The organism is Spongorhabdus nitratireducens (genome assembly GCA_947387575.1).
GTDB lineage: Bacteria > Pseudomonadota > Gammaproteobacteria > Pseudomonadales > Endozoicomonadaceae > CANDOC01.
In genome coordinates, this window is the sequence record CANDOC010000013.1 from 57,672 (window position 1) to 115,342 (window position 57,671).

46 protein-coding genes and 1 tRNA gene (2 of these 47 cut by a window edge) are annotated in these 57,671 nt (G+C 48.4%); 23 read left to right on the forward strand and 24 right to left on the reverse strand.

Annotated features, from left to right (window positions below; genetic code table 11):
• The 5 genes from ACYZZ0_RS20595 to ACYZZ0_RS20615 form a co-directional block, all read left to right on the forward strand.
• Positions 1-834 carry the 3' portion of a hypothetical protein gene (locus ACYZZ0_RS20595; RefSeq protein ID WP_461538547.1) on the forward strand. 138 nt of this gene lie to the left of the window's left edge, so only the last 834 of its 972 coding nucleotides appear in the window; its start codon lies beyond the left edge, outside the window; it ends in the stop codon at positions 832-834.
• A gap of 310 nt (positions 835-1,144) precedes the next feature.
• Complete coding sequence (locus ACYZZ0_RS20600; RefSeq protein ID WP_461538548.1) at positions 1,145-2,605, forward strand: aminoacyl-histidine dipeptidase; 1,461 nt, start codon at positions 1,145-1,147, stop codon at positions 2,603-2,605.
• A gap of 90 nt (positions 2,606-2,695) precedes the next feature.
• On the forward strand, positions 2,696-3,967 hold the full coding sequence (locus ACYZZ0_RS20605; protein WP_461538549.1) for an FAD-dependent oxidoreductase: 1,272 nt from the start codon (positions 2,696-2,698) through the stop codon (positions 3,965-3,967).
• A gap of 82 nt (positions 3,968-4,049) precedes the next feature.
• Positions 4,050-5,171 carry a TauD/TfdA family dioxygenase gene (locus ACYZZ0_RS20610; RefSeq protein WP_461538550.1) on the forward strand — a complete coding sequence of 374 codons (1,122 nt, stop codon included), beginning with the start codon at positions 4,050-4,052 and terminating at the stop codon, positions 5,169-5,171.
• 5 nt (positions 5,172-5,176) lie between these two features.
• Positions 5,177-5,734, forward strand: a complete 558-nt coding sequence (locus ACYZZ0_RS20615) for an HD domain-containing protein (protein ID WP_461538551.1) — start codon at positions 5,177-5,179, stop codon at positions 5,732-5,734.
• A 55-nt stretch (positions 5,735-5,789) separates the two neighbouring features.
• Here the strand turns inward: ACYZZ0_RS20615 and ACYZZ0_RS20620 are convergent, their stop codons facing one another.
• Entirely contained in the window at positions 5,790-6,725 is a 936-nt protein-coding gene (locus ACYZZ0_RS20620; protein ID WP_461538552.1) for a hypothetical protein, read from the reverse strand.
• Positions 6,726-6,951: 226 nt separating this feature from the next.
• On the opposite strand from ACYZZ0_RS20620, the gene pheS reads away from it, so the two are divergent.
• The 5 genes from pheS (at position 6,952) to ACYZZ0_RS20645 (ending at position 11,264) form a co-directional block, all read left to right on the forward strand.
• Entirely contained in the window at positions 6,952-7,968 is a 1,017-nt protein-coding gene (gene pheS, locus ACYZZ0_RS20625) for a phenylalanine--tRNA ligase subunit alpha (protein ID WP_461538553.1), read from the forward strand.
• A gap of 59 nt (positions 7,969-8,027) precedes the next feature.
• Positions 8,028-10,409 carry a phenylalanine--tRNA ligase subunit beta gene (gene pheT / locus ACYZZ0_RS20630; RefSeq protein WP_461538554.1) on the forward strand — a complete coding sequence of 794 codons (2,382 nt, stop codon included), beginning with the start codon at positions 8,028-8,030 and terminating at the stop codon, positions 10,407-10,409.
• Positions 10,410-10,413: 4 nt separating this feature from the next.
• Positions 10,414-10,731 carry an integration host factor subunit alpha gene (locus ACYZZ0_RS20635; protein WP_461538555.1) on the forward strand — a complete coding sequence of 106 codons (318 nt, stop codon included), beginning with the start codon at positions 10,414-10,416 and terminating at the stop codon, positions 10,729-10,731.
• Positions 10,697-11,065 (forward strand): MerR family transcriptional regulator, encoded by a 369-nt coding sequence (locus tag ACYZZ0_RS20640; protein WP_461538556.1) that lies wholly within the window; start codon positions 10,697-10,699, stop codon positions 11,063-11,065. Before ACYZZ0_RS20635 ends, ACYZZ0_RS20640 begins: the two co-directional genes overlap by 35 nt.
• 122 nt (positions 11,066-11,187) lie before the next feature.
• Positions 11,188-11,264, forward strand: a tRNA-Pro gene (locus tag ACYZZ0_RS20645).
• Between the two features lie 86 nt (positions 11,265-11,350).
• On the opposite strand, the gene ACYZZ0_RS20650 is transcribed toward ACYZZ0_RS20645, so the two are convergent.
• The 6 genes from ACYZZ0_RS20650 to ACYZZ0_RS20675 form a co-directional block, all read right to left on the reverse strand.
• The gene (locus tag ACYZZ0_RS20650) at positions 11,351-11,662 is read right to left on the reverse strand and encodes a hypothetical protein (protein WP_461538557.1); all 312 of its coding nucleotides are present in this window, start codon (positions 11,660-11,662) and stop codon (positions 11,351-11,353) included.
• Positions 11,663-11,930: 268 nt separating this feature from the next.
• On the reverse strand, positions 11,931-12,374 hold the full coding sequence (locus ACYZZ0_RS20655) for a hypothetical protein (protein WP_461538558.1): 444 nt from the start codon (positions 12,372-12,374) through the stop codon (positions 11,931-11,933).
• 320 nt (positions 12,375-12,694) lie between these two features.
• The gene (locus ACYZZ0_RS20660) at positions 12,695-13,216 is read right to left on the reverse strand and encodes a site-specific integrase (protein WP_461538559.1); all 522 of its coding nucleotides are present in this window, start codon (positions 13,214-13,216) and stop codon (positions 12,695-12,697) included.
• A gap of 456 nt (positions 13,217-13,672) precedes the next feature.
• Entirely contained in the window at positions 13,673-14,419 is a 747-nt protein-coding gene (locus ACYZZ0_RS20665; RefSeq protein WP_461538560.1) for a DUF6339 family protein, read from the reverse strand.
• Between the two features lie 12 nt (positions 14,420-14,431).
• Positions 14,432-15,262, reverse strand: a complete 831-nt coding sequence (locus ACYZZ0_RS20670; protein WP_461538561.1) for a hypothetical protein — start codon at positions 15,260-15,262, stop codon at positions 14,432-14,434.
• Positions 15,262-17,115: a hypothetical protein gene (locus tag ACYZZ0_RS20675; RefSeq protein ID WP_461538562.1), complete on the reverse strand. Its 1,854-nt coding sequence runs from the start codon at positions 17,113-17,115 to the stop codon at positions 15,262-15,264. The genes ACYZZ0_RS20670 and ACYZZ0_RS20675 overlap by 1 nt, the downstream gene beginning before the upstream one ends.
• A gap of 1,000 nt (positions 17,116-18,115) precedes the next feature.
• Between ACYZZ0_RS20675 and ACYZZ0_RS20680 the strand changes: the two genes are divergently transcribed.
• Complete coding sequence (locus ACYZZ0_RS20680) at positions 18,116-18,358, forward strand: helix-turn-helix domain-containing transcriptional regulator (RefSeq protein ID WP_461538563.1); 243 nt, start codon at positions 18,116-18,118, stop codon at positions 18,356-18,358.
• Between the two features lie 448 nt (positions 18,359-18,806).
• Positions 18,807-19,448 (forward strand): hypothetical protein, encoded by a 642-nt coding sequence (locus ACYZZ0_RS20685; RefSeq protein ID WP_461538564.1) that lies wholly within the window; start codon positions 18,807-18,809, stop codon positions 19,446-19,448.
• A 560-nt stretch (positions 19,449-20,008) separates the two neighbouring features.
• Here the strand turns inward: ACYZZ0_RS20685 and ACYZZ0_RS20690 are convergent.
• From ACYZZ0_RS20690 to ACYZZ0_RS20720, 7 genes are all read right to left on the reverse strand, one after another.
• A complete protein-coding gene (locus ACYZZ0_RS20690; protein ID WP_461538565.1) occupies positions 20,009-21,007 on the reverse strand; it encodes a DUF2955 domain-containing protein in 999 nt (332 codons plus the stop codon).
• 18 nt (positions 21,008-21,025) lie between these two features.
• Positions 21,026-22,090, reverse strand: coding sequence for an HlyD family secretion protein (locus ACYZZ0_RS20695; RefSeq protein WP_461538566.1), 1,065 nt, complete (start codon positions 22,088-22,090; stop codon positions 21,026-21,028).
• Positions 22,091-22,306: 216 nt separating this feature from the next.
• Positions 22,307-23,719 (reverse strand): coniferyl aldehyde dehydrogenase, encoded by a 1,413-nt coding sequence (locus ACYZZ0_RS20700; protein ID WP_461538567.1) that lies wholly within the window; start codon positions 23,717-23,719, stop codon positions 22,307-22,309.
• A gap of 31 nt (positions 23,720-23,750) precedes the next feature.
• Positions 23,751-24,296 carry a TetR/AcrR family transcriptional regulator gene (locus ACYZZ0_RS20705; RefSeq protein WP_461538568.1) on the reverse strand — a complete coding sequence of 182 codons (546 nt, stop codon included), beginning with the start codon at positions 24,294-24,296 and terminating at the stop codon, positions 23,751-23,753.
• A 434-nt stretch (positions 24,297-24,730) separates the two neighbouring features.
• Positions 24,731-27,799, reverse strand: a complete 3,069-nt coding sequence (locus tag ACYZZ0_RS20710; protein WP_461538569.1) for an efflux RND transporter permease subunit — start codon at positions 27,797-27,799, stop codon at positions 24,731-24,733.
• 2 nt (positions 27,800-27,801) lie between these two features.
• Entirely contained in the window at positions 27,802-28,908 is a 1,107-nt protein-coding gene (locus tag ACYZZ0_RS20715; protein ID WP_461538570.1) for an efflux RND transporter periplasmic adaptor subunit, read from the reverse strand.
• Between the two features lie 134 nt (positions 28,909-29,042).
• Positions 29,043-29,804: a hypothetical protein gene (locus ACYZZ0_RS20720; RefSeq protein ID WP_461538571.1), complete on the reverse strand. Its 762-nt coding sequence runs from the start codon at positions 29,802-29,804 to the stop codon at positions 29,043-29,045.
• A gap of 154 nt (positions 29,805-29,958) precedes the next feature.
• Between ACYZZ0_RS20720 and ACYZZ0_RS20725 the strand changes: the two genes are divergently transcribed.
• Together ACYZZ0_RS20725 and ACYZZ0_RS20730 are read left to right on the forward strand one after the other, a co-directional pair.
• Positions 29,959-30,579: a TetR/AcrR family transcriptional regulator gene (locus tag ACYZZ0_RS20725; RefSeq protein ID WP_461538572.1), complete on the forward strand. Its 621-nt coding sequence runs from the start codon at positions 29,959-29,961 to the stop codon at positions 30,577-30,579.
• Positions 30,580-30,678: 99 nt separating this feature from the next.
• Entirely contained in the window at positions 30,679-31,665 is a 987-nt protein-coding gene (locus ACYZZ0_RS20730; protein WP_461538573.1) for a hypothetical protein, read from the forward strand.
• Positions 31,666-31,676: 11 nt separating this feature from the next.
• On the opposite strand, the gene ACYZZ0_RS20735 is transcribed toward ACYZZ0_RS20730, so the two are convergent.
• A complete protein-coding gene (locus ACYZZ0_RS20735) occupies positions 31,677-32,588 on the reverse strand; it encodes an AraC family transcriptional regulator (protein ID WP_461538574.1) in 912 nt (303 codons plus the stop codon).
• 225 nt (positions 32,589-32,813) lie between these two features.
• Between ACYZZ0_RS20735 and ACYZZ0_RS20740 the strand changes: the two genes are divergently transcribed.
• The 4 genes from ACYZZ0_RS20740 (at position 32,814) to folE2 (ending at position 39,169) form a co-directional block, all read left to right on the forward strand.
• Positions 32,814-33,977: an efflux RND transporter periplasmic adaptor subunit gene (locus ACYZZ0_RS20740; protein WP_461538575.1), complete on the forward strand. Its 1,164-nt coding sequence runs from the start codon at positions 32,814-32,816 to the stop codon at positions 33,975-33,977.
• Between the two features lie 4 nt (positions 33,978-33,981).
• Complete coding sequence (locus tag ACYZZ0_RS20745) at positions 33,982-37,134, forward strand: efflux RND transporter permease subunit (RefSeq protein ID WP_461538576.1); 3,153 nt, start codon at positions 33,982-33,984, stop codon at positions 37,132-37,134.
• A gap of 450 nt (positions 37,135-37,584) precedes the next feature.
• Complete coding sequence (locus ACYZZ0_RS20750) at positions 37,585-37,998, forward strand: MerC domain-containing protein (RefSeq protein WP_461538577.1); 414 nt, start codon at positions 37,585-37,587, stop codon at positions 37,996-37,998.
• A gap of 265 nt (positions 37,999-38,263) precedes the next feature.
• Positions 38,264-39,169, forward strand: a complete 906-nt coding sequence (gene folE2, locus ACYZZ0_RS20755; protein WP_461538578.1) for a GTP cyclohydrolase FolE2 — start codon at positions 38,264-38,266, stop codon at positions 39,167-39,169.
• 129 nt (positions 39,170-39,298) lie between these two features.
• On the opposite strand, the gene ACYZZ0_RS20760 is transcribed toward folE2, so the two are convergent.
• The 9 genes from ACYZZ0_RS20760 to ACYZZ0_RS20800 form a co-directional block, all read right to left on the reverse strand.
• A complete protein-coding gene (locus tag ACYZZ0_RS20760; protein ID WP_461538579.1) occupies positions 39,299-39,820 on the reverse strand; it encodes a hypothetical protein in 522 nt (173 codons plus the stop codon).
• A gap of 257 nt (positions 39,821-40,077) precedes the next feature.
• A complete protein-coding gene (locus tag ACYZZ0_RS20765; protein ID WP_461538580.1) occupies positions 40,078-43,173 on the reverse strand; it encodes an efflux RND transporter permease subunit in 3,096 nt (1,031 codons plus the stop codon).
• 14 nt (positions 43,174-43,187) lie between these two features.
• Positions 43,188-44,303, reverse strand: coding sequence for an efflux RND transporter periplasmic adaptor subunit (locus tag ACYZZ0_RS20770; protein WP_461538581.1), 1,116 nt, complete (start codon positions 44,301-44,303; stop codon positions 43,188-43,190).
• A 182-nt stretch (positions 44,304-44,485) separates the two neighbouring features.
• Positions 44,486-44,917: a DUF1499 domain-containing protein gene (locus tag ACYZZ0_RS20775; protein WP_461538582.1), complete on the reverse strand. Its 432-nt coding sequence runs from the start codon at positions 44,915-44,917 to the stop codon at positions 44,486-44,488.
• A gap of 222 nt (positions 44,918-45,139) precedes the next feature.
• Entirely contained in the window at positions 45,140-46,783 is a 1,644-nt protein-coding gene (locus ACYZZ0_RS20780) for an endonuclease (RefSeq protein WP_461538583.1), read from the reverse strand.
• A 365-nt stretch (positions 46,784-47,148) separates the two neighbouring features.
• Positions 47,149-48,486: a sulfatase-like hydrolase/transferase gene (locus ACYZZ0_RS20785; protein WP_461538584.1), complete on the reverse strand. Its 1,338-nt coding sequence runs from the start codon at positions 48,484-48,486 to the stop codon at positions 47,149-47,151.
• 360 nt (positions 48,487-48,846) lie between these two features.
• The gene (locus ACYZZ0_RS20790; RefSeq protein WP_461538635.1) at positions 48,847-50,037 is read right to left on the reverse strand and encodes a putative manganese transporter; all 1,191 of its coding nucleotides are present in this window, start codon (positions 50,035-50,037) and stop codon (positions 48,847-48,849) included.
• A 20-nt stretch (positions 50,038-50,057) separates the two neighbouring features.
• Positions 50,058-50,546, reverse strand: coding sequence for a ferritin-like domain-containing protein (locus tag ACYZZ0_RS20795; RefSeq protein ID WP_461538585.1), 489 nt, complete (start codon positions 50,544-50,546; stop codon positions 50,058-50,060).
• Positions 50,547-50,749: 203 nt separating this feature from the next.
• Positions 50,750-51,343: a DJ-1/PfpI family protein gene (locus ACYZZ0_RS20800; protein ID WP_461538586.1), complete on the reverse strand. Its 594-nt coding sequence runs from the start codon at positions 51,341-51,343 to the stop codon at positions 50,750-50,752.
• Between the two features lie 215 nt (positions 51,344-51,558).
• On the opposite strand from ACYZZ0_RS20800, the gene ACYZZ0_RS20805 reads away from it, so the two are divergent.
• The 5 genes from ACYZZ0_RS20805 to ACYZZ0_RS20825 form a co-directional block, all read left to right on the forward strand.
• Positions 51,559-52,365 (forward strand): MurR/RpiR family transcriptional regulator, encoded by an 807-nt coding sequence (locus ACYZZ0_RS20805; RefSeq protein WP_461538587.1) that lies wholly within the window; start codon positions 51,559-51,561, stop codon positions 52,363-52,365.
• A 171-nt stretch (positions 52,366-52,536) separates the two neighbouring features.
• Positions 52,537-53,559 carry an ABC transporter substrate-binding protein gene (locus ACYZZ0_RS20810; RefSeq protein WP_461538588.1) on the forward strand — a complete coding sequence of 341 codons (1,023 nt, stop codon included), beginning with the start codon at positions 52,537-52,539 and terminating at the stop codon, positions 53,557-53,559.
• A gap of 97 nt (positions 53,560-53,656) precedes the next feature.
• Positions 53,657-55,882 carry an ABC transporter permease gene (locus ACYZZ0_RS20815; RefSeq protein WP_461538589.1) on the forward strand — a complete coding sequence of 742 codons (2,226 nt, stop codon included), beginning with the start codon at positions 53,657-53,659 and terminating at the stop codon, positions 55,880-55,882.
• Complete coding sequence (locus ACYZZ0_RS20820; protein ID WP_461538590.1) at positions 55,879-56,946, forward strand: ABC transporter ATP-binding protein; 1,068 nt, start codon at positions 55,879-55,881, stop codon at positions 56,944-56,946. The genes ACYZZ0_RS20815 and ACYZZ0_RS20820 overlap by 4 nt, the downstream gene beginning before the upstream one ends.
• Positions 56,947-56,979: 33 nt before the next feature.
• A protein-coding gene (locus ACYZZ0_RS20825) for an inositol monophosphatase family protein (protein ID WP_461538591.1) crosses the window boundary here: on the forward strand, positions 56,980-57,671 show its 5' portion. Its footprint extends 118 nt past the window's final position; only the first 692 of its 810 coding nucleotides appear in the window; its start codon is at positions 56,980-56,982; the stop codon falls past the right edge of the window.

Consider the following 57,671-nt stretch of genomic DNA (forward strand, 5'->3'; position numbering starts at 1 on the left):
GGAAGTTATTTGGGTTCTATTTCTTATCAGATTGAGAATGTATGCTGCTATGGCTGCTGGCCTTTTTGTTGGCTTCCTTGTCTTGATAGTTATCTTGTTATAGATAGCAATAATGAATTTATAGAAGAAGGGTTTCCTTTTATATCTTCCTGTCAGCTTGATATTCGCAGGGCATCAGGAAGAGAGTTCTTTCATACAACAATCGTTCATGATGAGGATGTAGGAGCAAAGCCTTGCTTAGTTTCAGTAGTTATCGGACTTGTTAGAATGTTGAAGTCCGATCGTTGCGAGAACGTTTATAATAAATTGAGTACCGTCTCCGGTCATGTTATCTGCGAGATGACAGGTAATATCAAAATGCTGGGAACTGTATTGTATGATTTGGAGCAGACACAAGATGCATTAGGGAAATCTGTTACGCTCTTATATGTTCCTGAAGTTGACCAGCATGTAGTCACTGATTCTTCCAATGATGAAAAAAAGCCTTTGTTGAAAAATGGCGTAAAAAAAACAAAAAACTATGTTCTTGCAATAAAAATTAAAAATCCACTGATTTATATTGATCGGAGTATAGAGCTTTCATGGATTGACCCAGGCAAAGGCTTGCCTGATGTAACCTCATTGGCTCAAAAAGGGCGTTGCCAAAGAGCATGCATGATTCTCGGGATTGAACCTCCCGATGAAAATACATTTACGATGAATACCGGGTGTTACGAACATACCAGGACCGACTCAGTTTATGAAAAGTGTCAGGCTGAGATCGAACAAAGGAGAACGTTTGTAGGCTATCTGAGTGGTGAAACGAATTACGCAATATTCGGAGTACCTATGTGACTTCTGTTGCGCATGCCAATTCGGTCATACCTCAGGGCAAATCTTGGTGGAATGTAGTCGTTTAAAATATGACTGAAATCAGTATGTCGGCAGTCAAATTCAGGCATGTTGTCTTTAATTATAAAGCGCACCATTGCTATTGGTTGCTGCATGCAGTCAATATTTTAGGAGGCCGTTGTCTGGCCTTTTAGCCATAGGACCAAGCGCTGTCATAACCTAGACGCTATAAGCATGTATCTCGAATGGTATCCCGATATCGGGAGTTTGCTTATACAGCCCGAAACTTGTAACGGTTACAGGAATACCCGCAGTGAAATCGTTATCTTTTGTCCCTGAAAATGCTTCTTCCCTGCCTGTATGGCAACACTTTCTGGCGATCAGTGAAATTCCGCGTCCTTCCGGGCATGAGCAGCAGCTGAAAGAGCATATTATCGGCTTTGCTGAGAGCAAGGGGCTGGAGTGGAAAGAAGACCAGACCGGTAATATTGTGGTGCGCAAACCGGCAACGGCTGGTCGTGAAGGCTGCCCGGTTGTCACTATGCAGGGCCATCTGGATATGGTGCCGCAGAAGGGTGACGACAGTGACCACGATTTTCTGACCGATCCGATTACCCTGGTTCCCCACGGTGACTGGCTGAAAGCGGATAACACTACGCTGGGTGCTGACAACGGTATCGGTGTTGCTGCGGCACTGGCAGTGCTGGACAGCGACACGATTGAGCACGGTCCGGTTGAAGCACTGTTTACCATTGAGGAAGAAACCACACTGGCCGGAGCTGAAGGTATTGATCCTGCGATGATTCAGGGCGATATCCTGCTGAACCTAGACACCGAAGAGAACGACAAGCTCTATGTCGGCTGTGCTGGTGGCATGAATGTCGAGGTGGATCATCAGTATCGCACTGAACCTGTACCGGCGGGTTATCAGGCGGTCAAGCTGGCGCTATCCGGTTTGAAAGGCGGCCATTCCGGTTGTGATGTTCATCTGCAGCGAGGCAACTCCATCAAACTGATGGCGCGTGTACTGAAGTCACTGCAGAAGTTTGATATCCGTCTCAATCTGTTCAATGGCGGCTCTGTCGATAACGCCATTCCACGCAGCGCCGGAGCGTTGATTGTACTGCCTGAAGCGCAGTATGAAGCGTTTACTGCAGCCTTCGATGCGATTGTGGCTGAGCTGACGCTGGAGTTGAATGCGGTTGAGCCTGATTTCCGCTTCAAGCTGGAAGAAACTGAAATGCCGGTGACTGTTATGGCTTTGGCAGAACAGCAACTATGGCTGAAAGCACTCCATGCCTGTCATAACGGTGTGTTCCGCTATAGTGACCATTTTGACGGGGTGGTAGAAACCTCCAATAACTTGGGTGTACTGCGCATCGAAAACGGCCAGCTGCTGATTAACTGCTTTGCCCGCAGTCTGGTGGATTCTGCGGTTAAGGATCTGGTGGAAAATGTAGCCGGCGTATTTGAAATGACCGGTGCGGAAGTCAAGCGCAGCGGCTTTTTCCCGGGCTGGAAGCCGGAGCCAAAGTCCGCCATTCTGGATCTGATGGCAGAGCAGTATGAAAAACTGAACGGTGACAAGCCGGGTGTTGAAGTTATTCATGCGGCGCTGGAATGTGGTCTGCTGGGTGCTGCCCGTCCCGGTATGGATATGATCTCCTTTGGCCCGACCATTGAGTTCCCGCACTCTCCGGATGAAAAGATTCATATTCCCAGTGTTGAATCTTTCTGGAAGCTGCTGGTGGCTACCCTTCAGGCACTGAAATAAGCCTGACTGCTGTCCCTGTATTATATTTGACTGAACTGCCGCTCTATATGAGCGGCAGTTTTGTATCAGGTATATCAGGGTTGCCGAGATATGAGTGAGAACAACAAGAATGTCGCTGTAATTGGCGCAGGGGCGTCCGGCCTGATTGCTGCCCGTGAACTGCTGGCAGAAGGGCATCAGGTTACGGTATTTGAACAGCGTGAAGGTGTCGGTGGTGTCTGGCGCTATGAACAATGGGATGGGCCGATGGATATTCGAACCTGTTCCAGTTTACCGTTGTCTCCCATGTATCAAAGCCTGCGCACCAATATTCCGGCCTGGATGATGGGTTTTCGGGTTTATCAGCAGGACTTTACCGAACCGGGCAAACCGGTACGCTGTTTTCCGGCGTATCAGGCGGTTCAGGATTATCTGCAACGGTTCAGTGATGACTTCCAGTTAAACGAGAGAATACGTTTTGGCTGCAAGGTTGATCAGATTACACCGCTTGAGAGTGATCGTTGGAAAATCAAGGTCAGTACAGAGCAGAAAACAGAAACGTTTTTTTATGATGCGGTTGTTATCTGCAGTGGCCATTTCAGCAAACCACACTGGCCGGATATTCCCGGTCTGAAAACTTTTGAAGGTACGTTGTTGCACAGTATTCAGTACCGCTCTCCAGAACCTTTTGCAGGGCAACGAGTATTGGTAATTGGTTTAGGTTCGTCCGGTGAAGATATCAGCCTGGCTGTGGGTGATGTGGCTGAGCAAGTTTATGTTGCCGCACGAACCAAAGGCATGAATCGCTCTGAAACGGCTGTAGGCTCCCGTTATGGAAATAATAAAAATGTTATCCGTATTCCTTTGGTAACTGGCTGCAACGGTTCACAGCTGCTACTTGAGAGTGGAGATGTTCTTGAGGATGTCGATTCCATTATTCTTTGTACCGGTTATGAATATGACTACCCGTTTCTGCAGCTGGACCGGTTAGGCATTACATGTCGTGCAAATATTCTTGCGCCACTGTATTTGGATCTTTTCTGTATTGAGTACCCGTCGCTATCCATTCTGACGGTTCAGCGAAAGGTTATTCCTTTCCCGATGGCTGAGTTTCAGGCGCGTTATGTTGCTCAGGTTCTGTCAGGCAAGGCGACACTTCCGGCAAGAGATGAAATGCTGAAACGCAGTGGTGGCAGTAATCCTGAATTAGACCCGGATGCACTGTGCTATAAGGAAAAACAAATCACCTATATGAGTCATCTTGCACGCCTGACCGGATCACCGGAGTTACCGGAAAGCTACTGGCCGGCGTTGGATAAAGTCTATGACTTGCGCTGGAAAGATCCGGGCGGTTATCGGGATACTTCTGTAGACGCGGAATAAAATGCTGCTTTAACCCTGAATTTCTTGACTACATTTACAGACATTTTCCTGTGGCCTTACTGTTTATTGAAGGTGCAGCGCTATGCTTGGGAATACCGTGCTTGAGAAAATGCAGTATCAACCGCACAGACTCTCATTGTGGTGGCAGGATGGCAGTCAGGATGACTTCACCTGCGACTGGCTGCGGGATAACGCCCCGAATGCGGGATATGACAGTGGGCAAAAGGCGTATAGTCTGCTGGATATTCCGACGACCAGCTCACTGCTTGATGTCAGCACCGAACCCGACCAACTTCATTTAATGTTTGGTCCTGACAATTACCGGATTTGTTTTCCTCTCGCTGCGCTGAAAGGACGAAGTCGGCCGGTTATCAGTGACCGGAGTGAGTGCCGGAAACAGTTATGGTCCGCTGCAGATATGACAGCGCTACCGGTCTGGTCTTACCCGTCATTTATGGAAAACCCCGAAACCAAACTGGAGGCGCTGGAGCGTTTTCGATTATCCGGTGTATTTAAGCTGAAAGATGTGCCTTGTGAGAGTGGGGAAGTAATCAAGGTTATCAACGCATTCGGTTTTGTGCGCGAAACCAACTACGGTGCGCTGTTTGATGTTCGCAGCCGGATTGATCCGGCCAATCAGGCCTTTACCCGCCGCGGGCTGGGGGCTCATACCGATAATCCTTATCGTGATCCTGTTCCGACCATACAGTTGTTGCATTGTCTGCAAAATACAGCAACCGGTGGTGACACATTTTTGCTGGATGGATTCCGTGCAGCGGCTTTGCTACGGGATACAAACCCGGAGGCCTTTGATGTTCTGACCCGCCATGAAGTGTCATTTGATTATCAGGATACCGAAACTGCCCTGACAGCCAGTGTGAAGCTGATTGAAACTTCAGCTCAAGGGGATATCTGCCGGGTGCGCTATAACAATCGTTCCATTAACACCCGTCAAATGACGTATGAAATGCAGCAGTGTTTCTACCCGGCATGCCGGGCCTGGGCTGAATGTCTGCAGGATGAATCACTGAAGTGTTGTTTCAAGCTGCAACCGGGTGAATTGATTGTGTTTGATAACACCCGTGTCATGCACGGCCGTTATCCTTATGAGGAAAAAGGCGAACGTCATTTGCAGGGGGCCTACAGTGATCTGGATGGACTTTACAGCACGCTATACACCCTGCGCAGGCAATACGGGGAATAACAACAATGTCTCAGTCGGTTGATATTATTGATCAAATCAGTGACATGTTTGAACAGCAGGGGCAGGCAACCTATCTGGGAGAAAACATATCTATTGCCGAGCATATGTTGCAGTGTGCCTGGCTGGCAAAACAGGCTGGTGAGCCGGATGAAATTATTGCTGCAGCGTTATTACATGATATCGGGCACTTGTTACCGCGCCAGAGAGATAATCTGCAAATGCTGGAAGGTAAGGATGCTTATCATCAAAGTACAGGTGCTGATTTTCTGGCGCCCTGGTTTTCCCGTCAGGTAGTTACCCCAATAAGGTTGCATGTAGCCGCCAAGCGCTATTTGTGTGCTATCAACTCCGAATATTACAGCAAGCTATCTTCGGCCTCTAAACATACTTTAAAGCTGCAGGGAGGAGCCATGAGCTGTGAGGAGATCGGAGCATTTGAACAGCAGGATAATCTGGAGGCAGTTATAAGAGTAAGACAGTATGATGATGACGGGAAAAGGGAAGGCTGTTCTGTACCGTTATTTGAGGCTTATTCTGAAACCTTGGCCAAACTGCTCAGGTGATGAGTTAATGCTGCCGGAAATACACCCGGCAGCATTACGGCTATTGAAGTAGATATTACTGCAGAGGCTCTACTCCTCTCAGGATCATCATATTCAGATCCCAGCCGTTTACATCAAAAACAACACGGGCTTTTACAAAGTCTGCGGCTTCAAACAGGCTGGCAGTACCCGATGCCACCAGTTCTGATTCCGGCACGGCAACATGCACACTGCCGTAAGGATGGGTGACAAAGGTATAGATATGACGATCCGCCACTTTTTGAGATTTGATCATTATACCTTCCAGCTCACAGGAACCGTCTTCAGCTACTTCAGAGCAGATCTGTCTGCGAATAGCTCTCTGGCTTTCTTCAACCTGGTTTACCCGCTCCTGTTCTGCTTCCCATGCAGCGACTTTGTCTGACAGTTTTTCTTCATCATCTTCCTTGGGTGGCAGGGAACCAGGTCCACCATCCAAATCTTCCTCATCTACATTGTTGGTGCAATTGCCACTACGGTCACAGGAAGGGCCGGCTACGTCGGATTCATTATCCTCTTCAGAAGAGAAAGGATTGTCATCTGACGGGTTGTTATCGTCAGAGCTGTTATCGTCAGTGTTGTCATCCAGCTCTTCGTTAAACTCTTCATTAATCCTGTCACCGTAACACTCACCATCACGGGTACAGATTTTGATATCTTCGTCTATTCCGATACGCTCACAAGCTTCATCGGAGTGGCACTCATAGGATGCCGGTAATTCATCGACTGAATGGCCGTCTTCAGATGATAATCCGGAGACTCTGCCTTCAGCTCCTTCCTTTATCTCCCGAGCCTTACGCTTGGCATCTTCTGCTTTTTTCTTTGCCTTATCCCACAGGCCGGCAATTTGCATTGTTTGACAGGCTGCGTTCTCACCGCTGCAAACTTCTTCTGCCTGGGCTGTTTGAAGAATCAGCAGGCTGAGTGCGCAACCTGCTGCGATACCAAAAGACTTGAGCTTTTCCAATGTCATGATCCTCACGGGTGGCCTTCAGGGAATGTGATACAGGGAACTCCAATCTTTTATCGGTATGGTTATTTGCAGCTTGAGGCGTCAGGAGTCATTGAGGCACTGTTCATCAGCCCCCCAAGCCGTTAGACTTACCGGTTTTATCGAGACCCCTGCAGCTCATGCCGTGCAGGCATGAAATCCGCTGCCGCCGGTCTTTTCACCCCGCATTTAAAATCAGAGCGAGTTCATGGAGCATCTGCAATCCCTGACGTCTGCCGCCCTGGCTGAAGTAGAAGCAGCCACGGATGCAAGTGGCCTGGACGAAGTCCGGGTTCGTTACCTGGGTAAAAAAGGCGAGCTGACAGCACAGCTTAAATCCCTGGGCAAACTGAGCGCAGAAGAGCGCCCGGCTGCCGGCCAGCGTATTAATGAAGCCAAGCAGCAGGTGCAGCAGGCAATCAATGCCCGCCGTGAAGCACTGGAATCTGCCGCGCTGGAAGCCAAGCTGGCGGCTGAATCCATTGACGTGACCCTGCCGGGTCGTGGTCAGGAGCTGGGTAGCGTGCACCCGGTGACCCGCACCATGGAACGCATCACTGAATACTTCCAGACCATCGGCTTCCAGGTGGAAGACGGTCCGGAAATCGAAGATGACTACCACAACTTCGAAGCCCTGAATATTCCGGGTCACCACCCGGCGCGTGCGATGCACGATACTTTCTACTTCGACGCCACCACTGTGCTGCGTACCCATACCTCTCCGGTACAGGTGCGGACCATGGAGCGCTTTGCGGCTGAGAGCAAGAACCCGCCGATTGCCGTTGTCTGCCCGGGCAAGGTATACCGCTGCGACTCCGACCAGACCCACAGCCCGATGTTCCATCAGGTAGAAGGTCTGTATGTGGCAGAGAAGGCCAGCTTTGCAGATCTGAAGAGCGTACTGTCTGACTTCCTGCGGGTGTTCTTCGAACGTGATGATCTGGCGGTGCGTTTCCGTCCGTCTTACTTCCCGTTCACCGAGCCGTCTGCCGAGGTGGATATTGAGTGGGGCCGTAATGAAGACGGTTCTATCAAGTGGCTGGAAGTACTGGGTTGCGGCATGGTGCACCCGAAAGTATTTGAAGCTTCCGGCATCGACCCCAACAAGTACACCGGCTATGCCTTCGGTATGGGCGTTGAACGTTTCGCCATGCTGCGCTATGGCGTGAAGGATCTGCGTCAGTTCTTTGAAAACGACCTGCGTTTCCTGGAGCAGTTCCGTTAATCGGAATTGCCCAAGGGTTATTAAAAACAACGGTTGTATAGAAAAGGATCAAAGAGCAAATGAAATTCAGTGAACAATGGCTGCGCAGCTGGGTTAACCCGGAAGCCAGCACTCAGGAACTGGTCGACAAGATCACCATGGCCGGCCTGGAAGTGGACGGCGTGGAAGCGGTTGCCGGTGAATTCTCCGGTGTTGTGGTCGGTGAAATCGTTGCCTGCGAACAGCACCCGGATGCGGACAAGCTGCGCGTAACCCAGGTTTCCACCGGTGAAGAAACGGTACAGGTTGTCTGCGGTGCACCCAATGCCCGTGTTGGCCTGAAAGCACCTTTCGCCAAAGTCGGTGCGGTACTGCCGGGTAACTTCAAAATTCGCAAGGCCAAGCTGCGCGGTGTTGAGTCCTTCGGCATGCTGTGCGGCCCGGACGAAATCGGTGTTGGTGAAGCCTGCGACGGCCTGATGGAACTGGCAGCGGATGCCCCGACCGGTCAGGACCTGCGTGAATACATGCAGCTGGAAGATCGCATTATCGATGTGGATCTGACTCCGAACCGTGGTGACTGCCTGAGCATTGCCGGTCTGGCCCGTGAAGTCAGTGCCAATTATCTGGTTGATGTAACCGTGCCTGAAGTGGCTGCGGTTGCTCCGGCGACTGATGATACCTTCCCGGTTTCTCTGGATGCCCCTGAATCCTGTGCCCGTTTTGTGGGTCGGGTTATTCGCAACGTTAATGTCAAAGCCCAGAGCCCGCTGTGGCTGGTGGAACGTCTGCGTCGTTCCGGTATTCGCAGCATTGACCCGGTTGTCGATGTTACCAACTACGTAATGCTGGAACTGGGTCAGCCGATGCACGGCTACGACCTGAACCGCCTGAAAGGTAGCATTCACGTTCGTTTCGCCAAAGAAGGTGAAACCCTGCTGATGCTGGACGGCACTGAAGCCAGGCTCAGCACCGATACCCTGATGATTGCCGACGAAGAAAAGACACTGGGTATTGCCGGTGTTATGGGCGGTGAACATTCCGGTATCAATGATGAAACCAAGGATATCTTCCTCGAAGTGGCCTGGTTCGAGCCGGTTGCCATTGCTGGCAAAGCCCGTTCCTACGGTCTGCACACCGATGCATCCCACCGCTTTGAGCGTGGTGTGGACTCCGGACTGCAGCGTAAGGCTTCCGAGCGTGCGACCCAGCTGATTCTGGATATCTGCGGCGGTGAAGCCGGTCCTCTGGTGGAAACTGCCAGTGAAGAGCATCTGCCGGCTGAACGTCAGGTTACCCTGCGTGCCAGCAAGGTCGCTTCCCTGCTGGGTATCGAAATTGATAACCAGCGCATTGAAGCCCTGCTGACCTGCCTCGGTCTGAAGCTGGAAGCCACTGCTGAAGGTGAGTGGCATGTTGAAGTACCGAGCTGGCGCTTTGATATCAGCATCGAAGAAGACCTGATTGAAGAAGTGGGTCGTATCTTCGGCTATGACAACCTGCCGACTACCGTACCGTTTGCCGAGCAGACACTGGAAACCATCGAGGAAGCCAAAGTTGGTCTGCCTGCGCTGCGTCGTGTACTGGTCAGCCGTGGTTACCGTGAAGCGGTTAACTTCAGCTTTATTGATCCGGCGCTGCACCAGCAGTTTGATCCGGCACGCGAGCCGGTGGCACTGTCCAACCCGATCTCCAGCGAACTGTCTGTTATGCGGACCACGCTGCTGCCGGGTCTGGTGAAATCTGTACAGTACAACCAGCATCGTCAGCAAAGCCGCATTCGTCTGTTTGAAAGTGGCCAGACCTTTATTCGTGAAGGTGAAGGCGAACTCAAGCAAGAGCTGTGGCTGGGCGGCGCGCTGACTGGCAACCGTCTGCCGGAAGGCTGGAACAGCGGCAGCGAAGCCGTTGACTTCTTCGACCTGAAAGGTGATGTTGAAGCGCTGCTGGCTGCGGGTGGCAATGCAGCTGACTTCAGCTTCCAGGCTGGCAAGCATCCGGCACTGCACCCGGGCCAGACTGCAGAAATTCTGCACAAGGGCGAAGTGGTTGGTGTTATCGGTGCACTGCACCCGGCACTGATCAAGAGCTTTGGTCTGAACGGCAGTGTTTTTGTATTTGAAGTGAAAGTGTCTGCTGTTGAGCAGGGACAGGTTACTGATTTCAACGAACTGTCCAAGTTCCCGGAAGTGCGCCGTGATCTGGCTGTGATCGTTGAAGAGTCTGTTGCTGCAGCCAAAGTCACCGACGTGATTCGTGAAACGGCAGGCGAAAGCTTCACCGGTGTACGACTGTTTGACGTTTATACCGGTAAAGGTGTGGAAGATGGGTACAAGAGTCTCGCTTTGGGCTTGACCTGGCAGCATCCTTCCCGCACTCTAACGGATGAAGAGGTCAATCAGCAGTTTGAAGCTGTCGTGGCGGCACTGGGCCGTGAAGCGGGAGCAAATCTGAGGGCATAAGAATATGACGGCTGTGACAAAAGCTGATCTTGCCGCAAGGCTCCACGAAGAACTCGGTTTCAACAAGCGTGAAGCCCGCGAGCTGGTAGAACAGTTTTTTGAGCAGATTCGTCAGGCGCTCGAGGATAACGAACATGTGAAGTTGTCAGGCTTTGGCAACTTCGAAACCCGTGACAAGCGGGAACGCCCGGGAAGGAACCCGAAAACCGGGGAGGTGATACCTGTCCCTCCCCGGCGCGTTGTTACGTTCAAACCCGGTCAGAAGCTCAAGGCACGAGTGGAGACCTATGCAGGAAGCGAACAAGAGCCCTCACAAGGCTGAACCCAAAGCTTTGCCGGTTATCCCCGGCAAACGCTATTTCACCATCGGAGAGGTCAGCCTGCTCTGCGATGTAAAACCGCATGTGCTCCGCTACTGGGAGCAGGAATTCCCTCAGCTCAAACCCGTCAAACGTCGTGGTAACCGCCGTTACTACCGGCGACAGGATGTTATTCTGGTGCGTCAGATTCGCAGCCTGTTGTATTTCGAAGGCTTCACCATTGAAGGTGCCAGAAACCGTCTGGCCGGCAAGGATGAAAAGGAAGACTCATCCCGTTATCACCAGGTATTGAAGCAGATGATTGGTGAGCTGGAAGAGTTGCGTTCAATCCTTTAGCTGGCATATCGTCAGGCAGGAAAAAGGGAGTTGCAAAATACCGTCAGCACGGTAATATACGCCTCGTCTTCAGCGATACCGCAACGGTTCGCAGGCTCTTAAGAGAGATGAAGGCACAGCGTCGGAGCGTAGCGCAGCCTGGTAGCGCACTACAATGGGGTTGTAGGGGTCGGAGGTTCAAATCCTCTCGCTCCGACCAGTTTTTTTCTGGTCGTCCGCGTTAGTAATCACTTCTTATTTGTTCAATCCGTGACAAAATCCGTGACAAGGTTCAGCCATTGTCGGCTATCTCGTACCGTCATTCATTAATGGCTTACGAATATAGTGGCTTTGTGCGCCTTCAGTTTTGTGCCCGGACACTGAAGGATCAGGCTTTAACTGTTTCACCAATTTTAGGTGGTCACTGGTACCCTTGGCTTTCATATCCTTATGGGGGAATCGTGTTTCCACGGTGACAATTCCTTTGCTCTTTGTCCTTTGCTGCAGGTAGTGATTTTCGGGATTGGGGCGAATGGCCATCAGTTTGTCGATCGCTTTTCTCAGCCAGGGTGTCCAGAGGGTAATGTTATCCAGTGAACCCTTGTGACGTTCGATCATAACTCTGTCCTTGCCTGCTGGAAGAAGTGCATAGAGCTAGGATCTCAAGCTGGTGAACATTGCTAAAGAGTGGAGGCAGAGTTGGAGAACGGTAAGTGATTTCTATCAAATAAATAGCAATACCTTCCAGATTGTGCCATTAGAGATTCTATATGATGTAGCTTAGGCTGCATTCTTCAGTAAGAGAGCACTACACTCTCCTTACTTGTAGAAGTTCAGACCCGACCTTACTGTTGCTTGAAAACCACTAAAAACATGCTTGCCAAGTTCACATTGGGGAACATTTTCCTATAGACATTATGGCGTCATCATTACCCCCTCTGGGATATCCTCCCGCATAAGTTGAGATGAACCGATATGTAGATTTGCTCATGGTAAACGAACTGTGGAAGTAGTTAATCATGCAGGTTAACTGGCTGAATTCATCAAAATAACAACTTTTAGCTGTTGGCCATGATGATCCGACTTCCGTAACTTTATATAAGTTTCTTCCATCTTTAGCTTTGCCTTCAGGAGCAACCAGAAATTTGCTCAGAGCACTTTCTGCGAATGACGTTTTTGTCCAAGTTTGATCTTTCTTATCAAAATAAAAGCCAACCCCTGTATCCGAAACACAGAAGTAATTCTGCACTGTGTCACTAGGTGATGAGAAAGCATTTGCAGATAATGTAAGTACTACTAGGCTAGTCAGTAAATAATGTTGTTGCTTCATGCGTCAATTTTTTTATGTTTAAAGTAATACTTCAATCGATAATTCAGTAAAAGGTCAAGCACAGCTGCCATATATATATTTCAAAAACCTTCCTGACCTTCATCGCAATATCAGATAGTCAGCTTTCATGGCTTTTCTAGAATATTGTGTGGCAAATTGATAATAGGCGACGATTTTTTAAGGTGCAGGATATTCTATAGTGATAGGGTTTTGGGAACAGAAATTCAAATCCTCTCGCTCCGACCAGCTTCTTTCTGGTCGTCCGCATAAGTAAACACTTCTTTGCTATTCAATCCGTGACAAGGTTCATTCATTGTCAGCTATCTCGTACCGTCATTCATTAATGGCTTACGAATATAGTGGCTTTGTGCGCTTTCAGTTTTGTGCCCGGACACTGAAGGGTCAGGCTTTAATTGTTTCATCAGTTTCAGGTGATCACTGGTACCCTTGGCTTTCATATCCTTATGGGTGAATCGTGTTTCCTCAGTGATAATCCCTTTGCTCTTTGCCTTTTGCATCAGGTCTGACCAGACGCGTTTGATACCATCCTTGTCTTTATAGGGCGTGCCTTTAGTGCTTTGCAGCAGGTAGGGGTTTTCGGGATTGGGGCGAATTGCCATCAATTTGTTGATCGCTTTTCTCAGCCTGGGTGTCCAGCGGGTAATTTCATCCAGTGAACCCTTTTGACGTTCGATCAGCACTCCGTCTTCCAGAATATGCTTATCAATCCGCAGGCTGAGGATTTCACCCAGTCGTGCCCGGCAGATATAACCAATTTCCATCAGGGCGTAGGCCCGGGGTGGGGCAATCGCCAGTACCGCATTGTACAGCTCATCAGTCACATAGCGTTTGCACTTGTCACATGGCTCAGCAGTCAGGGGCAGGGCGGCATTGTCCGGAACATTATGGAAGTATTGAATCGCATGTTTCCAGGCGACCCGGAAGATCGTGAGCTGCAGATTGCGGGTATTCTTGCTTTCGATCCGGTCCGGGTTGCATATGTAATCCTTTTCCTGAAATCTTGTTATTCTTTTCGATTAAGCATTTAGGTCTCAGCTAACACTTCAAAAAATATGCAAAAGTGTCAGCTAAGGTTGAAGTGTTCACAAATAATTCGTGTATCAGACACTCAGGCATACAGACAAATTGGTCATTCTGTCTTACTCCCGGTTTTCAGAGCAGTCGTAAACCTATGAAAGCCCTGTATTCTTGATGCACTGAAAGATCAAAAAATACAGACGTAGGCTGATATCTCACCACCCTGAAAATTTAAGGTTATAAGTGATACAAAGATCATCTTATCTTGAAGCTGCAGTTTTGACTAAAGCGCTCACTGCTGGATACTTGAGTATTCCTACACCACTAAAGCCATCAGTCAGCGTCAGGTATTGCATGATTTTTCGGATGTGGTTATCTGTAGCTTTATTGCCCAGTGATGCGGCATGATCCAGAACCGCTTTTATCACGACAGGGAATGCTCCTACCTCTCGGTCGAAAATAGCATTCAGCCGGTCTTCATTTTTGAATAATTCTTTTGTATAGGCGTATGCGTCGTGTTTTGCTATACCTTCACTTTCTGCTGGGGCGAACGTCAGATGTGTCCCCCACCAAAGGCGTGCAATTCCATGTCGAATGAGCGATCCTCTGGTAACTGAGCCAGTATGAAGCAGCCAGCGACTCCGGACGCGACCCTTCCAGTTATTCTCGGGAAGAAGAGGCCAGCGCATTTCCATGTACTGCCTGTATGTAGCAAAAGCCAGATATGTCCAGAGCCTTGCGTCGGCGGCATTTGCCCGATCCTTTTCCCCAATATATTCATGTACGCGAGGTGCGTTGTCGACATCTATAGCCCCCCGCGTACTGTTGCAACTCAAAACATCTGGTATCCCCAAGCTTACCGGAAGAGGAAGCAGATTTTCGGGGTCGCTAAGTATAGCGTCTGCCTTACCCAGAAACTCTTCTGGAGATGAAGCTGAATTCAGAGTAGCGAAAAGATCCAACAGAGCAGACTCAGTCAAGGCCTTGGCCTCAGTCCATTTTTTCACTGGTTTTCCTCCTCAAGAGACTGGCTTTTCAAGCATGAATCTATCAATCGGGTTTTCGAGAATTTTTTGTGCGAGCTCAATCTCGTCTTGATCCCAGCCCCCTCTGGTTTCAACCTGCTTGTTTAGCGCTACATACCAAGCGTAGTCGTCCAGCAGTTCACTTCGGTTAGACTTTATGAAGCTCAATGTCTGTATGAGAGCAGGCAGTACAACCAGTGAGATTTGTAAGTCCGGCTGATTAGAAAATAAGCTGAACTGTCCGATAATTTTTTCCGGAATCCGGACTTTTACGGTTTCGTTACCGTGTAAATCGACCTTAATGCCCTTATGGTGTCTGCTGCTAACAAATTCAAAACAGCTTCCAACTGGAGGATTCAAGGGGTCGTACAATTTTTCAGCCATGAAGCTGATACGGCCTCCGTAAGCCAGGACATCGCCCGGTTTGAGATCGAACCTTGCTCCCTCATAATCCGGATGCTGGTTGGCCCAGTAATGACCCTTTACTTCTTTTGCAACGATAACCCGTATGTCGACATGAAACTTGCCTTTGAGATCTTGCTGATCCAACGAAGTACTGAACTTAAAGCCTGTCGGTGTTCGCTGTTTTAGTCTTGGTTCTATCTCGCCAGTTGAGATGGCAGAGGAGCAACGCCAATTTAGGCTATGAATAGCATAACCACTTTCTATCAATTGAATGAGATCGGCATCCTCAGTACGAATCTCATAAGTGATTTCGATATCTTCCTGAGTCAGAGCAGCGCAAGGATTGATTACCTCAAAGCTGGAAGAAACATCGTCAGAATTATCAATAACAGGGTGAGGATATGAGCCACGATTTGCCATTATGCCACCCCCAGACGATAACGCTCGCCGGCAGGCATATATATATCAATGCGTGTTCTCTGACCGCCCTTTAATGTCAGATTTTTCAAAATATTCCCTGAGAACTCAATATCAACAAGCTGTTCTGAGCAATGCAGGACTGCGCGGGAAATAGAAAGACTGAAGCTTTTCTCAGGTTTCCCTTCTGGTCCCAGAGCCACCAGTTTAAGATCGCCTGTTTTTGTTTTATCAGCCGTAATAGCCAGAGCTGTGATTGAAGAATCGTTACATTGATTTGAACTACTCCAGCTTCTGAAGGATATATCTTGTTTCTGGATGAGTGACGATTCTTTATCTTCGGTCACTTCGCCTTTTTCCTTCGGTTTCTTTTCGTCACCGAATTTTTCATATACGCCAGCGATTGGTGGGCGAATGATAGTCGTAGTAACTGTTGGTTTCTGCTGGATGGGCATGCCGGAAACTGTGCTTGATTCCGTTTCAGGGCCTGTTTCATCGTGCTTTGGTACATCGCCAGAAGGCTTGCCACCTGTGCCGGCAGTCACACTTGTCATAGGAAGAAATCGAGGAAGTCCCTTTATCTCTACTTTTTCACCTACTTCTGCTGTAACTTTTTTTGTGAGTGCGTCTCTGACGAAACGCTTCAGATCTTTGATTACTTTTTTTCCGTCCGCTGGTCCATCCTCTACATCCCATTTATCATGCGCTGGGGGCTCCAATTGCCGCAGGTACTTGTTCCCTTCTGGACTATCACAAATGAGAATAGCCGCGTACTTCGCTGTGATCACATTATGCTTGAAAGTGTCGATTTTCATCAGCGGTGCGCGCATTGTTATGGTGTGCAGTTTTGCATCAAGACTGTCATCCATGTTGATGTACAATCTGACCATTCCAACGTTCTTAATAATTTTCTCTACCGGATCAGGATCCTGAAGAGCTTGATAGAAAGCGTGCGCTTTTTGACTTTTCCTTGTATACCCAGGCAGAGTATCAGCATCTAGAACCCAATGTTTTTTTCCATATGCGATGCCTTCAACAACAAGGTGGCCTTTTGCAATTTTTACCATGAAATTGTCTATTATATGGTCACGCAGATCTTTAAGCTCCGGGTCTTCTTGTGCCCATCGATAGCCAAGGATGAACATATCCGTACCTGGTTCAGTCCTCTCAGAAAAGGGCCCTATTTTTGGAGCTGGCCTTAGATACTCAGTGTTTTTATTATTGAGTTTTTTGAAAGAACCGCCTGCCTGAAATTTAGCACCATTTAGGGTGTGAGAAGCATATCTTGCATACCCAGTAAATACTGACTCATGAGTATCCTCGGGAATTGATGAATAAAGCACAGTACACACATCTGAAGCCGAAATGCCAACTATCGACCCAACTCCTCCTGCGCCTCCGCTTCCGCGTCCATCATCAAGTGAAATGCCCGTCCCGCCAAGCGTAGCACGAGTAATTTGTGAGTAGTCCTCGTTCTCATTACCCTGCAACCCCGTTGTGTGATAATCAGAATATCTGAGTACTGGTAATGTTTGTTTCTTCAAGAAGTTAGAGGCCGTAACCATCTTTTTATGCCCCATTAATTCCGTGGTTTGTTTTACTACTGCCTCTACATGCTCGCTTAGCCCACCCACATCTGGAATGTCCTTGGTACTCATTGCTTCGAGTTCAAACACAACCCGAATCGGACCATCTGCATGCTTGCCAGGATTGTCCGTACTGTTCTGAAGGGCCTCACGTACTAATGCTGCTATCGGATTCAGATTTGTAAAAAGCTTTTGTGTTGGATCATTAGGCCCTTCAGGATTGCTGCCCCTACGGTCTGGAAACACAAATCCGTATTCTATCGTTGTCATTAAAAATTCACCTTCCTGGTTGATTTCGATCCAGTGTCGAAAAGGGCTCGAACTTTATCGAGTTCTTGAAAAATCGGTTTAAAAAGCCGCTCAACCTCTTCCTCTGAATAGGAGTAGTTCTTTTGACTGGCCAGATTGCCAAGCAGGGATATTTCTCGAATCAAACGGTTACCTCTCGATTCCGCGAGTCTTCGGAAGCGTTCATTTTTCGTTTCTGTGCTCATATTTCTCCCATCGAGAGGCATATGCTAGACATAAAGCAAGGCCAAATGGTCTTGTTTTATAGACATCAACTTGATTGTTTGTGAGACTGACTTTAATAAAATTATTATCTGCGTCAGCTAAATGCTGTGCTGGAAAACCTACATGAAAATTTTATATTTCAAAACTCTTGAAATATAAGTTTAAAAAATCATCTTCATACTGACTATTCATTTCTGGTTGTTCGCTACATCTTGTTCTAACTGGTTGAGGTAGTTTAAGTGTTATATCCATATTGTTAACCGATTATGTAAAGATTGTGTATGCGTGTAATGGGTTGGAAAAACAGAATACCTGTTTCGACTGTCCGGCTAGAATATATGCCTTTTCGTGAGAAGTAAAATGTTGTTAGAGGCGAGATGTGGGTTTGTCAACAAAAAAGTTTAATTTCTTTAGAAGGGATATATAGTTTCGTCAACAGAGAGTTGATTTTTTTAGAAGTGAAAAACGATTTCGTCAACAATATGATCCAAGATGTTATGAAGTTAAATGGATTTATTAAAGCTCAATCTGTTTATCAAATAAGCAATATTTGATGTTTTTAAATTCTTATTAAGTATGGAAAACTGAATGATTTTATAATTAATAAGATAATGATCTTTTCTCTGAATTGACAAACCCTGAAAATAATATTTTTTTCTGAACTAAAATAATTTAGGATGTTTTAAGGGATCCTAACCCGCAACTATTCGGATAGGAAAAACTGCTGTTGGTGTGCTAAAAAACTGGAGAAAAGATAGTGGATAAGAGGTTAAGTGATTTTGATCCGGCTGAATTTCTTGATAGTCAGGAAAAAATCGAAAATTATCTAAAAGAAGCTCTGGAAACAGGTGACGCTGATTTTATTGCAGATTCGCTGAGTGTCATTGCAAGAGCTAAATTAATCAATGCATTAAAGGAAGGTGAAAAAAGCGGGGTATGTGAAAAATCTCCAGAGGAAATGATAAAGAAAATATTAGAAGATAAAAATGACAGTAGTTAATCATTATGTATTCAAACTGATGAATAAGGAGTCTAGGAGCCTCCCTAGGTTCCTGGATTGGATTTTCTGCCATCAATTTCTTGTCGTTATATTGTATACCAATGGTTTTCAATCAAATAGTCATTCTGGTCAATGCATTAAATTTGATAATAAGTTACTCCGCTGGCTAAGGTTTTGTATTCAGAATCAACTACTCAATGCCGAGCACTCTTGCCCTTCAGCAAGTTCATTTTCCAGGGAGATACAAAAAATAACAAATCTTTTGCCTTACCCATGATAATAAAAAAATCCAAATTTTATTGGGTTTTTTTAATTGTTTAGCATGCAGTAGTGGTTTGTGTTGACAAAGGGGCGTTGCATCTGACACGGATCGTACTGTAAAAACAAGGCTAACTTTGGTCATGAAGAGGTGGATATGGAGCTGTTTAGTTACAGGGATGACCCTGTTATGGAGCAGATGCAAGAGGAGGGCTATGACATTTGTAGCTGGTGTCGGTGGCTGAATATGGTGATTGAGGGAATAACACAAGGGTATTTTTTGCACTGCCAAAGTTTTACCCGTTATCTGCTTGTTATGTTGTATATAACTTGGGGTGAGTGTCTTGGGAAAACACCGAGGGAGGGCATCAAACCACTGTTCGGTTCACATAATTTGCCAGAAATGGAGGTGCCGCTATGGAAAATGGTTGAAGATACTACAGCTCGTATGTGTTGGTTGAATGTAATGTTTTGGCGACCGCTACGGAAGGATATTGACCAATGGCTGGAACCCCGGAGTGTCAATATGCCCGAGTTTTTTTACATTGAGCCCGCAGCCAGAGCTTTAAAGTTAATCGCCAGGGAACTCTGGTGGATTACTTGTGATTACCAACAGGTTAAGGACGGTACAGAATTTATCGGAGTTCACCGTTACAATCAGGTTCCCCAGACAGAATTTCTCGATATAGAAAGAGAAATACTTATTGATGATTTTGTCAGCAACGTCCAGCGGATCAGGGAATTCCCCTCGGCCTTCAATCGGATAGTTATCACGTCTGGTAGTCCCGAGCAAGTAATAGCCGAAGCACGCAAAGTGATTCGGGTACGGTAAAAATGTTTCTTGTAAACTGAAGGTGAAAAAATGAGTAGAGTAGTCCATTCTCAGGAAACAGAATTAATAAAAATACAGTCAATAGAGCCGTTTAAGATCCAGAGATTTGGCCGAGTACAATATTATCTGTTTTCGACCCTTCTCTAGAGCATAAAAAGAGATGTTGCACTAGATTTTATTAGATTCTATCGTTTGCTATTTAGTCTGATGAACGGAAGTTCTGAAAATATGAGTCATTGGATAAAAGCTTATAACTTTGGAATAATGGGAATTCAAAATCAACAAGTTGACACTTATACAGGGATGAATAAAGTGCTTCGCTATCTTCAATCAGTCAGTTCTGCAAGTTTTTCTTATTGATTAAATGATGTCATGAACTTGATCTTATAGATTTGGTTAAGTTTTTAGAGTTCTTTTTTATACTGTTAGCAGTATTAAAGATAACTTTGAAAGAAATCGGATTTTCTTCAATAAAAATTATTTCGCTGGTTTTTTTCTGATCAGTCACTACCAGTTTGTATAAAGCACCATTCTTTTGCCTGAAATGGTGCTTCCGATATTCAGTAATTGGCAACTACCGAGGTGCGCGTACTTAAAGGGTCACAAACCCTGTGATGAACAACCCACATCGCCATAGTTGTCATCACCACCACAAAAAAAATAGAACTGAATCTGTAAAGAATGGCGAAGAACGCATCCTGCTGTTCAGGAATAAGCGAGGTTGTCAGTGGCACCGACAGTGCAGATATCGCTGAAAAGGCTATCCCGGATTGAAGAGCCCCCCTTGAAAATAATCGGCTGAAGAGTCCGAGGGGGATGATAAAAGCCAGCCAGAACAACCAGCCATAGGCATACCACTCTCCTAATAAGAGCTGAATCATCAGTCCGGCCAGACATCCCAGCGCTGTTCCAAGTATTCTGATTTTGCCCATGCCTTTTGACCCCTCAAGGTTCATGGGCGCGAGTATGATTACGATCGACACCAGTGCCGCAAGAGAGTCGGATAGCTCCATTATCTGAAAAACGACAAAACTCAGCATGGCGATAATCCAGCCCATGGCAGCATGGGATATTTTATCGGTATTGCTTTTTGGTAGAGGAGGGGATGCCGCTGCATCATCGGCTGTATTTGGAAAAATCCAGTAAGACAGTGTGCTGATAATGACACTGGAAACGGCAATAACCCATGTATTGATATTAAAGTCTTCGATATCTGTCGCATCGTAACTGGCCAGCATAAGGACAATTGATGAGACCAGTATTCCCACAAAACCAAAGATGTAGGTTTGAGGAAACATCATTGCTATACAGAAAACGGACATCATGATGCCGACAGCCAGAAGCATCAGCACCGGCTTGAACTGAAATAAATCTACAATGTAGGTTGCCGTGAGTGTCGAGAAAAACACGGCAAACAGAATAAGGAGCAGGCCTTTGAAGTTAAAATCGTTCATGGCATTCAGCATGAACATCGGCATGATCACGGCAAGAAAGCCATAAGACCATCCAAACAGCATTGAAAGTCCCAGACCGGTGGAGCAGCTGATCCATATACGCATTGATTTCACAGTTGCCACCTAATACAGAAAGTGAAGCCAGCTCATAAAATGGATCTGCAAGTTAGCCATAAACGACCATACTCTGTTTGTCTCTGAGTAAATCGTAACCGTGGCTCTTGAGCCGACAAAAAGCTGGTTGGGTATGCCGCTGGCGCTTTTGAAATGAACCGGAACACGTTGTGCGTCTCTTACCCAGCGATTACTGACGGCTACTTTTGCCAGCGTTCCGTTGGCTGTTTTTTGTGCTGTAAACACCCCAAAGTCGCGGCTTTTAAGGGTGAAGTCGAAGATCTCACCGGGTAATGCGTCGAATGTGACAAGTGCTGTCACATCACGCCCCAAGCTGGCGAGTGACTTCTCTCGAAAATCTGCTGTTACCCATAGATCTTTGGTAGGGATAAGGGCCAGGATAGGCTGGCCTGATCTGGCAGTAGTTCCCTTCTGCACTTGCAGGTTGGTGATAACGCCATCACTGGGTGCCAGAATTCTGGTGTTGGATAAATCCAGTGCAGCCTGATCAACCCGGCTTTCAGCAAGCTTTACACCGGTACTTTCACCCGGGGCATTACCAAGCTGAGCTTCAATGGTTTTCAGGTTCTGTTCTTCTGCCTTCAGGGTAAATCGGGCTTTTTGATAATTTAACAGCGCATTGTCATAGCTTGATTCTGAAGCCAGCCGCTTTGAAAGCAGTTTTTTCTGGCGTGAGAGCTCTTTCTCTGCATTGTTGAAGCTGGCTTTGGCACGGGCAATGTCAGCTTTTGCCGCCTCTCTTTGAGAATAAAGCGTATGCTCCCTTTCAATCGCTGACTGGAGGGCAAGTTCTGCTTCCTGTAGTGCGATCTCAAATTTACGAGGGTCGATAGATATCAGGAGGTCATTCTTCCTGACCCGCTGGTTGTTTTTAATATGAACCCTCTCCACATTACCGGAAACCTCGGGAGACATTTGCACGGTATAGCTTTCGACACGTCCTTCAGAGGTGATCGGTGCGTGGCGGTCAGCAATAACCAGATAACAAAGCAGGGTTAAAAATATCAGCACCAGTGATTTCATCCACCGGTTAAAAATTCTTTCTGCGGCCATAAATACACTTAAATCAATAGGGGATTCTGTTCAGTTAGCTGTCATACAGGCCATGCTGTATGAGGTTGGATTTTTCTGACATATGAACGCTATGACGGGTATATCAAAACGATGCCTGAGCCTGTTCCGGAAAACAAAAGCAGAGAGCTCAATTGCTCTCTGCCATAAATAAAAAAACGTGCTTTTATGTTTAAGTCGAATGACTCAGTCTGATTTCTACTTCAATAAAAATTTACGCAGCGTTTTATAAACAAAGTCCCTGTTTTTCAGAATAAACCTGTTTTTTGGCAGCCATGAGCTGGAATACAAAACAGTTTTAGCCTTGGAGAAGGTCAGAAAGCCTTCATGCCCATGATAATGCCCCATGCCGGAGTTACCGATACCACCAAAAGGTGCATCGTCAGCCGCCACATGCATTGCCGTATCATTGATGGCAACACCGCCGCTATGGGTCGTCTTCAGCAGCTTCTCAATCAGCGCAGTATTAGCCGACATGATGTAGAGAGACAGCGGGCGAGGGCGCGCATTGATATAGGAAATAACCTCATCAATATGTTTATAAGTCATTACCGGCAGGACAGAGCCAAATATTTCTTCCTTTAATATCGACATATCCTGAGTCACACCTGTCACCAGATGCGGATACAGCCGTCTGCCCTGATCTGTTTCAATCTCTTTTACCGGATGAATGGATGCACCTTTCGCCAGGGCGTCTTCAAGGAATCCCATCAGGCGCTGATACTGCCGGTCGGTGACAATATGCGTTTGGGTATTCTCGTTGTCGCTGTTGAGATGGTACTCGGTGTATCGCTTGATAAAGGTATCAACGAATTCTGACTCCCTGGCTTCAGGCACAAAGATATAGTCAGGGGAAACACAGATCTGCCCGGAGTTGACAGACTTGCCGAGGATCACCGCATCCACGGCGATATCCATATTGGCATCTTCAGCAATAATCGTTGGAGACTTGCCGCCCATTTCCAGGGTAATCGGTGTCAGGTTGTCAGCGGCAGATCTGGCAACCAGTTTACCGACCGTTGTCGATCCGGTGAAAATAAGGTGGTCAAAGGGCAGGGATGAAAATGCGGCGCCGACTTCGGCTTCCCCTTCAACGATCAGAACATGCTCGGATACGGGTTCCAGTACTGTGCGAAGGGCGAGGTTGGCATGCGGAGTAAACTCACTCATCTTGATCATGACCCTGTTACCCGCGGCCAGTGCTTGTATTGCAGGTCCAAGGGATAAAAAGACGGGAAAATTCCAGGGGGTTATGACACCTACGACACCAAGGGGCTGGTAATGAACCTTGACTGACGAGGGGGCAAGCATCAGACCGGAATGGCGTTTGGAAGGTTTCATCCATTTTTTCAGGTTCTTCAGCGCATAATTGATGCCTGCAACACTGGGTAAAACATCTGCAATTAAACTGTCGAACTCACTGCGATAGCCATAGTCTTTTTTTAATGCATCATAAATCGCTCTTTCATTTTTGATGATAGAGGCTTTCAGTTTGTTCAGAACTCTTTTCCGTTCATGGTAATTCGGGAACGGATTTTCATTGTATTCAGATTTCATTAAATCGAAATCGTTTTTCAGGTTCTGCAGTGATGCATTTGCCATGCTGGTCATGATCATTATCTCTTGGCGTACTTTACAGGTTTTACTTTTTTATACTTTCGATAATCAGGTTCATATCCTTGAGAAACTGCTCTCTCGACGTTTCCTCCAACAGCAAACCTTTTCCTGCTGCGATTAATAGAAACGCAACTCCATGAGCATTGTTTTTTGAAGTGAGGTCGTGACAGATCAGAAAGTCTGTCAGTCTGGAACGAAAACGTAACGGCCAGTCTTCCGGTGATGCATGAGTGGCTTTCAAAACATCGTCAACAGTTTTGGGTCCGTGTGGGTTACTGCTGATTTCGATTGCATCGCCAATCAACGTATCAAAGACATTCATCAGCGTCAGTGATGGATCGGCTTCATTATTCTCGAGATGGGTAAATATCCTTAAATACATATCTTCAAGATAGGTATGGATAGCCCATTCATAGCACTTTTTCTTGGTGCCGAATTTCTTATAGACAGACTGTCTGGAAACCCCTGCAGCCGCTGCTATATCCTCCATTGAGGTTTTTTGAAATCCATATAAAGAAAAGATCCCAAGTACATTTCTGGCTAATGTGAACATCTCGCTTTTTTTCAACATATGAACTTCTCGCAGTGAAGGTGACTTTTCTGTTTCCTGACTAATACAGAGATTGCTCTATTGGGAATAATGTACAAATTGCCCGGAAAGAGTGTAGTGACACATAGGGAGTCACTGTAATGCTTTAAGTTTACATAATTTCGATTTATGTAAACTTTCGAGGGTAAAGATATACTCGAAACAAAATATGGTCAAATAAAAAGTTTACAAAAACTCATTATATGTAAACTTGAACTAAAGACTCCGTACTAAAAGCACGAATGCTCTAAGCATGGAACTCTGCCTGGAAGGCCTAGAGTGTTTGGGAAGCGAAAGGATAGAGGCGACTGGATGGGCTATGACGGCGGTAGAGTGCGTTTCGCACTGGGGATGTGACATACCGCTTTTGCTCAGTGATGAAGAGCAGGGCCCTTCATCACTGATCGAAGAAATTTTTAGCTGTGTGCGGCTTCAGTATCAAAACGAATGCGATACAGCAGTGCATAAGCCACGGGCAATACCAGCAGCGTCAGTACCGAAGCAAAGCCCAGCCCAAACACTATTGCTGTTGCCATTGATCCAAAGAAAGCATCAAAGATTAACGGAATCATGCCCAGCATAGTGGTCAGTGCGGCCATGCATACCGGACGTACCCGGCTGATACAGGCTTCAATAATGGCTTGCTGTATCGGAATATCCCGGCTGGCATCAATATTGATCTGCTCCACCAGTACAATCCCGTTCTTCACGATCATCCCGGAGAGGCTGAGCACACCCAGCAGTGCAGTAAAGGTAAATGGCATGTTGAACAGCAGCAGCCCCAGAACTACACCGATGATTCCCAGAGGCAATGTGAACCAGATAGAAAGTGACTGACGTATCGTTCCAAACAAAAATACCGTAATCAGGAACATGGTCAGAAACCCGGAAGGCAGCGATGCAAACAGGCTGTTTTGGGCGTTGGAAGACATTTCGTACTCGCCACCCCACTCCATAGCGTATCCGTCCGGTAACCTCATCGCTTCGATTTTATCAATCAAACGCTGTCGTACGGCTTCCGGTGTATCTCCGGTCATGGGAATGGCATCGGCAAAAACGGTGAGTACACGCTTGAGATCCCGTCGTACAATCAGCGGGTTTTCCACTTCATTATTAAACCCGCTCACTGCCTGTGAAACCGGTACAAAGCCATTTCTCTCGGTGCTCCACACCTGCAGGTCAACAATACTGTCTGCATTTAATCGCTCCCGTGCCGGTGCCCGGGCTACAACAGGCATCAGGTGACTGCCTTCCCGGTAAGTGCCAACGGCTTTACCGTCAAAGTTCACCAATAAGGCTTCGTCCAGCGATTGTTTGGAGATACCGCTGCGACGAGCGGCGGCTTCATCAAGAGTAGGGCGGACAATATTGACCTTTTCCCGCCAGGAGTGACGAACACCCGTGGCCGAAGGCTCGTTCTCGATAATGACTGTTGCCTCGGCGCCCAGCCTGCGAAGAACATCGGGATCAGGGCCGTAAAAGCGCACTTCAATATTTGCGATAGGTGCGGGTCCAACCTGCAGTAGTTTTGTCAGGTACTCCACTTCAGGATGAGTATCCAGCAGGCTGCTGATTTCCGGAGCCAGCTTCTCGATAGTCTCCAGATCTTTAGCTTCTATAATCAGCTGAGCATAACTTTTGTAGGCCTTTTCCGGAGAGTAAGTCAGGATAAAGCGCTGGGCACCCATTCCAACGACAGAAGTCACATTGACCACACCATCCAGTGCCAGCACCTGCTTTTCAATTTCCGAGACTTTGTTTTCGGTCTGGCGAATATCTGTGCCTTCCTGCACGCGCAGGTCAACAAAGAATATAGGTGTGTTTGAAGGCGGAAAGAATGCCTGTTTGATCTGGCCAAAACCTGCAATGGCCAATGCCAGGGCAACAATTGTCAGACCCACCGTTGTCAGACGATGTTTGAGCGCTGCCTCCAGTATTTTGCGGTAGATGACAAACAACACGCCTTTGTAGGGATCAACTTCACTGCCAACCAAAGCGTCTTTGGGATCGTCAAAGAACAGGTCGCAGAAAAATGGTGTCAGGGTAATGGCCAGGAACCAGCTGATCATCAGTGACAGCAGCAGTACCTGGAACAGGGAAACCAGGAAGTAACCCGTCGTATCCTGAGACAGGCCAATGGGGGCGAAGGCCATAATAGCAATTACGGTGGCCCCGAACAGTGGCCATTGATTATGAGCAATCACCTGTTTGATGGCGTCTCTTTTGGAGTTACCTCGCTGCAACCCGATCAGCACGCCCTCGGTGATCACGATGGCATTATCAACCAGCATGCCCAGCGCGATGATCAGAGCGCCAAGGGATATCAGCTGTAGCTGGACATCCAGCACATACATGCCAATAAATGTGCCGAAAATGGTGAGCAGCAGTATGCCTCCCATCAACAGGCCAGAGCGTGCGCCCATTGTCAGCAATAACACCACAATAACAATGGCAACCGATTCAACCAGATTGATCAGGAAGCTGAATACGGATTCATCGACGGTTGCGGACTGGTTGTAGACAGTCGTCAATTCCATACCCAGGGGGCGATTATTTTCCAGCTCAGCCAGCCGTATATTCACCGCATGGCCTACATCAACAACATTCACGCCTTTGGAAAAAGAGATACCCAGAGACAGGGCACGGTCACCATTGCTGTGGTAAAGGTTGTCAGGTGTTTTTTCAAAATCTTTGTAGGCTCGGGCAATATCACCCAGCCGAGTCAGCTGGGTACTGCCTGCAGGGCTGATAATCAGCTCTTCCAGCTCGCGAATATCCTTGAATTCCCCGGTGGGGTGAATGCGAATGGACTGACCATCAACCAGCATACTGCCGGCATTGGAAACGACATTCTGATGTTGAATCAGACTGTAAATCCACGACGGATTCAGATTCAGGGATTTCAGTTTCTCCTGTGATATTTCAACAATAACTTGCTGGCTGATGACCCCGGCAAGGCTGACCTTGCTGACTCCCTTGACCAGTGACAGCTCCCGGCGCAGAAAGTCACCATAGTTTTCCAGATCCCGATAGCTGTATCCCTCACCACTGATGTTATAGAGAATACCGAACACATCGCTGAAGTCGTCATTAACCATTGGCGTATTTACACCGGGTGGCAGCTGAGCTTGCAGATCGTAGACCTTTCTGCGGAGTTCATCCCAGATTTGCGGATGCATGGCAGGTGTCGCACTGTCCAGCAGCTCCACTGTGATCTGGGAAACACCTGCGCTTGAGACCGAATCAATATGCTTTACATACTCAAGCTGTTTGATAGCACGCTCAATCGGTACGGTGACTTCTTCTTCCACCTGTTCTGGAGAGGCGCCGGGATAAAACGTAATAACCATCGCCTGGGGAATCGGGAATTCAGGAAATTCCAACTGCCCCAGTTTGGTAAAGGAAAAACTCCCGCCTACCAGCAGCAGGACAACCAGCAGCCAGCTAATGACCTTGTTTTTGAGGAAATACTCGGAAATATTCATTGTTACAGGCCCCGCTCACGAACCAGAGGCTTGACCTTCATATCGGGTCGAAGACGACTCAGACCTGCGACTGCAATTTGATCACCGTTCTTCAGGCCGGAGAGAATAGTCAGGCCATTTTGTGTCAGACGACCAACTGTCACTTCCACAGGATTGACGGTGCCGGTTGCCGGGTTATAAACCCAGGCCTGTTGGATGCCACTGGTATCATCCGAAAGCACAGCGGTTGGCGGTACATTAAAAGAGGATACGGCTTTCTTGCCGGAGACTTTTTGCAGATCCACATGAACCGTGGCTCCCATGCCCGGGTAAATGCTTATGTCCTCGGGCACTGGCATGGAGAAGGTAACCTTGTAGGACTGGGTACCCGGCGTCACACTGGTGTCGTGTTCCTTGTAGGTTACGGGGTAAGCGTTCCTTGTGTCATTGGCGAAGGTTACCGAAGGCTTATAACTGAAATCCGTTTCATCCTTGCGGACGGATGCCATGATGTTTTCCGGTACCTGAATACTGATATCCAGCGTTTTGCTGTTCTGCAGCAGCAGAATGGTTTGCTGTGCCTGAACATACTGGTGATTTTCTACATTGGTGCGAGCAACCCGGCCATCGAAAGGTGCGGTTAATGTAGAGTATCTGAGTTTGTCTTTAGCCAGCCGGAGTGCCGCTTTTGTGGACTTCAGGTTAGCGTGGGCTTTATCCAAGTCTGATTGGGAAATAACCTTCTTTTCACGCAGTGAATGAATCCGCTTGTAGTTCACTTCAGCCAGATCATAGTCTGCCTGGCGTTGTGCCAGTTCGTTGCGAATGTCTTTGTCATCAAGGCGAGCCAGTAATTGTCCGGCTTTAACTTCCTCTGCTGTTTTCACCGGGAATTCAACCAGTTCACCGGGAATACGGAACGAGATCAGTGATTCTTCTGAAGATGAAACTGTTCCGGGGAAGTGACGAAGATCCTGTAGTCCGGTGTCTTGTACCGTAAGCAGTTTTACCGGGCGTACAACCTCTTCAGGGGCTGATATTTCTGTTTCACTGCAACCAGAGAGCAGGGGACCAAGTAATACTGTCGCTGTAACGGCAAGTACGGTTTTCCGGGGGGAAAGTAATGTCATGGGTTTATCCAGATAGTTTTTGAATAAGCGATGTTGATAGTTGATTTACAAGCATGCGGGTGCTGCTCACCAAAAAATCATCATGTTTATCGGGTGTAAAAAATAAGAGCGATATTTTTTGATATGAGCTGCTTTTAAAAGAAGTAGGTAACTGAGCTTTGATCTTTACTCATATAGTTTTTTGAAGTCTTTGACCGGTTCGTCGTATTTATCTTTCTATTATTGTTGAGATAAGAAGTTGATTCGGTTTTACGAATAAAGTCATTCAATTCAATAGTCGCTTTGACATAATCTCCAGCAGTCAGATACTTCATGGCATTTGCCTGAACCTTCTCCTGGGCTGCGGCATAAATACAAAAATCAATATCTGATGCTTCGCAAAGAGGTATAAGCCTTTCAAGACGCGTAGCATATTCGGAAGTTGCATCGTGCATAACCGCTATGAATGTTTCAGGAAATAGTTTTAATGCAGCCTCACTAAAGAAAGCTTTTATGGATACTATGTAGTTGTCCGGTTCTATTTTGTATTTATCAATAACGGGTTGATATTTTTTCTGACTTAAATCCTCCAGTTCCGCATAAGCTTTCCAGAAAGCGCCTGCTTCGCCCTCAGTTACTTTAGATGAAACATGCTTTACAACCTTGTAAGCGAAAAGGCGATTGTTTATTTCGTGGCTTACTATCTGTTCAAAGTCAGGTCTGGTGTTGGCCATTGCTTCAGTTAAAGGCAAGCAGAAGCTCAGAAACAAAAAGAGTGAAAGCAGTTTTTTCTGCGGAATTTTCATCATGATACTTGTCGATAAGAAGGTGTCAGATTTATGACCGAAACCGGGACTCCGGGGTCTCTGACCGTCATCAGATCTTCTATGACTCGCTCTGAAGTTTGACAGGTTCATACTGACTCCTCGAAAGACTGCTAACTGCCGATTCCTATACACTTATCCCTGTGATCATACATAAAGTAAACTATACGGTGCAGTTTACTTTGGGGTTTGAAAAAAGTAAACTTTGCAGTGTAAAAAGTTAGAGAGAAGTAGGAGCAGTGACCCGATGGCAAAGCTGACAAGAAGTGAGCTAAAGCGGCAGGCTATTATCGATGCTGCTAAAAAAGCCTTTAAGGAAAATGGTGTTCAGGCAACGAGTATGGACAAGTTGGCTGAGGTGGCGAATGTCTCCAAACGCACCGTTTACAATCACTTCAAGACTAAAGAAAACCTGGTCATGTTCCTGGCCGCGGAGCTATGGGAAAAGGCAATCCAAGCCAATGTCTGCCCTTATAACAGTCAACAGCCACTTATCCCGCAGTTGAAAGAACTGGTATTAAATGAAATACGGTTTTTGAGTGATAAAGATTATATTGATCTGGCGCGGGTTGCTTTCGGGCACTTTTTCTATAAACCGGAAGTGATCAGGAAAGAAATAGAAAAAGTTTCTATTGAAGAGTCTGCTATTTACAAATGGCTGGTGGCTGCTCAGGACGATGGGAAAATGAGCTTTAATGATATTGATCAGACCAAGGATATATTGGACAGTTTGATCATGGGAGGCTGCTTTTTGCCACAGTTATTAGGTGTCCAGGATGGTCTCGATTTGGATCAGCAACAGTCACTGGCCGATGAGATCGCTGCAATACTTGTCGCAAGGTATGGTGTTAATGATGAAGAGAGCTAGTGTCATATACACTTTATAACTGCTCGTATGTCAGGAAAATCTCCTGCTCTTTTTTTATAAGCTATTTTTGCACATGCCTCCGGAAAAAGGTCATCGTGCATGAAAATTTGCCACGGTCTGTTCGTTTTTCTGATACTCCTCAGCCTGCAAAGTGTCGCTGCAAAAGAAACTACATATCAATGGAAGGTCGAAAATAACAGTGCTCTTATTTGTGATGGCACCATAATTGCGGACAGTCAGGTCACCACAAGTGGTATTCTGAACGGGTATAGCCGCAAGTACTCGGCTGTTCTGGATTTACCTGCTCAGAGCTATATGAGTTTTACCGGGCAGGATTACTGTGTTTATCGGGAATTATCAGGCTGCAAAGTTGAAATTAATCAGCAGAGTCTCGAATGTGGTTTGCCAGCGTTTCTGGCAACACTTTTAGGCGATGGGCAGCGATCAATAGAGCATCAGATTACCGCTACGTATGTTTTAAGTGCTTCGACAAAAACACTTATTACCAATGCTGTCTGGAAAGTATGCGCTAACACTTTGCCATGGCTTTTAACTGCCTATGAAATAGCCACAGATAGTTATTTGTACCGCTCTACGGTGGCATATCAACTGAGAACGGCACAGCCGGGATCGTTACCTCAAAGTGTTATGGTTTTCAGGAGATTGTTGTCGCATCGTACTTGCATTGATGGCTACAACTCAGAGAATTCATCAAATGCGATTAATGATCACAAAACGCTGCTGCTGGACTTGTTCCTATTGAGTAATGCTTCCTGTGACTGGATACGCAAGAGAGTAAAGCAGCCCGGGGCATCAAAGCTGCCGGTTCTTGTTTCCGGGCTCTTCAGTGAAGCTGTACTGGCGCAGATCACTGTACAGTCTCTGGCCGATCCGGATGATGCCAAGGTTGAAGTGCCAACTCATTTGCTGGTAATTACATTCAATACTTCTGAACAGGTTACCTATCACTTGAAACTGACACCTGTTGCGGGCAGGAAAACAGCTGTTCAGACATTGAGAATTACACTCAGATCGGGTTATTACTGCTGTACCTTGAACCTGCAAAGTGAAAGTGTTCTCAGGTAAACATTATTGAGTCAGTTCATCTGGCTGGACCATTTTGTAAATGGAGCCAGCGTTTCCGAAGGCGCATAACCGAAGTGTCGCTTGTACTCACGGCTGAACTGGGAAAAACTCTTGTAGCCGACCCGGTGACTGGCCTCATTAGCTCGCTTCCCTTCCTTGATCAGCACCTGTGCGTGCTGCAGTTTGCTCGACTTTATATACTGCAGTGGTGGCATATGCATGACACTTTTGAAAGTGTCGTAAAATGATGTTTTGCTCATATGCACCTGGCTGGCCAGGTCATTGATATTAATAGCCTGATCAATATGGCCATGAATATACTGAATGGTTTTGGCAACGCTCTGAATCTGGCCATGCTGATTTAACAGCTTGCACAGCGCTCCACCCTGTTCTCCGGTCAGAATTCGATAGTAAATTTCATCAAATACGGCATTGGACAGGATATCTGCTTCATAAGGAGTATTGGCAATACGCATCAAGCGGGTAAAGGCATCAACAATATCTTCCGAGGCTTTACCCGTCAGTACGCTGGAATGACTGGGTGGCTTTTCCGGGCAGCGATCAATACCCAGCTGATCCAGCTTCAACACAAGATCAGCAAGGCGTGGCAAGTTGATTCGAATGGCAGCACCCAGAAATGGCTGCTCGTGTGTGGCGGAAATAACCCTGCCTTTAGCGGGTACTGGAAGGAAATTGATAAACAGATCACCGGCCCCATAAGTGTACTCGTGCTCACCCACCACACAGGTTTTTTCGCCCTGGCCAATCAGACAGATCAGGGGTTCATACACGGTGCATTCGCCGGCATAGGGGGATGACACACGAAAAGCCATCACGTCATTTACCAGAGTCTTGTTTTCCCCATCTTCCAGCGCATGCTCCGCCAGTAAATCGCGGAACTGGTTTAACCTTAACTCCCTCATAATGACTGCTCATAAAAAGTAACGTCGGAATATTATGCATCCTTCTCGCACTTTTGGATATTCATAAGTCGATTTTTCTGGAATATATTACATGCCATACAGGCTTGTAGCAGCCCTTGAACCAAAACCAGCCGTGGTTGTATGCCGTAAACCTCTTGAACGCTGTTCGTTCATTCAAAGACAGAATTACCGACTTTATTGCTTCCCCGAGAAAAATTCCGAGTCATGAAGATGCCTAGATATATCCGTTCAGGGCTGCTTGCAGTCCTCGCTGTTCCCGTACTGTTGGGAATCACGGCTTGTTCTCCCCAGGAGCAGGCTGCCGCTGCCAGTGAACATCCAAAGCAACCTGTTGATGTTGCTCCGGTACTGGTCACCGATGTGACTGACTGGAGTACTTTTACCACGCGATTGCAGTCACCGGACAGAATTGAACTTCGCCCGAGGGTGACGGGTATTATCGATCAGGTGCATTTCGATGAAGGCAGTCTGGTCAGGGAAGATCAGCTGTTGATCACTCTGGACCGTCGTACTTTTGCTGCAGAAGTAGCCCGCCTGGAAGCCCGGGAAAAAGCGGCACAGGCTGCTCTGGATCAGGCTTCCATGGAAGCAGAGCGGGGCACCAGCCTGCGCAGTGCCAATGCAATTTCTGCCGAGCGGGCCGATGCGCGTAGATTCCTGGCAACCCAGCGCCGGGCAGAATTGGCTTCAGTTCAGGCTGAACTGAAAGCGGCCCGACTTAACCTCGAATTTACCGAAATCCGGGCGCCTATTTCCGGGCGTATCTCCAATGCTTTTATAACCCAGGGCAACGCTGTCAGAGCCAATGATACTGTGCTCACACGACTGGTTTCCACTAACAAAGTGTATGCCTACTTCGATATTGATGAGCGCAGCTGGAACAGCAAGTTCAGTAATATCACTGCCAGCAATAACCTGGCAGCCTTCCTGCAACTTAATGGCGAAGACGGTTTTCAGCATCAGGGAACGCTCGACTTTATCGATAACACCGTTGATCCCCAAAGCGGGACTTTGAGGGTCCGTGCCACCTTTCCGGTTGATTCGGCACAATTGCGGCCAGGTGCTTTTGCCCGCATCCGAATTGCCCCGCAGAGTGCGAGGGCGCGTGTTCTAGTTCCTGAAAAAACCATTGGTACCGATCTCAATAATCGCTTTGTACTGGCGGTAGATGAAAATAATGTGCTTCAGTATCGCCCGGTTGTAACAGGTATCCGTGTGGGTGGCTTGCGTGTGATTGAGTCAGGTCTTGAGGCCGGTGACCGTGTTGCCGTTAACGGTCCGGCCCGAGTCGGTCCAGGTATGCCTGTTGATCCGCGGCCGGTAAAGATTGAAGCGCCGAAAAAGACGCTGGTAGTGGCCGGGGCATAACCGTATGAATATCAGTCATTTCTTTATTCATCGTCCGATCTTTGCAGCGGTTTTATCGCTGCTGATTTTGCTTGGCGGGGCGTTGTCTTTATTCCAGCTGCCGTTGAGTGAATACCCGGAAGTTGTTCCGCCTACAGTAACAATTACCGCCAATTATCCCGGTGCAAATCCGAAAGTTATTGCAGAAACCGTAGCCTCTCCGCTGGAGCAGGAGCTGAGTGGTCTGGAAAACATGCTGTATCTGTCGTCCCAGTCAACATCTGACGGACGGATGACTATTACGGTGACGTTTGCTTTGGGCACTGATCTGGATAAAGCCCAGGTACAGGTTCAGAACCAGGTTGATCTGGCATTGCCTCGTCTGCCGCAGGAAGTGCAGCGTCTGGGGGTGGTGACCGAAAAGGCTTCACCCAACCTGACAATGGTTGTAAACCTGTACTCTCCGGATAACAGTCGGGATATTGCCTACCTTGCCAACTACGCTGATATCTATATCGAAGATCAGCTGGCCGGTTTACCCGGAGTAGGGCAGGTGCGCCTGTTTGGTGGCAGTGCATACTCTATGCGTCTGTGGCTTAACCCGGATGCACTGGCCGAGCGTAGTCTAACCGCCAGCGATGTTGTGCAGGCGGTGCGTGAACAGAACCGTCAGGTTGCGGCAGGCAGTCTGGGGGCGCAGCCTACTGTGCAGCAGAACCAGTTTCAGGTGCTGCTGAATGTACAGGGCCGACTCAGCACTGTAGAAGAGTTTGAAAATATTGTTATACGGGTTGGTGAGCAGGGTGCTATCACCCGTTTGAAAGATGTTGCTCGGGTTGAACTGGGTCAGAGTAGTTATGCCTTGCGAGCCAGTCTGGATGGACAAACTGCGGTAGCGATTCCGGTGTTCCAGCGTCCGGGCTCCAATGCTATTGACCTTTCCGATGCCGTACGCGCCAAAATGGATGAGCTGTCCGGCCGGTTCCCGCAAGGTGTGACTTACGACATCGCTTACGATCCCACCGTATTCGTTCGCAGCTCTATTCAGGCGGTTATCGATACGCTGCTGGAAGCTGTGATTCTGGTGGTTCTGGTTGTTATCCTGTTCCTGCAAACATGGCGTGCGTCGATTATTCCGCTGATTGCTGTTCCGGTGTCGTTAATCGGAACCTTTGCTGTGATGCAGTGGCTGGGTGTTTCTATCAACACGCTGTCGCTGTTTGGTCTGGTATTGGCCATCGGTATTGTGGTGGACGATGCCATTGTGGTGGTGGAAAACGTAGAACGGAATATTGCCAACGGCCTCACACCGCTGGAAGCAACCAAGCAGGCCATGACCGAGGTGACTGGCCCGATCATTGCCATCGCGCTGGTACTTTGTGCGGTATTTATTCCCACCGCATTTATTCAGGGCCTGACCGGACAGTTTTATAAGCAGTTCGCACTGACTATTACCATTTCTACCCTGATTTCAGCCTTTAACTCGCTGACACTTTCTCCGGCGCTTTCTGCATTGCTGCTGAAGGGGCATGACAGTAAGCCGGATGTTTTGACCCGGGCAATGAATGCAGTATTTGGTCGCTGGCTGTTTAACCCGTTCAACCGCCTGTTTGATTCTGCAGCAAAGGGTTATGAGTCTCTGGTAAAACGCCTGATTCGCTTTTCTGCCATTGTCGGTCTGGTCTATGTTGGTCTACTGGTAATGACCGGACAGATGTTCAATCAGGTACCCGGTGGTTTTATTCCGGCACAGGACAAACAGTATCTGCTGGCTATTGCCCAGCTGCCTGATGCTGCCAGTCTTGATCGTACTACAGCCGTAGTACGGGAAATGGAAGCGATTGCGGCACAGACACCGGGTGTTGCTCATACCGTGGCATTTCCGGGGTTGTCAGTGAATGGTTTTGTAAACGCAACCAATGCTGCGATTGTGTTCCTGCCGCTGGATGACTTCTCTGAACGTACCAGTCCGGAGCTGTCTGCGGGTGCCATTGCGGGTCAGCTGAATGCGCGTTTCTCGGTCATTGATGAAGCCTTTGTGGCCGTGTTCCCACCGCCTCCGATTCTGGGGCTGGGTTCGACCGGTGGTTTCAAACTGCAGTTGGAAGACCGGGCTAACCTGGGCTTTGAAGCCCTGTTTGATGCCCTGCAACAGACGCTGGCTGAAGGTCGCTCCAATCCTGCATTGATGGGCTTGTTCTCGAGCTTCCGTATTCAGGTGCCACAACTGGATATTACTGTGGACCGGGAGCAAGCGCTGATTCAGGGGATTCCTTTGAGTGAAGTGTTTGATGCCCTGCAGATCTATCTCGGATCGGTCTATATCAATGACTTCAACCTGTTTGGCCGTACCTATCAGGTGAATGCCCAGGCTGATGCCAAATACCGCCTTGATCCCGAACAGGTTCTGCGATTGGAAGTGCGTAACCGCGCCGGTGATATGGTGCCTCTGGGTTCTGTGGTTTCCATCAGTCCTGCACTCGGACCGGATCAGGTAATGCATTACAACAATTACCCCAGTGCAGAGCTTAATGGCAGCCCGGCACCCGGTTACAGTTCTGATCAGGCGCGGGCGGCTATTGAAACGGTAATGGCGAAAACCCTGCCGGAAGGTATCAGCTACGAGTGGACCGAGGTGACCTATCAGCAGATTCTGGCCGGTAATACCATGGTGTATATCTTCCCGCTGGTAGTACTGCTGGTGTTCCTGGTACTGGCGGCACAGTATGAAAGCCTGCGTCTGCCGCTGGCGATTATCCTGATTGTTCCCATGACGATTCTGTCAGCGTTGTTGGGCGTATGGGCACTGAATGGTGATAACAATATCTTCACCCGTATTGCCCTGATTGTGCTGGTGGCCCTGGCAAGCAAGAACGCCATTCTGATGGTTGAGTTCGCCAAGGAACGAAACGAGCAGGGACTGTCCCGGTTGGAAGCTATTTTAGAGGCCTGTCGTCTAAGACTGCGCCCGATTCTGATGACTTCTATTGCCTTTACCGCGGGTGTTGTTCCTCTGGTGCTGGCATTCGGTCCCGGAGCAGAAATGCGACATGCGATGGGTATTGCGGTGTTTTACGGCATGCTCGGGGTAACATTCTTTGGACTGTTATTTACCCCGGTCTTCTATATGGCTGTCAGCAGAGGAGCAAAATCAGGGGCTAAGCCTGTGTCGCATTAAAGTCATCAACTTAAAACCATCAATATCAGCCTGCATTGGTTTCAAATAATGCAGGCTGGCAACTGGAGGACACTTTAAGTCTATTTCTATTTGTTGTGTGTGTTTCTGGGTAGCTGTACCGCGATAAGTTACAGCTACTTTTTTTGTATCCTTCCGCGCATTCCTCTCTATATATCGTATCTGGCATCAAATAGTGCCCCATATCTGATCGGGCATCCTATATTAACTGTCAGGAAATATTGTTATTTCGGTTCCCAGATTTACATAGTGTCACCGGCTGTCTGTGACAGGCTTCTTGATGGTCTCGATAAAGATGTTATAACATAACATCTTGCTGTGAGCCGCAGGGTTTTCTCCTACTTCTTTAGATTCTGGAAGCTCAGCCTTTATATGGCGACTGGTACATAGCTTTTGGGTATTTATTGCGCGAACCATCCATTGAGGAAGAACATGAAAGCACTGCAAACCTATACTGATAAAGCGGCCATCGGGTTATCGTTTCTTTGTCTGGCCCACTGTCTGGCGCTTCCTCTGATACTTGTGATGTTACCCAGTCTGACGGTCTTGAACCTGGAAAATGAGCTGTTCCATCTCGGGATGGTTGTCATTGTTGTGCCGACCAGCCTCTATGCCTTGACTCTTGGCTGCAAGAAGCACAAGAACTATCAACTGCTGGGCATCGGATTAGCGGGACTGGCCTTTCTGTTAGCAGCGGTTATCGGTGAAGAAATGGTTGGCGAATTTGGTGAGAAAGCGCTGACTATGATGGGCTCCCTTTTGATTGCTTACGGACACTTCCGTAATTATCAGCTTTGCAGACATGCTGAAGATTGCTCCTGTGCCGAGCAGTGTATTGACACTTGAGAGTAGAAGGGGACTCACTCCATTCGTGAATAAACAAACACACCCCGGAACGGTAATCAGTCATACAGGTCCTGACGCTTAATTTATCAGGGCCTGATTCTATTCATTATATGGATACCCTTTGTCAGGGGTTCATCTCGCTTTTCAATTAAACCTGCCTGTATTAATGGACCGTTGTTTTTTGAAGGCCAGCAGGTATGGAATCAATCACACTCTTCACAACGACCCGTGTTGAATAAGTTAATTAGTTGAATAAATAACAAATATGTCCATTAGCCAGCCACTTCCAGATGTTACCTCCGGCCAGATCAGCGACAGGCGATACCCATTGCAATGGGTTGGTATGGAAAAGATTGCGGTTCCTGTCTCTCTCCCCACAGAGGAAGGCAATAGTCAGACCCTTGTAGGGGAAGCTGATGTCTATGTCAGTCTGGATAAGGCTGAAGCCAAAGGTATACACATGTCACGGCTGCATGCCGTCATCAATACCCTTAATGATCACGAATGCAGTAAAGCGACGCTTGATAAACTGTTAGACAACATGATCACCTCTCAACAGGGTATCAGCAAAGGTGCAAAGATCCGGTTGAGCTTTAATGTGCTGCTCAGGAAACCTGCCTTGCTGAGTCCGGCCTCTGGCTTTCAGTCATATCCGGTTGTCATCACGGGGGAAATAAACAGGCATCTTCGCAGTTATGAAATGGAACTCAGTATTCCTTATTCCAGTACCTGTCCCTGTTCAGCCTCTCTGGCCCGCCAGCTTTACTCCAATGCTATTGATCAGGCTTTTCCCCAGGACCACATCTCTAAAACAGAGCTTCTTCAATGGGTGCAGGCAGAAACAGGCACGGTCGCCACGCCTCACAGTCAACGTTCATTTGCCTCTATCAAAATGTTGCTGGGTGACAGCAGTTGGCCTGAGGTCAGCTCATTGATTCTGCATCTTGAAGAAGTGCTGGGTACAGCGGTGCAAACGGCTGTCAAACGAGTAGATGAGCAGGAATTCGCCAGACGCAATGCGCTCAATCTGATGTTCTGTGAGGATGCGGCTCGCAAGATTAAGGAAAGTCTTGAAACAATGGAGTTTGTGCAAAGCTACTGGTTGAAAGTTGATCACCAGGAAAGCCTGCATGCCCATAACGCAGTGGCTATCGATCAGAAATATATTTAACAAACGTTTGCTCTCCGGTTGCCCGGAGCAAAATTTGAGCGTTTATATCTGCATAATACCTCGCTTTAGATAGCCTAAGCGGGGTATTTCAATAAGCTGATATTGCTGTATGTGAGTGGTTACTTTTTCTTAGTGGTGCTGCGAGGTTTTACATGCCCTTAGTCGTGTTATTTTTAAGGAGCTACCGCAGCGAATCATATCCATTTCTTGATGACTTCTTATGTTAAAAACATTGCCTGCACTATCTCGGGCACTCCGTGTGATGTCGTATGAAGCTTTCCATCCATTGTTTTGATTGCCACTAACAACCAGGTTACTTACAGTGTGTTCATTCCAGACAATATTTTCCATTAGCTCACGATACCAGCGTAGAAAGTCAGTTCTGGAATGAAGTGCGGCACCGGGATAGCGAAGATCAACAGGCTCAGCCAGCCGCTGCAGAAAATAGCCAGGTTCTTGCTGGTGGTCAAAAGCCGCAAACCACTGATAAATAAAACTGCCCACATCGTTCTGGCTGTATTCCAAACGGCTCTTTGCTTCGTAACCTGCGCTCAACCTTTGAATATTAACGGGCTGGTTGGCCTGAGTGTTGATTATCTGTAGTGCCAGTACGGCAATAACGGGAATTAATGTTATTTTTCTGGTTGCCATTATTCGGGGATTGTCCTTGTCAGGGTGATCATTGCCAGGTGGCAGCAATATAGTGATGAACCGGAACAGGGGCGGTGTTTTATCTACTAGCGGAAGTTATTTCAGATAAGCAGTGAGTTGGCAAAAGTCGCGCAGTGATATCTGAAATACCCTGAGGGCAGGAGGCTGTCAGGAAAGTATCAGGCATTGAAGGAACCTGATACAGACTGACTTAAAACAGGCTATATCAGGTTTTTTATACAGAAGACCTATCGTGTTTACGCTGTCTTTCTACGATCTTCCCGTCGGCCGGAAATGACCAGCAGGCAGGGTGTCAGCACCAGTGTCAGCAGGGTGGCAAAGGCCAGACCGCCGGCAATAGCGGTTGCCAGCTGGCTCCACCATTGGGCAGAAGGCCCGCCAATCTCCAGTTTGTGCTGGAACAGATCAATATTGGTAGAGAGCACCATCGGCATCAGTCCGAGAATGGTTGTGACTGTGGTCAGCATCACCGGACGTAAACGCTGGGCTCCGGTTCTCAAAACGGCTTCTTCGGCTTTGAGTCCCTGTCGTCGAAGTACATTGTAGGTGTCAATCAATACAATGTTATTGTTCACTACAATACCGGCAAGAGAAATAACGCCAATACCGCACATCACAATGCCAAACGGCTGACTGGTAACCAGCAGACCAAGGAAGACACCACCGGTTGACAGGATGACCGCGGACATAATCAACGATGCCTGGTAGAAGCTGTTGAACTGGGTCACCAGGATCATGGTCATCACAAACAAGGCAATGGAGAATGCGTTTTGCAGGAATTCACTGCTCTCCTGCTGGTCTTCGTTTTCTCCCTTGAATTCAAATCTGACCGTGGGTGGAAAATTCGCATCGGTAAGTGCCTGCTGAAATCTTGGTAGTTCATTATTCAACAGTGCGCCTTCGGCCAGATCGGCAGTGATGGTAATTGTCCTGCGCCCATCCAGATGGCGAATCCGGTCAACTTTGGGGGCAATAACCCGCTCCGAGAAGTTGCTGATGGGAACCAGTCCGTCCGGAGTCATCAGTCGCAGCTGGTCAATGTTTTCCAGATGTCGGTCTTCCTCGGGAAAACGAATCCGGATATCCACCTCATCATCACTGTCATCAGGGCGGTAATTACCCACAATCAATCCTGATGTTACCAGCCGTACCAGTGCACCGGTGCTGGATACATCGGCGCCGTAACGAGCCGCATCAGCACGATCCACCTGCATCCGCCATTCATAGCCGGGTGTCGGGCCGTTATCGGTAATATGAGTGAAGTTCTCAAACCCGCTCAGAATCTTCCTGATCTGATCGACAGTGGTATACAGCTCATCCAGTCCCTCGGTTGAAACCACCAGTTCCAGCGGTTTGCCTTGGGGCGGGCCGTCCTTTTGTCGTTCAACGGTAATATCCAGCCCTTTAAACACATCCATTTGCTGCTGAATACGTTCGGCAATCAGTGCAGCGCGACTGCGATATTGCCAGTCGACCAGGGTTACCCGGACAGTACCGACTTCTTCATTAAGCCCGGTACGGGCATATAGTGTTTCCAGTTCCGGTAGCTCAAGCAGAGGCGCTTCGATCTTTTTGAGAATGCTGTCTTTCTCGTCAATCGACAGGTTGCTCGAGTTCACTTTAACCCGAACCACAATATTGTCGGTATCTACATCCGGGAAGAACTCACTGCCTTTACCAAACATGCCAAAGGTGACGTAGATAAGGAATACCATCACCAGGCCACCAAAGGTGATCTTTAACGGGTGACGTATGGCCAGTGACAATACTCTGATATAGCGGCCGGCCATGCCCGGTACTTTCTGCAGGTCACCGGAGTCGGTCTCATTCAGCACCTGCTGCTCGGTTTCCGTCAGTGTTCGTGGTTTGCCAATCAGGGTGCCAATGGTGGGGATAAATATCAGCGCCATGATCAGCGAGGCCGAGAGGGTGGCAATCAGCGTCAGTGGCAGATAAACCATCATCTCACCCATCATGCCGGGCCAGAACATCAACGGGAAAAATGCAGCCAGAGTGGTGGCAGTAGAAGCAATAATCGGCCATGCCATTCGCAGCGAAGCTTCGCGGTAGGCATCCTTGCGGTTAACCCCTTCGCTCATTTTGCGGTCGGCATATTCGGTAACCACGATAGCACCATCCACAAGCATGCCCACTGCCATCATCAGTGAGAACAGCACCACCATATTGATGGTCAGTCCCATCATGGCAATAATCAGAATACCTGCCAGAAATGAGCCCGGAATAGCGATTCCGACCAGCAGTGCACTGCGTGAACCCAAAGCACCGATAATAACTGTGATAACCAGAATAACCGCAGCCAGTACACTGTTCTGCAGGTCGTTCACCATAATCAGAATTTCTTCTGACTGGTCGCCAACATAAGAAACGTTCAGGGTATCCGGAGCCAGTTTCAGGCCTTCATTTACCACAGCCTTAACCAGCTGCACGGTTTCAATAATGTTTTCACCGGGACGCTTTTTGATTTCCAGCGCAATACTGGCTTCGCCGTTCATGCGGGCATAGCTGTTATTAGCTTTGAAAGTCAGCATTACATCGGCGATATCGGCAAAGGTGATAACCCGGTCATCACTGCTTTTAACCGGCTGGGACAGAATATCAGCGGGTGTCTTGTAAACAGCCGGTACCTTGACTGAAAAACGTCCGTTGCCGTTATCCATATTGCCAGCTGCTACCAGCTGGTTATTGCGGCTAACCAGATTGACGACATCAGCCGGTACCAGACCATAACTTTCCAGTTTTAATGGATCGATAATGACATCAACGACATCTTCCCGGTCACCGGCAATATCGACTTCCAGTACCTGCCGGTAGCCTTCCAGTTCATCTTTCAGGCGATGTGCCAGCTTGATCAGCGAACGTTCAGTTAACGGGCCGGATAATACTGCAGTGATTACCGGCATTTCTCGGGCAATGGATACCTGCTCGATAATGGGTTCATCGGTACCGTCAGGCAGCTTGGCCTTGGCCTGTTCAACCTTGTCCCGTACCTTGGCCAGCATCTGCTCACTGTCCAGTCCGGCAATAAACTCAAGGGAAATACTGGCGCTGGACTGGGAGGCGGTTGCTCTCATATCCTTGATGCCTTCCAGTGACCGCAGTTCGTTTTCCAGCGGCATTACCAGCAGGCGCTCGGAATCTTCCGGCGAAATGCCTTCGTAACTGACCTGGACATTTATCTGGGGAATCTTGATATCCGGCATCGATTCCCGGGGAATGGTCAGATACGACGCCAGCCCGGTAATCAGGATCAGGGCAAACATCATCAGTACAGTTCTGGATCGTCCCAGTGACTGATCAATCAGATTTTTCATCGGCTTTTCCCCGGTTATTCCGCAGCGACCAGATCATTGGAAACCACGGTCACCTTGTCACCGACGCGAACAAAGCCATGGCCGCGGGTAATAACCCGTGCCTGCTCGGGAATACCGCTCAGCCAGATACTGTTGCTGGTGCTTTTGACGATATCAACAGGGCTGAAGTGAACCCTGTCACTGTTGTCTACCCACTTGATACCGGGTTCGCCGGTTTCACTGAGGGCCAGAATGGCGGGGCTGACTTCAATGGCACTGATCTCTTCCCGCAGCAGGTCAGCTTCTACACTGAGACCGGCCGGTAAAACCATGCCAGGGTTGGCGACTGCAAGTTCTACCGAGAAGGTACGTGTGGCAGCATCAGCCTGGTGGTTGATATAGCGGATCGTGCCTTCGGCTTTATGACCGTCAATAAAGCGGACATTGGCTTTGTCGCCGGTCGAGAAGGCCGAAATGTCTTTCTGGGGTACATCAATCCGGATCACCAGTGGATCTAGGTCGAGGATTTCGGCCACTGCCTTGCCGGTATCGATATAGTCACCCAGCTCCACAAAACGCTGATTGAGAATACCGGTCACCGGGGTTTTAACCTGAGTGTTGTCGAGCCGGACTTTAAGCTGTTCCAGCATGGATTCTGCTTGGGCAACTGCCACTTCGCGCTGGGTCAGGGTATTGTCTGGGAGGTGGTTGTTCTTGTTCAGGGCAAGGGCTGAACGGTATTCCTGCCGGGCCAGTTTCAGTTGTGCTTCCGCAGATTTAATCTGGGCGGGCAGACTGCCTTTTCTCAAACTGGCAATCTTCTGGCCAGCCTCGATATGTTCACCGCGTCTGGCATTAACGCCAACGACACGGGCCGGCATTTCGGCACTGATGGTGATAACCCGGTCCGCTTCTGTCCGGCCATACAAGGTCAGGGTACGACGGATTGTTTCAGCCTGAATAGAGCGGGCATGTACCGAAGGAATCTCCTGCGGTTTACTTTCCTGTACCGGCCTGGCGTTTGCCTGAGGACTGTCACCGTTATCAGTTTTGTTGATGTCGACAACGTCGGCGGTGAACAGGAATACGGCAACACCGATGGCCATGGCCAGGGATAACAGCCAGGATCTGTTGATTCCGGAGAATTTCATGGGCAGTTCTTTTGATTGTTGTTCTTGCATCAGCCTGGAGGACAGGTTCTGGAAACAGCGAAGTTAGCAGAGCGCAGCTGACAGTCTTGTAATTTGTGTATTTTCTCCCGGAGTACTGAAACTGACGGGGAAGTATCCATCCATGGGCTCTCATTCTGTCAGTATCCGGGTCAAAAAGCGAATCACGGTTGGCTGGTTTGCAACGCCTCAAGGCTGCTGCGCAGTGTGGCCACACGTTCCCGGTTGACACCAAAATCAGAATAGCCGGTTCGGGATGCTGATTTTACATCAATGGTTCCGTCCTGATTGATTCTGAGGGTTATGTCATCTTTGAATCTGAACCATTTGGATGTGGCTACAGCGGTAATGACATTAGCTTCGGTGCCTGTGACTTCCATCCGATCCTGACTTTTCAGGGTGGCGATCAGTGCTGTACGGATTTGCTCGGGGTCTTTGGCGGTGAAGCTCAATGGTTCGATGTAGTGTTCACCTGTTGCCTGACTGCTGACACAGTTCGGGCTTTCGGGGCAGCTGAAGTCTGTCTCTGCCCTGGCTGTTAAAGCAGTCATAGCTGAGAAGATCAGACAAAGTGCTAATGGTTTTGCTTTATTCATGCTGCTTCCATACCTGTATATCACCGAAAAATTAGTGATCTTTCTAAAATATAATTATCTCTGTAGAAGAGATGAACTTTGCCAGATTGGCAGGGCATGGAGCAAATAGGGACAGAATCAGGGGAGTAATAACGAGTGGGTCAAGCCTACCCGGGAATAGAGGGCATTGGAACTTGAGCCATGTCGGGGCTAATGGCTCCGACATGGCTTGGCAAGTTTTAATTACCAGATCTGTTCCACAAACTCTGGATGATCAACAAACGGGTTGCGGTTGCCCTGGAATTCAAAGGCTGCCTGGTTACGGTCAATTTCTTTCTGGCTGACCGGATCTTCAGAGTGCCACTTCTTCAGCATCGTCAGCATCCACGGTTCAAATACCTGACTGTTGGAGCCGTCCAGTACTGCATCAGAGTTGCTGGAGTTGTTTTCCCAACCAGCGATGCGATCCTGATAGCGGGTTGCCATGTAGAAGTATGCACGGGCTACATCACCCTTGAACTCATCAATAGGTTCAAAAACGGTGCCGTTGTAACCGGATGTGTTGGATGAACCCAGTTTGGAACCATTGCTGGAAGTGTAACTGGCGCTGCCGACTTCACCGTACGGGTAGTTGCTACGCTTGGCATTCACATAGCCGTCAGTGGCAAAGATATGATGCACGTCAGAGTTCATCGGCTCGACCTTGCCGCCAAACCAGGATTTGGGGAAGGAATGCTCACGGTTGTAGCAGTCACCTTCACCCCGGTAGGTGCCGCACTGATCCTGCCCAACGGTGTAGCTGAAACTGTCGCCGGACTGAGGCTTCTCGGAATAAATATCCAGAATGCTGCCGTCGTTTTCGTAATAGTTATCGCGGGCAGCGTCGTGGTAGAAACTCCAGATTGCAGAGTAACCGCGGGAATTATGGCTCTTGATAATATTGAACAGCGCAGTTTTGAGAGCCTGACCGGTCAGACCTTCGGCATCCTGATAATAGCCATTCGGATCAACAGGTGTTGGATCTATAGGCGTTGGTGTGGAGTCTTCGCCAATAGTGAAGGTTTTGGTTTCGGAATGGTTGAAGTCGCCACCCTCTGCGACAACATCGCTGCCCACGGTAATGCTGTAGCCACCATTGCCGGTCAGACCGTCGCCATAGCTGTCATTGATGGTGAAGCTGTATTGACCATTATCCAGACAGAAAGCCTTGTTTACAGTGACATTGCTCTGATAGCCGCTGCCATCGTAGAGAGAGGTGCCGCCACTGTTCTTCAGCACCCAGGAGGTTTCGGAGCCGTAGCTATCGGTGGTCAGGGTCAGGGTTGTTTCTGTTTTGTCACAGCCTGGAGTTGGTGTTACAGGCGGTGGATCAACAGGAACGGAATCAGTCCGTGGCTGGAAGTTATCGACGTAGACGGTTTCATTGCCGTCAAAGCCACTGGTGTCGTAGAAGCGCAGGCCGACTTCAATCTGCCCATTGGAAGACGGGGTATAGGTATGGCTCAGGGTCTGCCATTGTCCGGTCTGGGACGGGTTGGAGTAGCCCAGGTAGCCATCGACATAAAGACGTGCCTTCACGCGACCTTCGGTATGATAAACCGATACAGAAACTTCAACCGGAACACCTGCGGTTACTGGAATGGACTGACGGAAGTCGGTGGAGCCCTGATTTTTGGTCGTCACATCAACTTTGGCAGAACGGCTGCCCGTCTGAACATAGGCTTCTGACGGAGAAAGCGAAATACCGCTGTCGATAGTGGTCCAGCCAGCAGGGGTGTTGCTGTTCCAGGTTTCGAAATCACCGTTTTCGATCTGGGCGAAAGCGCTGGCGGACGCAAGCGCCATTGCTCCGGTTAGCGCCCCGGTAAGGGCAATCAAATGCTTCATTATAGTTCTCGGACTTGAGGATACCGGTCAGGGCACACGTACTCCCTGGTCCATGCCTGACTGTCTGACAGCCGAAAGGTCGCTTCGGGGGAAAACAGAAAGCATGCAGGCCACCATATATGTGGCTGGTCGTATATTGATCAAAAAAAGTTTCATTTCAACGTCAAACAAATGGATGTTTGTTCTGTGTCAATATTTGTGCGGAAAAGTATTGAGTGGTGATGGGTGAGTGTTTGATATGTTCGTTTTGGGCAAAAATAAAGAAGTCGACGGAAAAGATCAGAAGTAAAAAACTAATTAAAATTGCTGTGTAAGCCTCTTTCTCGGTGACGGAGCAGTCCTTTGCCCCGCAAGAGCGAAGATGACTACAGGATTTTGTTTTCAAGCTCGCTCATTAGCAGCTCAAGATCCCGGGCTTTATCCAGTATTTCCTTGAGGTAATCCGCGCTGCAGGCTTCCTGATCGGTGCTTGGGGAAACATGGCTGTAAATAGCCAGATTTTCCTCTTCGTAGGGATCCTTATTCAAATCGTACAGCGCATAGCGATTTTCGATATTTTCATTATCAAGATCGAAGTACCGCACCAGCTTCCAGTTATCGGCATCAACTACACAATGAGCGTAACAAGGCTGAATGGCGGAGTTGCCTTTACTCAGTTCTGTTTTCTGCTGTTTTTCTCCGAAGTACTGGCTTTGATTTTCTGAAAAGTCTGGTTCATTTGCTGCCAGCTTGAGTCGTTCCACCGCTCCCATATACATTTCAAAAGGTGTGACGGGTACTGAGCCCATCTGACTGATGACTTCTGCAACATTCAGTGGTTCAGAGATGGTTTTATGGCAGAGAAACAGTACACCATCACATCGGGTAATTTTACCGATTGACCCTTTTTTCAACAGGTTGCTGAGTTCTACGCCGGCGGCCTGGAGTGTGTCACTACCGGATTTTGCGGTTCGGGCTTGCGGATACAGTTTTTCAGCATCAATGCCTGCCAGCTCCAGAATCGTCGGTAGCAGGTTGGTATGGCTGGTCGCCTTGTTAATCTTCCTGAGATTTATTCCTTTCGGATCAGAGCTTACATCCCATCCTTTGGGAAAATGCACAACCGCAGGGACATGCATTGCTTCACTGAAAGGCGAATGATCAACGTCCACAGATTCCTTAAGATGCGGGCAGAATATCACGATGGTGCTTTCGGCCTGACCTGACTCGTCCAGTGCGTGCAGTACTGACAGAATATGAGTGTCTACCTTGCCCAGATTGCAGGGATGGGACTTTCTGTTCGAATGATAGGCTGCTTCAGTGCTGTCGGTCTCTTGATCAATGCCGCAAGGGTTTCCAAGAGCCTGATGCCTGAGAAAACTGAAATGGGTATCACGACAGTGGATGTCATGACACTGGCCACCTGTTGTTACATTCGTGTATGCCAGTTCCGGATAGTCCTGTGAGGCTTCACTGTTATAGACTGCACCTGTCACAGATGTTATCTGGTGATTGGCAAGCACTACAGCATTTTCACGCAGGGCTGTAAAACCGGGGAAGCTGTGTTTGTAGTGGTTTAACTGGCCTGAGTCCAGATTACTTTTGAAACTCAGTACATCGCGAATTACCGGATCAAGTTCTTCAGCCTGGTGTCGCGGAAACAGCATCTGATCAACCATGATCATCAATATATTGGGCTTTTTATTAGTCTGATTATTTTCCATAAACATCATCTTGGTTTTGCAATGCTGTTATTTCATTAAGCGGCTTTCTGCCGGGTTCTGGCGGTCTTTTTAAAAGGTTGATGTTTGCAAGGATTACTGCCTGATTGAGAATGCTCCCTGTAGTGGGAATCGGCGAATGTTTGGCGTGAAAAATTACCAGCTATGACTAACGGGTAATATGCAATTTTCGCAAAATTGAGAGTTTTGGCTTCGTATGGCTGGTATCAGTGCGAAAAAGCACTGAATTCTTTGGAACATGCTCCTTTATGCAGAGGAGCAGATAAGGATCAAGGGAGGACGAGCTGGCTTGATGTCTCTCCCTGTGAAGGTGTGATAGTGCTGCAGGGTTTTAAGTCTGATCTACCAACCCATAAAGAAAGCACCATAGCCGATAATAAAGGCCGGGATAGCACTGTAAACTGTTGCTTTCATTGCCGCTTCAGGAGCCAGCGCGATAGCTGGAAAAAGTGCATCGCCATCATTACTGATGGCATTCGCCAGCTGTGCAGAAAGTGGAACGACACCGTTTATATAGAGTGTTGTAACGACAATTTGGGGACCACAGCCTGGTACAAAACCAATCAGAATGGCAAAAAGAATAGCAACAACCCCCAGGTTCTGGAACAGGGCATCGAGGTTGAGGCCAGTAAAATAAACCAGCAGTTCATAAGACAAAAAACCAAGAATCACCCAGACAGACACAAAGCTGGTTTCGGCAACCACTGTCTCTTTCAAATATTTGGTTTTAGGTTTTTCCGCAAACCTGGAAGACCATGAGTCAAATGGCTGACTCAACCATACGACGATACATAACAGGGCGCCGGAGAAACCCAGCCACTTGGCCGGTTCCAGACTGGCATACGCTCCAAACAACTGGTTGGAGTCGACCTGAAAGGCTTCCAAAATACCCATTACACTTCCCGGAACCAGTAAGCACAAAAACAAGGTTGTCATGGGTGAAGGCAGTCGGGGTACCGGAGAAGAGGTTTTATTGGCGGCTGTGTTTTCAGATTTCAGATAATCAGAACCGTGAATAAAATTAACGGCATAACCGAACAGAATGCCGGCAACTAGGCTGGTACTGTAAACGGCCAGTGCAATATCCGGTTTTCTGGAAAGCAACAGGAATGCGGCATCTCCCATGGTCGAGATTAGTACTGCAACCAGAGCACCGAAGCTCATTTGTCCGTTTACAAACTGGGTGACTACAATAATGGCTCCGCCACAACCCGGCAGAGCGCCAAGTAGGGAGGCCATGGGTATCTGTAGCCGATTACGCTGGTTCAGTATTTGTACCAGATCTGCTTCAAAGTAGCGGTCCAGCGCATAAAAACCGGCAAGGGTCAGTGCGATGAAAATACTGACGCCCAGGTAGGCGTCACTCAAGGTAGACGTGATCAGTTCGAACAGCTGGCTGTCAGTTTGAAGCAATAGCATCAAACCGATGAATAACAATAACAGGGAGAGGTTGTCTTTTGACAAGCGCACAGGTTTGACAATAAAGCTGGCAAATACCTGTGAGTTGCTGATTTTATTCCGGATTCTGGGCATCACAGGAAATATCTCCCTTCTTAGCCTGAAGCTGACATCTGACAGGGACTGGATGTCAGAAAGTCTGTGACCAGGTCAAGATGAAGCATGTTTTCATTCATGTTTCGGTAGGAGAGATCAAAAATACTGTAGTCATACTCAAGCGTCATGGCGCATATTTCGGCGTAGGCCTTAACTGAAAATGCTTCGGTCATGCGCACGGTTTTCAGCAGCTTGTTGATATTCACATGCCCTGACGCTGGTTTGCTCATGGCTTGTTTTTCCAGAGCTGAATGACCATTCAGTTTTTTGATACATTCCACAATGGCATGGTAGTGATCCCTGTCTTCGTTCAGTGCGGTTTTGAACAGTCCGGTCAGGCCGGAAGTCGCAGAAATGTCGGCAGAACTGTTCAGAAACTGGGAATACAGCCGGTGGGTACGCAGCTCGTTATCAGCAACGGCAGAGAGCAGTGATATCAGCCGCTCCGAGCGGTCATTCCGCTTTTGGCTGGTGGCAAAGGAAAGCATTGGCAATAATTCCGGATGCAAATAAGAATAATTATCATTTGTGGTGGTGGGTTTGTAAAGCCTTCAGTTGCACTCGAACCATTGAAGGTAATTGCAGCACCTTTGGTTACATGAGAGTTACGCACTCAGAGGAGATGACTGGTCTTGAGTTTGAGCCTGAACATTCAAGACCATACAGAGGACAGATTAGTTTGTAATGGCTGTTAATCAACAGGACCCGTCTGGCTCCAGTCTCTTCTGTGATTCCCCTTGTAATATAGCCGGGTAATTTCTGCCTCCTTATCGTTTTCAAAGGAAGACATCAGTTTTCCAATCTCAATACCAAAATCGATATGGGCTTCAGGCAGCGCCGTAACAATGTGCCCGTCCACGACAATCTGTTCTTTCATAAAATGGCTGCCGTTCCAGACATGAGCATATTCACGGGGATAGATACTGGCATTGGTCTGGGAGCGATTTTTGAGTACCCCGGCAATGGCCAGTAGCAATGGCCCGGCACATACTGCCCCGATAACAGAGCCTGCCCGGTCTGCTTTTTGTAGAAGTTGTTTCAGTGATTCATTTTCTACCACGTCTTCCTGGTCTCCCCCCGGAACCAGGATACAGTCAAACTGTTGATCCAGAGCCGCTTTATAGCTGAAGTCCGGAAGATAGGTGATACCTGTGCTGCCTTTGAGTGCCTTGCCGTCCGGCGTTGAAGTGTAGATTTCGCTGTTTTTACTGATCACCTCGAGAGTGAACTTGATCTCAAACTCGATGCATCCGGGGTATAAAATGACGAGTGTTTTTTTATTCATAGAGTCTCGTTCTGTAAACTTGGGGTACGAACACTTCCATCCGTATAGATGAAGAGCGTCGCAGGGCAAACCAAAGCCAGAGTGTAAGACTTTTGTTGCTCACTTCCTGATTCAACATATCAACTTTTGTAGATATCGTCCGTATTTTTTGGTGATTGTTTTATTTTTCCGAAAAAGGGAAAATATATTCCAAAATCCATTCGAGAGTTGTTCCCTTGAGCTCAGTTAATGATTTTGAATCCCTCAAAGCTGAAATTGCCAGTCAGTTTCCCCAGCTCAGTAGACGACTGAAACAGGTTGCCGAGTTTGCCATTGCCAATCCGAATGATATGGCGCTGGAAACCATAGCAACGATTGCCAGAAAGGCTGAAGTTCAGCCCTCGACATTAATCCGGTTCGCCAAGTATTTCGGCTTTGACGGTTTCTCTGAAATGCAGCGCATCTTCAAGGGACGGTTAGCCGGGCAGAGTGATTATAAAGACCGCATCAAGGCGTTTTCTCCTGAAGGTGAGTCCGGAGAAGGGCTGTTTGATGACTTTTTTCACGGCTCGACTGCATCGCTGGAAGAGCTGCGAAACCAGCTCGATGAGAATGTGCTTGGCAAGGCTATCGAAACTCTGAAAAAAGCGGATACGATCTATCTGGCAGGCTATCGTCGTGCTTTTCCCGTCGCTGCCTACTTTCAATATGCTCTCAGCCATCTTGATAAAAAGGTTGTGTTATTACACGGCATGGGTGGCATGCTGGCGGAGCAGGCAAGATTGATGGGAACGCAGGATGCTCTGCTGGCTGTCAGTTTTCGTGAGCATTCGGAGGAAGTCATCAGTCTGGTGACTGAGGCCGATCATAAGGGGGTGCCGGTGATTGCCGTTACGGATAGCAGTCTTGGCCCGGTAGCTTCCAGAGCCAGTGTATGTCTGGAAGTCAAGGACGCAAAAGTGCAGGGATTTCGCTCACTCAGCGCCACCATGTGCCTGGCGCTGATTCTGGTCGTCGGGCTGGGAAAAGAGTCGCTTGAATAATGTTTTGATTTTAATTTTCCATAAAATGAAAAATGGAAATTTATATTCCATTTTTCATTTACTGTGATAGGGTAGGTGCAGAGCTTAATCAAGAATAATAAAAAACAGGAATACGGTCTGTAACAACATGCGTCAATGACAGGCTGTGCTCCGGGATTGGAGTTCTCTACCATGAAACGTTTCAGTGTACTGGCACTCGCTCTGGCCACCAGTTTGACAGCCACCGGAACCCTTGCCAAAGGGCGGCTTAATGTTCTTTGCTCCACTGATACCGAGTGGTGCAAGTTGATGGAAACCACTTTTGAGAAAGAAACCGGTATCAAGGTTTCTCTGGTTCGTAAAAGCTCCGGTGAAGCCTTTGCTCAGGTTCGGGCTGAAAAGCGCAATCCGAAGATTGATATCTGGTGGGGTGGTACCGGCGACCCTCATCTTCAGGCCGCAGCAGAAGGTTTGACCCAAAGTTATAAAGCAGATGCTTCAGGTGAATTGCTTGATTGGGCCAGCCGTCAGGCACAGCAAGCTGACTACAAGACAGTCGGCATTTATGCCGGAGCACTTGGCTTTGGCTATAATGAAGATCTACTGAAAAAGAAAAACCTGCCTGCTCCCAAGTGCTGGAAAGACCTGACCAACCCCATTTACAAAGGTGAAATTCAGGTAGCTAACCCCAACTCTTCCGGCACGGCCTATACCGCGCTGGCGACAGTTGTCCAGTTGTTTGGCGAGAAAGAAGGGTTTGAATACCTGACCGACCTGCACAAAAACATTAACCAGTACACCAAGTCGGGTTCGGCTCCGATCAAGTCTGCGGCCCGGGGTGAAACCACCATCGGTATTACTTTTATGCATGACATGATCAAGCAGGTGAAGAAAGGCTTCCCGATTAAGGTTGTTGCCCCCTGTGAGGGTACCGGCTATGAAGTGGGTTCCATGAGTATTATCAAGGGAGCCCGAAATCTCGCCAGTGCCCAAAAGTGGGCTGAATTTGCCCTGCGTCCTGATATCCAGTCACTGTCTTCCGAAGTCAAGGCTTATCAGGTGCCGTCCAACAAGACTGCAGATGTACCACCGGAAGCACCGCGACTGTCTGATGTGAAACTGATCGATTATGACTTTGCTACCTACGGTTCCAGTGATGTTCGCAAACGCCTGCTGAAACGTTGGGACGATGAAATTAAATCCCTGCCTCGATAACAGTTCTGCCAGCGTCACAGCCCGACTGTGACGCTGCTGCTATTCAGCTGATGACAGTTACTCCACGCTAATTACAAGAACACAGGATGTTGTTTCTATGTCGGTAAAGCACCCGTTCGTACCCTGGCTGATCGTGGCCTGGGCGGGTTACCTGTTGCTGCCCTGGTATGTGCAGGAAGACGGTTTCTGGTCCATGGTCTGGCTGTTTGACGGCTACCTTGCTGATGAATATTACACTTCGGCAGTATTTCACGGGCTGCAGTATGACCGGCCATGGCTATTGCCCATTGCGCTGTTTCTTGCCCTTCCATTTATGGCATTAAGGTATCCGCGTCAGCACCCGAACTATGCCCGGATTCTGATACTGGCCGGTGCCGGCGGGTTGGGATGGCTGGCTGTTCAGGGTCTGCTGATTGGTATTTCCGGCTGGGAATTTACTGCTTTTGAATCAACATTCGGTGTGCTGGACCAACGTCAATATGGTCTGGGGTATGGTGCACTGCTGACAGCCGCAGGCTTTCTGGTCATTCTGACTTCAGGGCTGGCTGCTGCTGGGGTAATGAAAGGTGATGTCTTTGTTACCTCGGCAATCGGCACCGTAATCCTGCTGGTAACACTGTTTGTGTTTTACCCCGTCAGTCAGATACTGGTCAGTGCTTTTCAGACAGAGGAAGGCTATCTGTCGGCAGGTGCTTTTGCCGAGTCGTTTACCAGCAGCAAAATCTGGGGGCTTGCCTGCCTTTCAGATGGTCGCAGTTGTGGTGTGGCCTGGAATTCCCTGTTTCTTGCTACCCTGACCGGATTAAGTACGACTCTGCTGGGTCTGGCCTTTGCGCTGGTGGTGACCCGAACCGGCTTCCGTTATAAAAAGTCCCTGCGTCTGCTGACAGTTCTGCCTATTGTTACTCCGCCTTTTGTTATTGGTCTGGCACTGATTCTGCTGTTTGGTCGTTCCGGCGTGGTGACCCAGTTTACGGCTGATCTGCTGGGCCTCGAGCCTGGACGCTGGCTGTACGGATTACCGGGTGTCTGGCTGGCACAGCTACTGGCCTTTACTCCAATTGCATTTCTGGTGCTGATTGGTGTCGTCGAAGGGATTAGCCCAGCGATGGAAGAGGCTTCCCAGACTTTGCGTGGTTCCCGCTGGCAGACCTTCCGGCATGTCTCCCTGCCACTGATGCGACCTGGTTTGGCTAACGCCTTCCTGATCGGTTTTATCGAAAGTATGGCGGATTTTGGAAACCCGATGGTTCTCGGTGGCAACTTCGAAGTGCTGTCGACCGAAATATTCTTCGCTATTGTTGGTGCCCAGAACGATCAGGGACGTGCGGCAGTGCTGGCCATTGTACTGTTGTTCTTTACTTTGAGTGCCTTCTTTATCCAGCGTAAATGGCTGGGTAAAAAGTCGTACACGACGGTATCCGGTAAAGCCGAATCGGGTCTGCCAATGCAGGTTAATCCGGCACTGAAATGGTTAAGCTATGGTACGGCTGTGCCTTGGGCGCTGTTCACCATCGTGATATACGGTATGGTGATGTTCGGCGGTTTTGTTGCCAACTGGGGCTATGACCACAGCTTCACCCTGAAGCATTACAGCGATGCCTTTGCCCTGAGCTGGGGCGAATTCGGGCTGGTATGGGAAGGCCAGGCCTGGGATTCACTCTGGACGACGCTGGGTATTTCAGCGCTGTCGGCGCCACTGACCGCAGCAGTTGGCCTGCTCACTGCTTATCTGTTGGTAAGACAGAACTTTGCCGGTAAGAACCTGTTTGAATTTGGCACCATGCTCAGCTTTGCCATTCCCGGAACGGTTATTGGTGTCAGTTATATTCTGGCATTCAATGTGCCGCCTCTGGAGTTGACCGGTACCGGTGTGATTCTGGTGATCTGTTTTATCTTCCGTAATATGCCGGTGGGTGTGCGGGGTGGTATTGCCGCCATGTCCCAGCTGGATAAAAGTCTGGATGAGGCTTCGTTGACGCTGGGCGCCAACAGCTTTACGACACTCAGAAAAGTGGTGATTCCACTGTTGCGCCCTGCGATCACTGCCGCACTGGTTTACAGTTTTGTTCGGGCGATTACATCTGTCAGTGCGGTTATTTTCCTGGTCAGCGCCGAACATAATATGGCCACATCGTACATTATCGGTCTGGTTGAAAATGGCGACTACGGTATTGCGATTGCCTATTGCAGCGTGCTGATTCTGGTCATGCTGGGTGCGATTGCTGCTATCCAGTTCTCGGTGGGAGAGCGGAAGCTGAGAAGTGCGCGTACAGTCAAAGCCAAAAACAACAATAAAAGACTCAAGGAGCAGCTGGTATGAGCCTGGATTACAAGGCGGGGTCTGTCGTATTTAACAAGGTATCCAAACGTTTTGGACAGGTTTCAGCCATCGATAATGTGTCGTTCACTATTGAAGCCGGTCAGTTGGTAACCCTGTTGGGTCCCAGCGGCTGTGGCAAGACCACTACCCTGCGAATGATTGCCGGGCTTGAACATCCGACCGAAGGCCAGATTCTGATCGGTGATAAGGATGTAACGCGACTACCGGCAACGGATCGTGATGTCAGTATGGTATTTCAATCCTATGCGCTGTTTCCCCATATGTCGGTAGCTGAAAATGTTGCCTATGGCCTGATGGTCAGTGGCACCGCGAAAGCGGAGGCGATAGATAAGGCGCTGGAAGGACTGCAGCTGGTGGGGCTGGCTGAATATGGCAACCGCCTGCCCAGTGAACTTTCCGGTGGTCAGCAGCAGCGAGTGGCTGTTGCCAGGGCACTGGTACTGGAGCCGGAAGTATTGCTGCTTGATGAACCGCTCTCAAACCTGGATGCCAAGCTGCGGCGTTATGTGAGGGAAGAAATCCGGGATTTGCAGCAACAGCTGGGGCTGACTGCAGTTTATGTGACCCATGACCAGGAAGAAGCCCTTGCAGTATCTGACCAGATCATCGTAATGAACAAATCTGTGATTGCCCAGCAGGGTACTCCCAGAGAACTCTATGAACAGCCGGTGTCGGCTTTTGTCGCTGACTTTATCGGTGATGCCAACCTGATCAAGGCGGAGTTGCAAAGCCGGGAAGGTGATTTTGCCCGGATTGACGTTGGCGGGGTCAATGTTCAGGTACCACACCGGGAACAGCAAAGTGGTGCTGTGACACTGGCAGTCAGACCGGATGCCGTTATTCTCCATGCCGATCCTGAAGTCACTGCGCTTACCGGGCAGGTGACCCATGCCAGTTACCTGGGTAACCAGATTCAGTACACCGTGGACAGTGAGCTGGGCGAGCTGTTTGTGATTGATTACCGGGTCGACCAGCCGGTAGCACGGGGCAGCAGCGTTGCCCTTGATTTCAATAACCGGGGGCTGGCACTGGTGGCAGCCTGATTCATGAATATTCAATAGAAAGACGAACAAAATATGAGTAGTGAATTACCCGTCAAGGCGCTGGAGCAACGGTATGATCTGGCGCGCTCGGTTATCAAACAGGCCGGAGCAGTCGCTTTTGACTTTTTTCAGAACCGGGATAAGTTGCAGATCGAATCCAAGGCCGAACCTCAGGATGTGGTCAGCCTTGCTGACCGTGAGGTCGAACAGGTTATACGGCAGGGGCTGATTGCAGAATTCTCCGGTGATGGTTTTCTGGGTGAAGAGCAGGGGCTGCTGCAAGGCGACAATGACTGGACCTGGGTGGTTGATCCGATTGATGGAACCGCCTGCTTTCTGACCGGTATGCATGCCTGGTGCCTTTCTATCGGTCTGATGTATAAGGATCAGATTGTTGCCGGACTGGTTTACGATCCGAATGCCGATGAGCTGTTCTCTGCTCTGAAAGGTCGGGGCTGCTTTGTGAATGATGCATCTGTGCAGTGCCTGCAGGACGACAGTCTGAAAAAGGGGCTGGTAGGTGTAGGTACCTCACACCGGGTTCCTCCGGAGCCCTGCACCCGTTTCCTGCAGCAGTTGCTGGAACAGGGCGGTATGTTTATCCGAAATGGTTCCGGTGCACTGATGATGAGTTATGTGGCTGCCGGGCGACTGATTGGCTACTACGAGCCCCATATCAATTCCTGGGATTGTCTGGCCGGGATTCTGCTGGTGCAGGAAGCGGG

What these genes read in the sequence shown, in the direction of transcription:
- ACYZZ0_RS20800 (WP_461538586.1), bottom strand. Translation starts at nt 51,343, where the DNA reads ATGAATAAAAAAACACTCGTCATTTTATACCCCGGATGCATCGAGTTT.
- ACYZZ0_RS20810 (WP_461538588.1), top strand. Translation starts at nt 52,537, where the DNA reads ATGAAACGTTTCAGTGTACTGGCACTCGCTCTGGCCACCAGTTTGACA.
- ACYZZ0_RS20765 (WP_461538580.1), bottom strand. Translation starts at nt 43,173, where the DNA reads ATGAAAAATCTGATTGATCAGTCACTGGGACGATCCAGAACTGTACTG.
- ACYZZ0_RS20775 (WP_461538582.1), bottom strand. Translation starts at nt 44,917, where the DNA reads ATGAATAAAGCAAAACCATTAGCACTTTGTCTGATCTTCTCAGCTATG.
- ACYZZ0_RS20735 (WP_461538574.1), bottom strand. Translation starts at nt 32,588, where the DNA reads ATGAGGGAGTTAAGGTTAAACCAGTTCCGCGATTTACTGGCGGAGCAT.
- pheT (WP_461538554.1), top strand. Translation starts at nt 8,028, where the DNA reads ATGAAATTCAGTGAACAATGGCTGCGCAGCTGGGTTAACCCGGAAGCC.
- ACYZZ0_RS20620 (WP_461538552.1), bottom strand. Translation starts at nt 6,725, where the DNA reads ATGACATTGGAAAAGCTCAAGTCTTTTGGTATCGCAGCAGGTTGCGCA.
- ACYZZ0_RS20780 (WP_461538583.1), bottom strand. Translation starts at nt 46,783, where the DNA reads ATGAAGCATTTGATTGCCCTTACCGGGGCGCTAACCGGAGCAATGGCG.
- ACYZZ0_RS20815 (WP_461538589.1), top strand. Translation starts at nt 53,657, where the DNA reads ATGTCGGTAAAGCACCCGTTCGTACCCTGGCTGATCGTGGCCTGGGCG.
- ACYZZ0_RS20715 (WP_461538570.1), bottom strand. Translation starts at nt 28,908, where the DNA reads ATGACATTACTTTCCCCCCGGAAAACCGTACTTGCCGTTACAGCGACA.
- ACYZZ0_RS20615 (WP_461538551.1), top strand. Translation starts at nt 5,177, where the DNA reads ATGTCTCAGTCGGTTGATATTATTGATCAAATCAGTGACATGTTTGAA.
- folE2 (WP_461538578.1), top strand. Translation starts at nt 38,264, where the DNA reads ATGTCCATTAGCCAGCCACTTCCAGATGTTACCTCCGGCCAGATCAGC.
- pheS (WP_461538553.1), top strand. Translation starts at nt 6,952, where the DNA reads ATGGAGCATCTGCAATCCCTGACGTCTGCCGCCCTGGCTGAAGTAGAA.
- ACYZZ0_RS20700 (WP_461538567.1), bottom strand. Translation starts at nt 23,719, where the DNA reads ATGACCAGCATGGCAAATGCATCACTGCAGAACCTGAAAAACGATTTC.
- ACYZZ0_RS20745 (WP_461538576.1), top strand. Translation starts at nt 33,982, where the DNA reads ATGAATATCAGTCATTTCTTTATTCATCGTCCGATCTTTGCAGCGGTT.
- ACYZZ0_RS20795 (WP_461538585.1), bottom strand. Translation starts at nt 50,546, where the DNA reads ATGCTTTCCTTTGCCACCAGCCAAAAGCGGAATGACCGCTCGGAGCGG.
- ACYZZ0_RS20750 (WP_461538577.1), top strand. Translation starts at nt 37,585, where the DNA reads ATGAAAGCACTGCAAACCTATACTGATAAAGCGGCCATCGGGTTATCG.
- ACYZZ0_RS20820 (WP_461538590.1), top strand. Translation starts at nt 55,879, where the DNA reads ATGAGCCTGGATTACAAGGCGGGGTCTGTCGTATTTAACAAGGTATCC.
- ACYZZ0_RS20785 (WP_461538584.1), bottom strand. Translation starts at nt 48,486, where the DNA reads ATGGAAAATAATCAGACTAATAAAAAGCCCAATATATTGATGATCATG.
- ACYZZ0_RS20650 (WP_461538557.1), bottom strand. Translation starts at nt 11,662, where the DNA reads ATGATCGAACGTCACAAGGGTTCACTGGATAACATTACCCTCTGGACA.
- ACYZZ0_RS20640 (WP_461538556.1), top strand. Translation starts at nt 10,697, where the DNA reads ATGCAGGAAGCGAACAAGAGCCCTCACAAGGCTGAACCCAAAGCTTTG.
- ACYZZ0_RS20635 (WP_461538555.1), top strand. Translation starts at nt 10,414, where the DNA reads ATGACGGCTGTGACAAAAGCTGATCTTGCCGCAAGGCTCCACGAAGAA.
- ACYZZ0_RS20790 (WP_461538635.1), bottom strand. Translation starts at nt 50,037, where the DNA reads ATGCCCAGAATCCGGAATAAAATCAGCAACTCACAGGTATTTGCCAGC.
- ACYZZ0_RS20720 (WP_461538571.1), bottom strand. Translation starts at nt 29,804, where the DNA reads ATGAACCTGTCAAACTTCAGAGCGAGTCATAGAAGATCTGATGACGGT.
- ACYZZ0_RS20730 (WP_461538573.1), top strand. Translation starts at nt 30,679, where the DNA reads ATGAAAATTTGCCACGGTCTGTTCGTTTTTCTGATACTCCTCAGCCTG.
- ACYZZ0_RS20685 (WP_461538564.1), top strand. Translation starts at nt 18,807, where the DNA reads ATGGAGCAGATGCAAGAGGAGGGCTATGACATTTGTAGCTGGTGTCGG.
- ACYZZ0_RS20610 (WP_461538550.1), top strand. Translation starts at nt 4,050, where the DNA reads ATGCTTGGGAATACCGTGCTTGAGAAAATGCAGTATCAACCGCACAGA.
- ACYZZ0_RS20690 (WP_461538565.1), bottom strand. Translation starts at nt 21,007, where the DNA reads ATGCGTATATGGATCAGCTGCTCCACCGGTCTGGGACTTTCAATGCTG.
- ACYZZ0_RS20770 (WP_461538581.1), bottom strand. Translation starts at nt 44,303, where the DNA reads ATGAAATTCTCCGGAATCAACAGATCCTGGCTGTTATCCCTGGCCATG.
- ACYZZ0_RS20760 (WP_461538579.1), bottom strand. Translation starts at nt 39,820, where the DNA reads ATGGCAACCAGAAAAATAACATTAATTCCCGTTATTGCCGTACTGGCA.
- ACYZZ0_RS20705 (WP_461538568.1), bottom strand. Translation starts at nt 24,296, where the DNA reads ATGTTGAAAAAAAGCGAGATGTTCACATTAGCCAGAAATGTACTTGGG.
- ACYZZ0_RS20710 (WP_461538569.1), bottom strand. Translation starts at nt 27,799, where the DNA reads ATGAATATTTCCGAGTATTTCCTCAAAAACAAGGTCATTAGCTGGCTG.
- ACYZZ0_RS20670 (WP_461538561.1), bottom strand. Translation starts at nt 15,262, where the DNA reads ATGGCAAATCGTGGCTCATATCCTCACCCTGTTATTGATAATTCTGAC.
- ACYZZ0_RS20655 (WP_461538558.1), bottom strand. Translation starts at nt 12,374, where the DNA reads ATGAAGCAACAACATTATTTACTGACTAGCCTAGTAGTACTTACATTA.
- ACYZZ0_RS20740 (WP_461538575.1), top strand. Translation starts at nt 32,814, where the DNA reads ATGAAGATGCCTAGATATATCCGTTCAGGGCTGCTTGCAGTCCTCGCT.
- ACYZZ0_RS20605 (WP_461538549.1), top strand. Translation starts at nt 2,696, where the DNA reads ATGAGTGAGAACAACAAGAATGTCGCTGTAATTGGCGCAGGGGCGTCC.
- ACYZZ0_RS20725 (WP_461538572.1), top strand. Translation starts at nt 29,959, where the DNA reads ATGGCAAAGCTGACAAGAAGTGAGCTAAAGCGGCAGGCTATTATCGAT.
- ACYZZ0_RS20675 (WP_461538562.1), bottom strand. Translation starts at nt 17,115, where the DNA reads ATGACAACGATAGAATACGGATTTGTGTTTCCAGACCGTAGGGGCAGC.
- ACYZZ0_RS20695 (WP_461538566.1), bottom strand. Translation starts at nt 22,090, where the DNA reads ATGGCCGCAGAAAGAATTTTTAACCGGTGGATGAAATCACTGGTGCTG.